Consider the following 57,671-nt stretch of genomic DNA (forward strand, 5'->3'; position numbering starts at 1 on the left):
ACGCTGGATATACACCTGCATGAAGGCTGCCTGACCCTGGACCTGCATGTGACGCACCGGGATGATTCGGCCAACTGGTATGGGTTGGGCCTGCACCCTTACCTTCCGCGCTACCCCGATACCAAGCTGTCTGCGCCCGCGCGCAAAGTGTGGCTGGCCGAGGCTGGGCGCTTGCCGTCGTATCAGGCCACGGTGCCCGAGCCGTGGCGGTTCGAAGCACTGGGCCACCTACCCGAGACGCTGGTCGACCACGCCTTCAGTGGCTGGCCGGGGCACTGTGTGATCGAACAGCCGGGGGCAGGCTACCGGCTGGCCTGTCGCACCAGCGGGGCGGAGCACTTCTTGCTGTTCTGCCCGCCGGGGCAAGGCTTCTTCTGCTTCGAGCCGGTCAGCCACCCGGTCAACGCCCATCACCTGCCCGGCCGGCCGGGGCTGAGGCTGTTGCAACAGGGTGACACGATGAGCCTGGGGTTCAGCATGCAGTACCAAGCGTTGTAACGCATTGTGGGCGCTACATGCTCACTCCAGTTGCTGGTCCCGCAGCGCCTGCGCCAGCATGTCGATGAAGGTTCTGACCTTGGCCGACCCGTACTTGCTCTCGCGGTGCAGTATGTGAATCGGCCAGGGTGCTTCCTCATACTCGGCCAGAATCACCTGCAACTGCCCGCTAGCCAGTTCATCAGCCACCTGGTATGACAATAAACGGGCAATCCCCAGGCCACCGCAGGCCGCAGCGATAGCCCCATCATTGCTGGTCACCGTCAGCCGCGGTTTCATGCGCACCAAAGTCGGCTCATCGGTCACGCCAAAGCGCCAGCCGGCTCGGGGGGACAGGTTGGTGGTACCGATCACCGCATGCCCGGCCAGGTCCGAGGGGTGCCTGGGCACACCGTGGCGCGCCAGGTAACCGGGCGCAGCGCACAACATGCGCCGGACCTGACCGACCCGCAGGGCCTTCAACCCGGAGTCGGGCAACGGGCCGATGCGCACGGCCACATCCATGCCTTCCTCGACCAGGTTCACCACGCGGTCGAGAAAGTAGGCGGCCACGTCGACTTGCGGATACTGCTGCAGGTAGCGAACGATGCTGGGCATGACGAACTTCCTGCCGAACAGGATCGGTGCAGTCACCGCCAGGTCACCCTTGGGGGTGGCATTGATGCCCGCCGCCGCTTCGTTGGCCTCGTGAATGCTGGCCAGGATATGCCGGGTGTCCTCCAGGTAGCGGCCGCCTGCCTCGGTCAGGCGCACGCTGCGGGTGGTGCGCAGTAGCAGCTTGACCCCCAGCTGCTCCTCCAGGGCGCCGACGGCACGGGTGACGGCGGCCGGGGAGATGGCCAGGCGGCGGGCAGCAGCGGCGAAGCTTTCCAGCTCACCTACGGCGACGAATACCTTCATCAGGTGGATCTGGTCCATGCGAGCTCCTGGGGACATGAGGTGCCGGGATTATTGTTCATCTGGGTATTTTCTGCCGCCCGCGAAGAGGCGGGGCTGGTGTATCAGATGTCCAGCACCAGGGCCTGTACCCCCTCCTGCACCTGCGCCGGCACGGCACAACAGATCAACACCGACCCCGCCTCCGGTAGCTCTGCCGGTGGATTCGGGTAATGCACCTGGCCACTCACCAGTCTGGTCTTGCAGGTACCACACGAGCCACCCCGGCAACTGAACTCCGGCGCCAGCCCGCGCGCCTCGGCCAGCTCCAGCAAGGTACCGCCGCCGGGTGCCCAGCGCGCCTCCTTGGCCGACGCCGCAAAGTACACCGGTACTGGCTCGCTGGCAGCGGGTGGCTGCTGCAAGGCAGGCTGGTCGGCGTGCGTGTGCCGGCGCAACGTCGACGGCCCGAACGCTTCTGCGTGAATCCGCGCATCCGGCACATGCACGCCGCGCAACCCTTCATACAAGTCCTGGGTAAAACTGCCTGGTCCACACAGGTAGAACTCGTAGTCGTCCAGCGCCAGCGTCGCCTTGACCTGCCCGATGCCTAGGCGCCCGGCAAACTCGTAATCCCGCCCAAGCAGCGCATGGCTTTCCGGCTGGCTCAGGGCGCGATGAATGTGCAGCAAGCCCTCGGCCCGTTGCTGCAAACTCGCCAGCTCCTGCCTGAACGGCAGGTCGGCCAGGCTACGCGCCCCCTGGAACACGTGGATAGCCCGGGCCTGCCCATGGCTCAATTGCTCACGCAGCATGGCCAGCAACGGCGTAATGCCTACGCCGGCGCCAATCAGCACCAACGGCCGCGTGCTCTGTATGTCGAGCGTGAAACTGCCCATGGGTGGGCGAACATCAAGCACATCGCCTGGCGCGATGCGCTCATGCAAGTGGCGGGAAACCGGGCCCTGGGCTTTGACGCTGATGCGCCAATAGCCGTCGGAAGGTGCGCTGGACAAGCTGTAGGTGCGGATAAGCGGCGCCTCACCGTCGCGCTTGACCTGCACCGGAACATGTTGCCCGGGTGCAAACGCCACAGCGGAACCGGTGGGCGGCTGCAGGTAGAACGAACGGATATCGCGGCTCTCCTGCTCTACCCGCAGCACCCGCCAGGCTTGCCATTGGCGCTGCTGCTGACGTTGCTGCAAACGCGCATCGGCCTCGGCCCAGGTGCCGGTCATCAGGCTGGTGGGGGCGTACTCCTTGAACGCCCAGCGCAGGGAAACCGCAGCCGGCCGCCACACCACCTGGTCGACCTCCAGCGTCCACAGCCGCTCTGCACCTTCGAACGCCTGGATGGCCGGGCTTTCCAGCAGCACCTCGGCACGCCCGCCCACCTGCAGCACGTTGCCGTTACTGAAGTCGATGAACAGCAAACCTGCCCTCGGGTTGACCAACAAGTTGCCCAAGGTGTTGAAGTGCAGGTTACCGGCGTAGTCGGGGATGGTTAGCGTATTGCCTTGCACCCTGACGAATCCTGGCCGACCGCCACGGTGGGACACATCCACCGAACGCTGGCCGGTGTCATGCTCGACATAGCTGGCGACGAAGAAGGTGTCGGCAGACTGGATCATACTGACGGTCGTGGCATCCAGGGATGTCGCATCGATGCGCCCCTGGGCCGGTTCGGCGACGCGCGTGTAATCGCGTAACTGGATGTATTGCGGGCAGTTGCCGAACGACTGCTCTACCGTCACTTGCAATTGCCCTGCAACCGCCTGGCGGATCTGCCCGTTGAGGCGGTTGCGCCGGCGGGTGTGCAGTTCGATGCCCAGCAGGCCGATTGCCTGCCCGGCGACCAATCCCGGGGTCGCCGGGTCATCGGCCGCTAGCCTGGCGTCAATCGTCAACTGGCGTGGGTCGGGCGAACTGACGAAACCTTCCGGCCCTTCCAGCAGCGTCGCCCAGGGCCGCCCCTGAGCGTCTACGCTGGCCGCCACCATGAACGGCAACTGATGGTAGAACGTGCGGTGCTGGTCGGGCATGTAGTCACGAATGACCTTTTGCCCGAACGCCTCCATGCGCTCTGCTACTCCGACCTTTTCCTGCAGGGTTTTCTCGCCCGCATGCCAAGGCGAGGGGCGGCGATCGGGGGACTGTTGCATGGTGGCGTTCCTCGCAGAGGGATCAGACGCTGGTCTGCAACCCGATGACGGTGCGGGGCATCGGTACGAAGCCCGGCAATGCCTCGATCCGCGCCAGCCAGCTACGTACGTTGGCATACGGCTCCAGCGACACGTTGCCCTCCGGTGCGTGGGCGATGTAGGAGTAGTTGGCGACGTCGGCGATGGTCGGCGTGTCGCCTGCCAGGAACGGCGACTTGGCCAGTTCGGCATCAATCACCTTGAGCAGGGTGTGCGCCCGGGTAATCACTTCGTCAGTGTTGAACGAAGCGCCGAACACGGTCACCAGGCGTGCAGCGGCCGGGCCAAAGGCCAGCGGGCCTGCAGCGACCGACAGCCAGCGTTGTACACGGGCGGCAGCGGCTGGCGCTTCGGGTAGCCAGGTGCCGTTGTCATATTTTTTGGCGAGGTAAACGAGGATTGCGTTGGAGTCTGCGATCACCGTGCCGTTGTCATCGATGACCGGTACCTGGCCGAACGGGTTGAGGGCCAGGAAGTCCGGCTGCTTGTGCGCACCTTTGGCCAGGTCCACGAACACCAGCTCGGTAGGCAGGTTGAGCAGCGAAAGCATCAGCTCGATGCGGTGGGCGTGGCCGGACTTGGGGAAGTTGTAGAGCTTGATCGGGTTCGACATGGGCTTGGCTCCTGGTCAGCACCGGATTGGGCTGATGGAGCACATGCTGCACTGATTCGGCTGGCAGCAGAATCAGTGCGCGGGGGAAACCATAATTTCGCCAGATGGAATAATAAACCGCTCCATGTCAAACAACAGTCTGCGTTTTTCGAGTGCTTGCTGACGGATCCGCAGTGCGGCCCCAGCAAGCACCGCAGCAACCGAGCCCGTGTGCCTCAGTGCGGCTTGTTGAAGTAGCGGAACAAACCACGCGCGGCTTCGATCACCTTCGGCACACAGGCCTGTATCTCCGCTTCGCTCATCTGGTCCAGCAGCTCGAAGTTATCCTCCAGCCCATGCAAAGAAATGGCTTTGAGTAACTGGTCCTGCTCTGGCGGCAAAGCTTCCCAGTTGGCGACCTGGGTAGCGCGCATGTAGCCGAAGCACCATTCTTCCATCACGACCACGGTGCCCTGCTCGTCTTCTGTTTCCTCGAACAGCGGCTCGAACTGATCGATGTGGTCGCCCAACTGTCCGGCGACTTGGTCGGCATACCGCAGCATCAATGCCACATAGGCTTCTTCATGGGCCGGTTTCTTGAACTTGGGCACCTTGCCACCTGCCACTGCCGGCAGCCAGTGCTCGGGGGTGACCGTGGTCGGCGAGCTAGCCAGCGCGGTGAAAAAGCCATTGAGCTCGGCCAGGTTGAGTACCGAGTAGTCGTTGCCGTAGGTGATCAGCAGGTCTTCGAGGCGGTGCAGTTCTTTTTCGCTGAGTGGCGGGAGCATCGGGCAGGGAATCCTTGCTAGCAAAAGTGTGTGCACCCTAGCACAGCAATGCTTGAAGGGTTGCCCGTGCAAGGCACTGCGCGGGCAAATTTTCAGGTGGGCAGCCAACCCGGCAACTCATGCTGCCGGTCGGCGCCAATCAGCAGCCACAGCAAGATGCGGCACTTGCGCGGGCAGAGGTGCCCGGCCATGTGCACACCTTTTTTCTGCAAGTCGATCTCGGAGCCGGAAAAACCGTATGTTGCGCGGGCTGTAGCCCCCTCACCTGTACGAGTGGCGACAATGACTGGCAGGGTTGGCGTCATGTGCTTTAGAACATCAGACCAATTGCCGGAAACATGGCCGGCGCCGAACCCGGCGATGACCAGCCCGTCGTAGCGCAATGCGGGCAGAGCCTGCAGCAATACAGTGTCGGCGTCCAGGCACGCCTCCAGCAGGATGACGCGCTGGTCGGTACGCCCCGGTAGCGGGAGTACCTCCCGCCTGTCTGGGGGATGGCGGTACGTTGCAACACCTTCTACAACTTCCCCCACAGGACCGAAACCAGGCGAGTCGAATGCCGCTATCGCCAGGCTGGCTGTCTTGCGAACCTTTGTCGCACGATGGATCTGATCATTCATCACCACCAGCACACCACGCCCACCGCTGCCTCGTGCCAATGCAACCTGGGCCGCAGCCAGAAGGTTGGCCGGGCCATCGTTGCCCGGCTGGCTGGGCGAGCGCATTGCACCGGTCATCACCAAAGGCGCATCGAAGGGCCAAAGCAGGTCAAGGAAATAGGCCGTTTCCTCAAGGCTGTCGGTGCCTTGGGTCAGTATCACGGCCCGGGCACCGCCCTCGACTTCGCAGCGAGCCCAGGCCAGCACTTCCAGCAACGCGTTGAAGCTGAGCGATGCACTGGGGACCAAGCTCAATGACGTTACAGTCAACTGCGCCATTTCGCGCAACTGCGGTACCTGAAGCAGTTGCTGCTCACAATCCAGGGTGGGCGTTACGCCACACCCACCCGCTGTAGCCTGCATGCTGACCGTCCCGCCCAAACTGGCGATCGACAGCTTGGGCAGGTCCGAATGCTCAATCATCCTTCTCCCCCCACCAGTAACCCGATCAGCGGTACGATTCCCAACGTGCTGATCGCCATCGACACCACGTTGCCGATGTAGCCATGCACATAACTCGGCAACCGCTGCGTGATCGCCACTGCCAGCGGCGGAGCCACCAGGGCCCCCAGCACTGCACCGGCCACAATGACTTGCCAACTACCGCCATGCGTCAGCACGGCGGCCGGCACGATCGAGACAATCGGAATATAAGTCGGATACCACCCCCGGGCTTGCCACTGGCCGCGCCAGAATACGACCCCGACCAAGGATGCCAAGGCCTGTCCGGCCAGTATGTGCAACGCCAACATTGAACCGTATGCAGGTGCTGCCGGGGCCAACAGGTAAGCCAGCAACAAACCCAGTAGGAGACCCAGACTAGCCAGCTCATTGCCAAAGAAGGGGGCTTCACTGAAATCGGCCAGTACACGCCGCAAAGTCCAGATCACACCGTAGGATGGCTGGCTGGCCACAGGTTTCACAACGTCGGGTTCGTGGCTTTGGCGGACCCATGACGGGTAGCGCTTGCACAGCAGGAAAGCGGCGGCACTTGCCACGGCCATTCCACCCACGTTGCCGATAACCACAGGCAACTGCAGGGGGTAGCACAGGTAGTTGACCAGCAGTAGACTCGCCGGGGTTACCAGTAATGCCCCCAGCAATGCGCCTGCTATCGCCACACGCCAGCCCGCCCCATACAACAGCACCATGGCTGCCGGCAACGACACGAAGGCCACGAACGTTGGTTGCCAGGTACCACTGGCCAAGGTCCATCCCCACAAGGCATGGCTAAGTAAAAGGCCCATCAGCGAGCTGGTGAACACCCATGGCCACAGTCCGCTTCCATAGCAGATGGCAAAACCCTGCCAGCGGTACCCGCGAAGATGGGCCCAATGTGCCAGGCTGGCGCCTAGCAGCAAGCCCAGCGCAGGCAGCTCATGCTTGTAGAATGCGACCTCGCTGATATCGCCCACTATCCAACGCAAACGACTCAGCGGTTGGTCCAGGGTCGCCGCCAGTTGCCCGTAGTCTGGCCACGGGCCTGACGCAAGGCTGGCTGCCAGCAGCATTGCCAGGCAGGTGAAGATCAGCACGGGGGCGTGCTGCCGATTGGGCAGCAGTAATGGCTTCATGTGCGGATCCTCAGCGTGGCATAGGCGCATGCAGGCGGTAGCCAAGCGCAGCATCGTAGAGGTCGGTACGGCGATCACGCTGCAGGTCGTTGAGGCTGTTCCAGATCGGCGCTGAACGCGCGCTGCTGAGGTCGACATCGGCGTAGACAATGCTTTCCTCCTCCGCACTGGCCACAGCACCAATGGGCCAACCGTTGGTTCCGGCAATCAACGAACAACCGAGAAAGCGCCCTCCTCGCTCACTGCCGATACGGTTTGCGGCGGCGATGTAGACATTGTTCACATGCGCGGCTGTCATGGTCAGGTACGACGCCATGCAACGCCCTGTTTCATCAAACAGCGGAGGCGGTGTCCACACCCAATTGTTCAAGCTGCATATGATGTCTGCCCCTTGCGCTGCCATGAGCCGTGGCACTTCAGGGAACCAGATGTCCCAGCAGATCAGCAGGCCAATACGGCCGATTGGCGTCTCGAATACAGGGAAGCCGAGGTCGCCAGGGGTGAACCAGAGCTTTTCCTGGTTCCACAGGTGGGCCTTGCGATAGTGGCCTAGCAGGCCGTCGGGGCCAAACAATACGGCGCTGTCGTAGAGCTTCAGGCCCTCACGCTCGGCGAATCCTGCTGCCAGGTACACCTGATATTCCCTGGCGAAATCAGCCCAGGCTTTCAGGCTGCGGCCCGCCTGCAACGTTTCGGCATGGGCATAGGCCTCGGCACGGGAGTGAAAGGTGTACCCGGTGTTGGCCAGCTCGGGCAGCACGATCAGATTGGCACCTTCACGCACCGCACGCCGGGCCAGTGCCAGGCCTCTGCTCAGGTTGCCATCGCAGTACTCTAGCCCGACTTGTGGGTCGTACTGGATGACAGCGATGCGGACAGGGCTGACGGGGGGGCAATGTTCGGACATGGCGACTTCCTTTTTGTGGTTGTTTTGGAAGGTCGCCAGTAGAGCGGGGTTGGGGTTGGGAGAGACAGTCGGGCAGGTCCTATGAGGTCGAAGGAGAAGCGAGTAAGCGCAGTAGGACGAATCTCACAAAAACACCCAGCTGCCGCTATTTCCCAAGTTGATAATGCGGATAGTGTTCAAGGGTAAAGTCTCCATTGAACGTTGCGGATGTGTTGTTGCAAAGATTGATCACTACATCAAGCGCGGTGCGTAGACTCGGCTCGGTCCAGCCGGCGTCAACGGAGAAGGACTCCCCAGCCAGATAAAGCCCCGAGCTGGCACTGTAATCGCGGTTATACTTCATCAGGCCGACCGCGTCGTAGTAGGTACCAGCGCGATACAGCTTTGCGCAGCCGAGCGCATTTTTGTCCGTAGCCCAGCGCTGTATGCGGATGTTTCGGGTATCGATGTAAGGCGATATAGGTTCGGCCACATTGCAGCAGCGCAGGAGGATTCGGTCGAGTTCCTCCACACTTGTTGGCCAGTTCTTCATCAGTGAATACGGCTAGCTTCGTTGCATCATCTTCCCATGTGTAGCTGAGCAGGATGCAGTCGTCGGGGTAACGATCGTTGTACCGATAGGCGTATACGTCGTGGACCAAGCTGTCGGTGACGAGGATCTGGGGTAAAGCTGATTTACTGTCCAGATAACTCTTCTTCAGTGGCGCATAGACTTTGCAGCTGGTTTCCCAATGAGCGTGCTTCCACGCATCCACAATCGACTGCGGCAGTATCTGACGGCTAAAACCGTCGAGGCGCATGTTGGTCTCGATCAGCCAGGAAGGGACAGTCAGGATCACACTGTCGAAGTCATCATATTGGAGGCTTTGATGTGCAGGATCACTGCAGTGCCAGCAGTATCCGACCCGAATACGACCCGCTTCAAGCTTTTGCAAGGAACGGACCGAGGTGTCTGTCAACAGCCCGTCATCTTGTCGAAGGAGATGATCATAAAGCGAAGTGCCGTTCATCCCGGCGTCGAGAAACAACAGACTTTCATCCATCGCCGCTAGACCGATATACGCAGGACCGTTGAACATCAGCCCTCTACTATCAGGAACATTGCTGGCTTCCAGATACGGCGCAGCATAGGGCAATCCATCCTGATCAACGCGGCCATGCACCAGTTGCAAATGACTGCTGAAGCCAAAGATCGCAGTACGCAGCGGATACAGGCAGCAGACGTCGTAAAATGCACCCCAGCTACCATCACCAATACCGATTGAATAGAAAATAGCCGACTCTTCGCTGCTCATGCCCAGCCCGCCAAAATCAGCAGGGTTTGCGGGATTCCACACAGTGAGCATTGGCAAACGCACAAGATCCCTGAATGACAGCAGGTGGTAACGCTCGACTATAGCTTGCCATGTCGACGCCCAGGATGGCGTGCCATACACCATGGCAACGCGCTCGGCAAACTGCGTGGCGAAGCGCTGCCATTTTTCATAGACCTTTTGCAGCGTTGCTGTCGGTGGAGGAGTATCCCCTTGTGGATTCCGCCAAAACAGCAACTTCGGCTTCCCCTCCTCCTCAAGTTCCCCGTCACGAAGATAGATACCGGTTGTGTTCACCCAAGGCGTCCCAGGGTTCGGGAAATCGGAAAGTTTTAGCTTAAACAGCGTCGCGTAGTAGGCCATAAGCGAGCAACCATCTTTAGGTGATTCCCCTGTCCTGTTGAACAGAGGCATACGCATGGCCCCCATTTCGAATGGGGTTGAAGGCTGCTTGTAATTGCCGCCGTTGTTCACCACTGTCAGGTGGCGCCCACCCACGCGCTGAGATTGCTCTATCAAAGTGATGCGGGTAAAACCACAGCGCAACAATTCCCGAGCAGCTGTTAGCTCTGTCACGCCAGCACCAACAATACAGATCCGATGCTCCGGGCGGGCGGCACGTGCAACACCTCCCTGTTGTTCAACAAGAAGGCGATAGTCGAAGCAGAGGTCTGGAGGATTTGGAAAACGCGCGGCCCGAGGCTGCAAAGGCAAGGATGGCTCAATGGCCAGATCAGCAGGGTGGTTGTGACTAGAACCGATGGTCATGAACTCGTACTCTCCATAAATTGAAGAGCCTGAGCATGATCGACTTGCGAGACGTGAAGTGTTGGTTATGTGCCACCAGTCAACACCCACAGAATCTTGAGAGACCTGTGGGTGCCAGCGTGCAGTCCCGATAAGGACATCAGCTCTTATACCGCCAGCGCGCGCTCACGCAGCTCGCTGTTGAGGATGCGGTCGTTTTCGCTGTAGTCGACCGGGCAGTCGATCACGTGCACGCCTGGGGTCTTGATGCAGTGCTCCAGCAGCGGCAGCAGGCCGTCGGCGCTTTCCACGCGGTGGCCATTGGCGCCGTAGGCTTCGGCATACTTGACGAAGTCCGGGTTGCCGTAGTCTAGGCCGAAATCGGTGAAGCCCATGTTGGCCTGCTTCCAGCGGATCATGCCGTAGCCATCGTCACGCAGGATCACCACGGTGATGTGCATGCCCAGGCGCACGGCGGTTTCCAGTTCCTGGCTGTTCATCATGAAGCCGCCGTCACCGCACACCGAAATCACCGGGCGATCCGGGTAGACCAGGTGTGCAGCCATGGCCGATGGCAAGCCGGCGCCCATGGTCGCCAGGGCGTTGTCCAGCAGCACGGTGTTCGGCTTGTGCGCCTTGTAGTTACGGGCGAACCAGATCTTGTAGATGCCGTTGTCCAGGGCCACGATGCCTTCGGACGGCAGCACGCGACGAATGTCGGCCACCAGGCGCTGTGGGTAGACCGGGAAGCGGTCGTCGTCGGCGCCTTCGGCGATCTGCGCTTCGTTGGCTTCACGAATCGCCATGAGGCGGGTGAAGTCCCAGTGCGAAGTGTCGCCCAGGCCTTCAGCGATCTGCCACACGGCGTTGGCGATGTCGCCGATCACTTCAACCTGCGGGAAGTACACGGCATCGACTTCGGCGGAACGGAAGTTGATATGGATGACTTCGGTGCCGCCACGCACCATGAAGAACGGCGGCTTCTCGATCACATCGTGGCCGATGTTGACGATGAGGTCCGCCGCTTCGATCGCACGGTGCACGAAATCGCCTGACGACAGCGCAGCGTTACCCAGGAAGCGTGGGTGGCGCTCGTCGACCACACCTTTACCCAGCTGGGTGGTGACGAATGGGACACCGGTATTATCGACCAGTTGCTTGAGGACCTTGGCGGTCATCTTGCGGTTGGCACCGGCGCCGATAACCAAAATCGGACTGCGGGCTTTGTGCAGCTTTTCAATCGCAGCTTCAATGGCCACGTGCTCGGCCAGCGGGCGGCGGTGCAGGCTGCGCGGGATCGGCAGCGCGTCGGTCTGCTCGGCGGCGATGTCTTCCGGCAGTTCCAGGTGCACGGCACCCGGCTTTTCTTCTTCAGCCAGGCGGAAGGCTTCACGCATGCGCGAAGGGATGTTGTCGGCCGAAGCGAACTGGTGGGTGTACTTGGTGATGGGGTCCATCATGCCGCACACGTCGATGATCTGGAAGCGGCCCTGCTTGGACTTCTTGATCGGCTTCTGGCCGGTGATCATCATCATCGGCATGCCGCCCAGGTAGGCATAGGCGCTGGCCGTGACCAGGTTGGTGGCACCCGGGCCGAGGGTCGACAGGCTGACGCCGGTCTTGCCGGTCAGGCGACCGTAGGTAGCCGCCATGAAGCCTGCAGACTGCTCGTGACGGGTCAGTACCAGTTTGATCTTCGACTTGCGCAGGGATTCGAGCAGGTCGAGGTTTTCCTCACCAGGAATGCCGAATACATACTCGACACCTTCGTTTTCCAGGCATTGCACAACGACATCGGCGGCCTTGGCCATCTTGCTTGCTACCTCAAGTGATGGGACGGTGGAAGTCCAGAAATGCGCAGCACGGTGCGCTGGCATCGCCAGGTCGAGGGGCAGGGATGCCCCGGACCTAAGCCTTGACGAAGGGTAGCCGAGGGAAAGTCACGTTGTGAGGGCAGTCATATTGTCGCAGCCCGGGACAATGGCGCGAGAAAGACAAAACCCCTACCTGCATACGCAGATAGGGGTTTTGCGAAATGAATCTTGACGATGACCTACTCTCACATGGGGAAACCCCACACTACCATCGGCGATGCATCGTTTCACTGCTGAGTTCGGGATGGGATCAGGTGGTTCCAATGCTCTATGGTCGTCAAGAAATTCTGTAGCCAGAATGTCCAGATGGACAGCCCAGCGAATTCGGATATGTGATGTTTGTGATGCCTTGCGAACTTTCGGTTCATGTCATCTTCACCACCGCAATCTGCGCTAGCAAATTGCTTGGGTGTTATATGGTCAAGCCTCACGGGCAATTAGTATTGGTTAGCTCAACGCCTCACAGCGCTTACACACCCAACCTATCAACGTCGTAGTCTTCGACGGCCCTTTAGGGGATTCAAGATCCCAGTGAGATCTCATCTTGAGGCAAGTTTCCCGCTTAGATGCTTTCAGCGGTTATCTCTTCCGAACATAGCTACCCGGCAATGCCACTGGCGTGACAACCGGAACACCAGAGGTTCGTCCACTCCGGTCCTCTCGTACTAGGAGCAGCCCCTCTCAAATCTCAAACGTCCACGGCAGATAGGGACCGAACTGTCTCACGACGTTCTAAACCCAGCTCGCGTACCACTTTAAATGGCGAACAGCCATACCCTTGGGACCGGCTTCAGCCCCAGGATGTGATGAGCCGACATCGAGGTGCCAAACACCGCCGTCGATATGAACTCTTGGGCGGTATCAGCCTGTTATCCCCGGAGTACCTTTTATCCGTTGAGCGATGGCCCTTCCATACAGAACCACCGGATCACTAAGACCTACTTTCGTACCTGCTCGACGTGTTTGTCTCGCAGTCAAGCGCGCTTTTGCCTTTATACTCTACGACCGATTTCCGACCGGTCTGAGCGCACCTTCGTACTCCTCCGTTACTCTTTGGGAGGAGACCGCCCCAGTCAAACTACCCACCATACACTGTCCTCGATCCGGATAACGGACCTGAGTTAGAACCTCAAAGTTGCCAGGGTGGTATTTCAAGGATGGCTCCATGAGAACTGGCGTCCCCACTTCAAAGCCTCCCACCTATCCTACACAAGCAAATTCAAAGTCCAGTGCAAAGCTATAGTAAAGGTTCACGGGGTCTTTCCGTCTAGCCGCGGATACACTGCATCTTCACAGCGATTTCAATTTCACTGAGTCTCGGGTGGAGACAGCGCCGCCATCGTTACGCCATTCGTGCAGGTCGGAACTTACCCGACAAGGAATTTCGCTACCTTAGGACCGTTATAGTTACGGCCGCCGTTTACCGGGGCTTCGATCAAGAGCTTCGCTTGCGCTAACCCCATCAATTAACCTTCCGGCACCGGGCAGGCGTCACACCCTATACGTCCACTTTCGTGTTTGCAGAGTGCTGTGTTTTTAATAAACAGTCGCAGCGGCCTGGTATCTTCGACCGGCATGAGCTTACGGAGCAAGTCCTTCACCCTCGCCGGCGCACCTTCTCCCGAAGTTACGGTGCCATTTTGCCTAGTTCCTTCACCCGAGTTCTCTCAAGCGCCTTGGTATTCTCTACCTAACCACCTGTGTCGGTTTGGGGTACGGTTCCCAGTTATCTGAAGCTTAGGAGCTTTTCTTGGAAGCATGGTATCAACCACTTCGTCGCCTAAAGGCAACTCGTCATCAGCTCTCGGCCTTGAAATCCCGGATTTGCCTAAGATTCCAGCCTACCACCTTAAACCTGGACAACCAACGCCAGGCTGGCCTAACCTTCTCCGTCCCTCCATCGCAATAACTGGAAGTACAGGAATATTAACCTGTTTTCCATCGACTACGCTTTTCAGCCTCGCCTTAGGGACCGACTAACCCTGCGTCGATTAACGTTGCGCAGGAAACCTTGGTCTTTCGGCGTGCGAGTTTTTCACTCGCATTGTCGTTACTCATGTCAGCATTCGCACTTCTGATACCTCCAGCAAGCTTCTCAACTCACCTTCACAGGCTTACAGAACGCTCCTCTACCGCATCATCATAAGATGATACCCGTAGCTTCGGTGCATGGTTTGAGCCCCGTTACATCTTCCGCGCAGGCCGACTCGACTAGTGAGCTATTACGCTTTCTTTAAAGGGTGGCTGCTTCTAAGCCAACCTCCTAGCTGTCTAAGCCTTCCCACATCGTTTCCCACTTAACCATGACTTTGGGACCTTAGCTGACGGTCTGGGTTGTTTCCCTTTTCACGACGGACGTTAGCACCCGCCGTGTGTCTCCCATGCTCGGCACTTGTAGGTATTCGGAGTTTGCATCGGTTTGGTAAGTCGGGATGACCCCCTAGCCGAAACAGTGCTCTACCCCCTACAGTGATACATGAGGCGCTACCTAAATAGCTTTCGAGGAGAACCAGCTATCTCCGAGCTTGATTAGCCTTTCACTCCGATCCACAGGTCATCCGCTAACTTTTCAACGGTAGTCGGTTCGGTCCTCCAGTCAGTGTTACCTAACCTTCAACCTGCCCATGGATAGATCGCCCGGTTTCGGGTCTATACCCAGCGACTAAACGCCCTATTAAGACTCGCTTTCGCTACGCCTCCCCTATTCGGTTAAGCTCGCCACTGAATATAAGTCGCTGACCCATTATACAAAAGGTACGCAGTCACCTAACAAAGTAGGCTCCCACTGCTTGTACGCATACGGTTTCAGGTTCTATTTCACTCCCCTCTCCGGGGTTCTTTTCGCCTTTCCCTCACGGTACTGGTTCACTATCGGTCAGTCAGTAGTATTTAGCCTTGGAGGATGGTCCCCCCATATTCAGACAAAGTTTCTCGTGCTCCGTCCTACTCGATTTCATTGATAAGAGATTTTCGTGTACGGGGCTATCACCCACTATGGCCGCACTTTCCAGAGCGTTCCACTAATCTCAAATCAACTTAAGGGCTGGTCCCCGTTCGCTCGCCACTACTAAGGGAATCTCGGTTGATTTCTTTTCCTCAGGGTACTTAGATGTTTCAGTTCCCCTGGTTCGCCTCTTGCACCTATGTATTCAGTACAAGATACTCAGCTTGTGCTGAGTGGGTTCCCCCATTCAGAGATCTCTGGATCACAGTCTGTTTGCCGACTCCCCAAAGCTTATCGCAGGCTACCACGTCTTTCATCGCCTCTGACTGCCAAGGCATCCACCGTATGCGCTTCTTCACTTGACCATATAACCCCAAGCAATCTGGTTATACTGTGAAGACGACATTCGCCGAAAATTCGCATTTCGCTCAGTTAAGAGCAGAACTCACAAATTTTACCTTAGCCTGATCACACACCAGTGAAAGTGCATGTCAGTCTATATCTATCACATATCCGAATTTTTAAAGAACGATCTGACAAAAGTCAGAAATCAACATTCATCGACGAATGTTCATTTCTAATTTCTGAGCAGGAGCAACATCTACCGCAGAAAGTGGTGGAGCCAAGCGGGATCGAACCGCTGACCTCCTGCGTGCAAGGCAGGCGCTCTCCCAGCTGAGCTATGGCCCCGTATTCTACGGCTGAACCATGTAATGGTAGGTCTGGGCAGATTTGAACTGCAGAAGAGCCGTCCTCACCACTCTTTATCCAGAGGCATGGGGTGCTCAACATTCCAACCAAAAATGGTAGGTCTGGGCAGATTTGAACTGCCGACCTCACCCTTATCAGGGGTGCGCTCTAACCAACTGAGCTACAGACCTAATGGTATAACTTTGGGTCTTGATCGTCTTTTACAATGAATCAAGCAATTCGTGTGGGAGCTCATCAGCAGGCTGATGTCGTCGATTAAGGAGGTGATCCAGCCGCAGGTTCCCCTACGGCTACCTTGTTACGACTTCACCCCAGTCATGAATCACACCGTGGTAACCGTCCTCCCGAAGGTTAGACTAGCTACTTCTGGTGCAACCCACTCCCATGGTGTGACGGGCGGTGTGTACAAGGCCCGGGAACGTATTCACCGCGACATTCTGATTCGCGATTACTAGCGATTCCGACTTCACGCAGTCGAGTTGCAGACTGCGATCCGGACTACGATCGGTTTTGTGAGATTAGCTCCACCTCGCGGCTTGGCAACCCTCTGTACCGACCATTGTAGCACGTGTGTAGCCCAGGCCGTAAGGGCCATGATGACTTGACGTCATCCCCACCTTCCTCCGGTTTGTCACCGGCAGTCTCCTTAGAGTGCCCACCATAACGTGCTGGTAACTAAGGACAAGGGTTGCGCTCGTTACGGGACTTAACCCAACATCTCACGACACGAGCTGACGACAGCCATGCAGCACCTGTGTCAGAGTTCCCGAAGGCACCAATCCATCTCTGGAAAGTTCTCTGCATGTCAAGGCCTGGTAAGGTTCTTCGCGTTGCTTCGAATTAAACCACATGCTCCACCGCTTGTGCGGGCCCCCGTCAATTCATTTGAGTTTTAACCTTGCGGCCGTACTCCCCAGGCGGTCAACTTAATGCGTTAGCTGCGCCACTAAAATCTCAAGGATTCCAACGGCTAGTTGACATCGTTTACGGCGTGGACTACCAGGGTATCTAATCCTGTTTGCTCCCCACGCTTTCGCACCTCAGTGTCAGTATCAGTCCAGGTGGTCGCCTTCGCCACTGGTGTTCCTTCCTATATCTACGCATTTCACCGCTACACAGGAAATTCCACCACCCTCTACCGTACTCTAGCTTGCCAGTTTTGGATGCAGTTCCCAGGTTGAGCCCGGGGCTTTCACATCCAACTTAACAAACCACCTACGCGCGCTTTACGCCCAGTAATTCCGATTAACGCTTGCACCCTCTGTATTACCGCGGCTGCTGGCACAGAGTTAGCCGGTGCTTATTCTGTCGGTAACGTCAAAACAGCAAGGTATTAACTTACTGCCCTTCCTCCCAACTTAAAGTGCTTTACAATCCGAAGACCTTCTTCACACACGCGGCATGGCTGGATCAGGCTTTCGCCCATTGTCCAATATTCCCCACTGCTGCCTCCCGTAGGAGTCTGGACCGTGTCTCAGTTCCAGTGTGACTGATCATCCTCTCAGACCAGTTACGGATCGTCGCCTTGGTGAGCCATTACCTCACCAACAAGCTAATCCGACCTAGGCTCATCTGATAGCGCAAGGCCCGAAGGTCCCCTGCTTTCTCCCGTAGGACGTATGCGGTATTAGCGTTCCTTTCGAAACGTTGTCCCCCACTACCAGGCAGATTCCTAGGCATTACTCACCCGTCCGCCGCTGAATCAAGGAGCAAGCTCCCGTCATCCGCTCGACTTGCATGTGTTAGGCCTGCCGCCAGCGTTCAATCTGAGCCATGATCAAACTCTTCAGTTCAATACTGCTTGGGTTTTTAAGAAACCCTAAACTTGGCTCAGCAATCTCAAATGACTATGTGATTTCTCGCATGGCCACTTGTGATGCTGATAATCTTTTTGACTATCAGTCCGTACTCACAAGCACCCACACGAATTGCTTGATTCGATTTGTTAAAGAGCGGTTGGTTAAGAGCGTTTCGTCTCAACCGAGGCGCGCATTCTACGCTTTCCTCATTTGCTGTCAAGCGTTTATTTTGAAGTTTTTTACCGCTGCTTTCTTTCGAAAGCCAACAACTTCAACAACTTACCGCTTGCCTCGAAGCGTTGATCGCTGCGAGGAGGCGAATAATACGCGCTTTGAATTCAGAGTCAACACCTTGTTCCAAAAACTTTTCTCAGCCGTTTCGCCTGCCCCCCGGCAACTAATGAAATCGCCACGAATCTGTAGAGAACCCCACCACGGAGCGAAACGGCCATGAGTGTCGAGCAAAGCGAGAAAACCCCAGGGCTTTCGGCAGATGAAGAGCAGGAAGTCAGCCACAACCAACCGCCACGAGCGGCAGTGCTGCACGAGACCATTCGCTACCAGGGCGATCAGGAACTGGAACGGACCCTCGCCGCCTTGTGGTGGTCGGCTGTCGCCGCCGGTTTGTCGATGGGCTTGTCCCTGATGGCCATGGGACTGTTCTATGCCCGCCTGCCAGAAGGTGAAAGCGCCCAGGTAGTCGCCAGCATCGGCTACAGCGCCGGCTTCCTTGCCGTGATCCTGGCCCGCCAGCAACTGTTTACCGAGAACACCCTGACTGCGGTGCTGCCGGTCATGACCAGCCCTACCCTTGCCAACTTCGGCCGCCTTCTGCGGCTTTGGGGCGTAGTGCTGCTGGGCAACCTGGCGGGTACCCTGCTGGTGGCCTGGGTGATGCTCGAGCTGCCGATCTTCGACAGCAAGACCGACATGGCGTTTCTGGAGATCGGCCACAAGGTCATGAGCAACGACATCAGCCAGATGTTCGCCAAGGGCATCGTCTCGGGCTGGATGATCGCCACCATGGTATGGATGATCCCCTCGATGGAGAACGCCAAGATCTGGATCATCCTGATGATCACCTACCTGATGGCCATTGGCGACTTCACCCATATAGTAGTGGGCTCGGTCGAGGTGTCCTACCTGGTGTGGGCCGGCGAAGAAACCTGGCGCAGCTTCTGGCTGGAGTTTGCCTTGCCGACACTGGCCGGCAACATCATCGGCGGTAGTTTCATTTTCGCGCTCATCAGCCACGCTCAGGTGCGCAGTGACAGTGGCAAGGCACCCTCGCGGCTGTTGGAGCACGAGCGGGCGCAACGCCAGCGCGGCAAAGACGACACCAAGTGACACTAGCGCGCCGCAACGCTTCGCTCATTCTTCAGGCTGCGCTGGCGCACCGGGCGGGGCTGCCACCAGTTCTGCCCGGCATGCGGCGAGTCGAGGCTCACCCGCTCGCCCATCTGCGGCGTACTGAGCCGTACCTGGGCCTGGTTTGCCAACGCCAGGATGCGCTCGAAGGGTTCCTGCCAGCCGTGGGTGGACAAGTCGAACGTGCCATTATGGATCGGCAGCAACCAGCGCCCGCGTAAATCCAGGTGGGCCTGCAGGCTCTGCTCTGGCTGCATGTGCACATCAGGCCAGGCGAGATTGTAGGCGCCGGTCTCGACCAGGGTCAGGTCAAACGGCCCAAAGCGCTCGCCAATCAGCTTGAACCCGTTGAAATAGCCCGTATCGCCACTGAAGAACACCCGCACGCCTTGGTCGATGATCACCCACGACGCCCACAAGGTGCGATTGCTGTCCAACAGCCCACGCCCGGAAAAGTGCTGGGCCGGGGTAGCAATGAAACGCACACCCTGCACTTCGCTTTCCTGCCACCAGTCCAGCTGACGCACCTTCGCTGGCGCAACGCCCCAACTGATCAGCAGCTCACCCACGCCAAGCGGGGCCAGGAAAACCCCGGTACGCGAGGCAAGCTGGCGGATTGCCTGCTCGTCGAGGTGATCGAAATGGTCGTGCGACAACACCACCGCCGCCAGTGGCGGCAGCTGGTCAAGCCCCAGCGGGGGCGCATGGAACCGCTGCGGGCCGGCCCACTGCACCGGTGAGGCGCGTTCGGCGAATACCGGGTCGGTAATGAAGAAGCGCCCCCGCAACTTCAGCAATACCGTGGAATGGCCCAGCCGCCACAAACTGCGGTCTGGCGCATCGAGCACCTGCTGGCGGGTCATCGGTTGCAGGCTGACCGGCGTGGTTGGCCGGGTATTCGGCGGTTTGCGCAGGAACAGGTACTTCAGACCGATGCGCAGCTTCTTCAGCACGCCATCTTTCGGTAGCTGCGCCTGATTGTGAAAACGCCCGTCACGCTGGGGCGCCGGGTCACCGGCAGCATTGGCCAAAGGAACCATCAGCAACACTCCTAGCAACAGGAAAGTCCGCATGTTACCCCACAGTGATCGCATCAACCGTGAATTGGCTTGTAAGGTCATTTTTCAGTGGGACGACACTGTTCGACAATATTCATGCGATTTATGCGATAAACGGTACCCCGGTAGAAGAACATGAGCATGATGCACAACCGCAGCGGCAAAGGCCTTTCGTTCGTCAAGCGCATCTACCCGCCACGTGTGGTGGGCATGGGCATCGGCCTGTTCAGCGTCATGGCTGGCGTGGCTCCGCAATCCCCGCCCACCTGGGTGTGGGGCCTGATGCTGTTCAATGGCCTGTTGTGGCCCCACGTCGCCTACTTGTGGGCGAGCCGGTCGGCAACCCCGTACCGGGCCGAGCAACGCAACCTGTTGCTGGACTCGCTGCTGGGCGGTTTCTGGGCCGCCGCCATGCACTTCAACCCGCTGCCGACCGTGACCGTGCTGTCGATGATGACCATGAACAACGTGGCCGCCGGGGGCCGGCAATTGGTGCTCAAAGGGGCTGTTGCGCAACTGGCCGGGATTCTGGTCGGCACCCTCCTGCTCGCCCCAGGCCTGCAATTGAATGCCACTGCACTGCAGATATACGCCTGCCTGCCCATGCTGACGCTGTACCCCCTGGCCCTGGGCTGGGTGTGCTACCGGCTGGCAATCCAGCTGGGCGACCATAAACGCCGGCTCAGCGCCCTGAGCCTCACGGATAGCCTCACCGGGTTGCTCAACCACGGCGCCTGGAAAGACCTGTTGCTCGTCAAATACCAAAAATGCAAACAGCAAAAGGCACACGCGGTGATCGCCTTGATCGACATCGATCATTTCAAGACCATCAACGACACCTTTGGCCACGTGGTTGGCGACTGCGTACTGCGCCAGCTCAGCGCCGAGCTGCGCCGCAACCTGCGCGAGTGCGACCAGGCCGGGCGCTACGGTGGCGACGAATTCTGCGTGATCCTGCCGGGTACCAGCGAAGCCCAGGCCTGCCAGATCATGGAACGCCTGCGTGAGCAGGTTTCCGGGTATCGCAACGCGCAGCTCCCTCACCTGCGCATCAGCCTGAGTATTGGCCTGTCGCCTTTCAATGCCAGCCTGGAGTCACCGGAACATTGGCTGCAAGAGGCAGACAAGGCGCTATACACTGCCAAGCACGCTGGCCGCGACCGGGTGAAACTTGCCGGTGGCGCAGCTACCGCACTGAAGCTGGCCTATCCTGATTGAACCTGCTGCCTCACTGCCTGGCAGGAGGTTTCCTGAAGGAGCCGCTCGCGCATGGCCAGGACTGCCAACCTCCTACCCGCCAGCCCTACCCCACGTTTCCAAGTGCGTAACCTGATCGCCGGCTTCAGCACCGTTTACGGTCTGGCTTGCATGGTCATTCTCGGCGCACTGTTCAACATCGCCGCAACCCTCGACCAGCAAGAGCGCGAACGCAGCGCCTTCCATGCCAATCAAGCGCTGGAGCAACGGTTACTGGCGTCGCGCCAATTCCTGTCCAGTTATGCCGTATGGGAGGACGCCTTGCAGCACTTGTCTGGCGAAGCCGACTGGCAGTGGGCCTATGATGAAAAGAACATAGGTGAATCGCTGTACAGCGCCAGCGGCTATGAAGGCGTGTTCGTCGTGGAAAACGGCCGCACCACCTATGCCCTGTTCAAAGGCCAGCCCAGCCCCGCAGGCGTAGGCACGTACATAGATGCCCCTGTCCAGCCGATCATCGACCAGGCCCGAGCGGCGGCCATTGCCCGCGATCAGATCACCCGCTTCGTGCTGTTCAATGGCTGGCCGGCCGTGCTCACCGCCGCGGCCATACGGCCAGATCGCGATGTCACTGAAGGCGAAGTGAGCCAGGCGCCGGTCTTGCTGTTCGTCGACCAGCTGACCGAGGCCAAACTGGCGCAGCTGGGGAAGCGTGCAGGCCTGGCCGGCATACGCGTTGAGAAGGAAGACGCACAAGCCCACCACCACCTGCGCATCAACCTGGGCGACACCGGCTACCATCTGTCGTGGAACAGCGTGTTGCCTGGGCGCCAGCTGCTAGGGGCGGTATTGCCTGCCCTGCTCAGCGCCCTGCTGATCCTTGGGCTGGTCATGCTCTACCTGTGCCGCCATGCGTGGCGCAGCTCCCGGGCCATCGGCTTGACGCTTGCCCACCTGCAGCATAGCAACCTGGCGCTGGAGGCCAGCGAGCAACGTTTTCGCGCGGTGGCCGAGTCGGCATCGGACTGGATCTGGGAGACCGATCGGCACCACCGCCTGACCTACTTGTCGCAACGCTTTGCCAGCGTGACGGGCTACCCGGTCGAAGACTGGCTCGGCCAACCGCTCAACCAGTTGCTGGCCTGCGACACCACGCCCTTGTCGCCCTGGCTGGATGCCCTGGCTACCGCTGACCCACAGCAGCTGGCCAATCTGCGCTGCACCTACCGCGACCAGAATGGCCAGAACCGCTATTGTCGGATTTCCGCCCGCGCCATCTGGCACCAGGACACGGCCGTGGGTTTGCGCGGCACTGCCAGCGATATCACCGACGAAGTCGACGCCCATGCGCGTATTCAGCACCTGTCCTTGCACGACCCACTGACCGGCCTGGCCAACCGCAACAAACTGGCCCGGCACCTGGAACAGGCCCTGCTGCGCGGCACAGACTCACCGCCGTTGACCCTGTTGCTGCTTGACCTGGACAACTTCAAGCCGATCAACGACTCACTCGGCTATGCGGCTGGCGATGCGGTACTGCAGGAAGTGGCAGCCCGCCTGCGCGACACCACCCGCGACGGTGACCTGGTGGCGCGGTTGGGCGGGGACGAGTTCATCGTGGTACTTGGCGGCATGGACAACCGCCAGGAGATCGACCGCTTCTGCGCGCGCCTGATCGGCTTGCTGCAACAACCGGTCATGTTCGACAGCCAACCCCTGCACATTGGCGCCAGCATCGGCATCGCCCAGACCCGCACCCAGGGCTTCGACGCCGGCGAGCTGATTCGCTGTGCCGACATTGCCCTGTACCAGGCCAAGGCAGACGGCAAGAGCACCTGGCGCTACTTCGCCAGCGAAATGAACCAGCAGATCCAGTACCGGCGGCAACTGGAGAACGACCTGCGCCGCGCCCTGCGCAACCAGGAGTTCGAGTTGCACTATCAGCCGCGCTACCGCCTCAGCGACCTGCGCGTGGTCGCGGTCGAGGCGCTGATACGCTGGCAGCACCCCCAGGAAGGGCTGCTGGGGCCGGATACCTTCATCCCGCTGGCCGAACAGAGCGATATCATTGTCGCGCTGGGCCGCTGGGTGCTGCACGAGGCCTGCCGCACCGCCCTTGACTGGCCTGCAGACATCCTGGTGTCGGTCAACCTGTCACCGGCGCAGTTCCTGCGCAGCGATGTGGTACAAGACGTGCGGGAAATCCTGCTGGGCACGGCATTCCCGGCGCAACGCCTGGAACTGGAGATCACCGAGAACGTGATGCTCAACGACATCGAGGGCGCGCTGGGGACCATGCTGTCGCTCAAAGAACTGGGCGTGTGCCTGAACATGGACGACTTCGGTACCGGCTATTCATCGCTGGGTTACCTGCGAACGTATCCTTTCGACAGCCTCAAGATCGACAAGCGCTTCATCAGTGGCCTGAGCACCAACGGCGGCAGCGACCGTGCGGTGGTCCAGGCCATCATCAACCTGGGCAAGGCAATGGGGCTGACCGTGACGGCCGAGGGCGTGGAAACCGAACAGCAACTAGCCATGCTGCGAATGGACCGCTGCCATGAAGTACAGGGCTATTACCTGAGCCGGCCACTGGATACCGCGGCCATGCGGGCGTTGTTGCAGCGCCCCCGGTAGGCGCGGGTCGAGCCGCCCCTGCACGGTTGCGCGGCAACGCCTCGATCAACCCAACGGGCGCGAGCGGGCCTCAGCCAGTAGGCTGCACACGCCGCTCGGCGATGATTTCCGGCAAGTCGCCGCGGCGCAGGTAGATGCGCAGCGGCTCTGCGATGTTCAAGCGGTCATCCACGTGCTGGTCCAGCAACAGTGCCAGGCGCTCCCGGCACAGGGCCATGCGCTGCCCCTGCTCGGGGCGCCAGACAAACTCGCTGCAGGGGGTGATGCTGGCGTCAGCGACATCCATACCGAACGCGTCTTCGGAAAAACGCACGATATGAACGCCGCGCTTGTCATGAAAGCCGACGAAGCCTTTGAGCTGGTCAGCTGCGTTGCAGATGTCCTGGGAAGTAATGGCCATGGCGTAACCTCGTGATGAAATCGGAAGATACGCACGCTGGGCAGCACAGGGTCGCCTCTGCCGGGCGCCTCGCCAGTCCAAGCCTAATGCAAGCAGCCGTGCGTGCGCCATGACCCGGCTCAACTTCACGCCGTAGCATCGACCTCGCTGCGAAGCACCTCTGCCAGCCATTGCATGAACGCTTGCACCCGGCGGGGGACATGCCGTTGCCGCGCATACAGCAGTGACACGGGCATGGCCGGCGCCTGCCAGGCCGGCAGCAGTGCGACCAGTTCGCCGCGCTGCAGGTGTTCGGCCACCCCCACCGCCGGTACCTGTATCAGCCCCAGCCCGGCCAGGCAGGCTGCCGAGTAGGGCCCATCACGAGGTTCTTACCATGACCCGCAAGATTGCCCTGATCACCGGCGCAAGCCGCGGCCTTGGCCGTAACACCGCCGAGCATCTGGCCGCCCGTGGCATCCACATCATCGGCACCTACAACAGCAAGGCGCAAGAAGCACAGGCCGTGGCGGCCACGCTGGAGCAGGCAGGTGTGAAGGCGACCATGCTGCAACTGGATGTGGGTGACGCCAGCAGCTTTGCCGGCTTTGCCGAGCGGCTGGCGGCTGCCTTGCAGCAGCACCACGGTCGCCAGCGTTTCGACTTTCTGGTGAACAATGCCGGCATCGGGTTGAACGTGCCGTATACCGAAACCAGCGAGGCGCAATTCGACCAACTGCTGAACATTCGGCTCAAAGGCCCGTTCTTCCTCACCCAACGCCTGTTGCCACTGCTGGTCGATAACGGCCGGATCATCAACATTTCGACCGGGCTGGCACGGTTTGCCCTACCAGGGTACGCCGCCTATGCCGCCATGAAAGGCGCGATGGAAGTGCTGACCCGCTACCAGGCCAAGGAACTGGGCGCCCGGGGCATTCGCGTGAACATCCTGGCGCCGGGGGCCATCGAGACCGATTTTGGCGGGGGCGTCGTGCGGGACAACCCGCAGGTGAATGACTACATTGCTGGCAACACCGCGCTGGGACGGGTGGGTTTGCCGGATGACATCAGCGCGGCGATCGCCTTGGTGCGGGAAGACGGTAATGGCTGGATCACCGGGCAGCGCCTGGAGGTTTCGGGCGGTATGTTCCTGTAGTGGCGGGTGCCTGGGCCCCGGCTCACGGCTCATGCACTTGCACACTCGCAGTCATCCCCGCACTCAGGGTCACGCCGTCGGGCACCTGGTCCAGGCGGATTCTCACCGGTATCCGCTGGGCCAGGCGCACCCAATTGAAGGTCGGCTCAACCTCCGGCAGCAGCTGGCTGTCCGGGTTGCTGTTGCTGTCGGTGATGCCGCGGCTGATGCTTTCTACCTGCCCCTGCATGGGTTCACCCGCGCCCATCAGCCAGACCTTTACCGGGTCACCCACGCGAATGCGCGGCAGCTTGGTTTCCTCGAAGTAGGCCTGGATATAGAACGTCGAATCGTCCACCAAGGCCATCACCGACTGGCCGGTGTTCACGTAGTTGCCTTCGGCCAGGCGCAGGTTGGTGATATGCCCGCTGCGCGGCGCACGCACTTCACTGCGCGCCAGGTTGATTTTCGCCACCTGCAGCTGCGCCTGGGCTTCCTGCAACTCGCCACGGGCGATGGCAGCATTGATCTGCGCGTTCTCCCGCAGCTCGGCACTGATCGCCTCGGGCCCCAGGGCGGTACGCCGGGCTGCTTCACTCTCGCGCAGGCGCAGCTGCTGGGCGCGAGTTTGCGTCACCGCACTGGCCTGGTCGAACGCGGCCTGGAAACGCTCGCGGTCGATGCTCATCAACAGCTCACCCGCCTTGACCTGCTGGTTGTCATGCACCTTGAGCTGGCGCACCCAGCCGGAAACGTCAGGTGCAATCACCACCACATCGGCGCGCACACGGGCATCCCGGGTCCAGGGGGTAAGCATGTAGTACTGCCACAGTTGGTAGCCGGCCAACACGGCCAGGGCCACCACACACAGGGTTACAAGAGTACGTACGGCCGCACGCATCGAAACACTCCTTTAAAAAGCTCCCAGCAGGCGTACCACCAGGAACAGCACACAAACGAAAACCGCCGCATCGAACAGCGCTTCATGCCAGATCCAGCGCGCCAACGGTGTGGCCTGCACCAGCAGGCGCAGCAGGCCGGTAAGCACCAGCGCCAGCAACACATAAAGCAAAAACGGGCTGAGCAGCACGCCCCCCACTTCCCATTCACGCAACCCCATGGGCTTCCTCCTGCCAGCGGCACCACTTGCCCCAGCTTTTCTGCAATTGCAGCACCGCGCCCTCGGCCAACCGCAGCGGGTCGCTCGCAGGCTGGCGGTGCAACGCAGCAATGAATCGTTCGCTGGCACTGTCCAGCTGTTGCCCGCGCCCGGCGGCAGGCCCTTTGGCCAGTACCGCCTCCACTTGCTGCAGGTACTCCCGCTCGGCGCCGCCCAACGGCGCCTGCGCGACCGCCAGGCACATGCGCAGGTGCACCAGTTCATCACCGATATCCAGCCCGTGCAGGCCATCGTCCCAGCGCTTGCGCTCGCCCTCGGGCAACTCGCTGGCATGCCGCGCCAACTGCATCAGGCGGTCGGCCATGCGCCCGCCGAACCAAGTATCGGCCCCGCGCAGGTCACGCCGGGTCAGGCGCACCAGGTCACTCTGGGTTGCAGCACGCAGGCGCCGCCCAAGCCAGGCCGGGTGACGGAACACCAACAAGCGAAACGCCATGACCGCTGCCGACACCCCTACCAGCATGGCCAAGGCACTGTTGAGCATGGTCGCCACGCTGAACTGCATGGCATTCACCGGCGACACCAGTACGATGAAGTGCAGGCAATAAGAGGTGGCAGTGGCGCCGGTACGCGGGTGGGCCATGCCCAGCGCGCCGAACAACAGCGGCACGCCCATGCCCAGGCAAAGCAGCGCGAAACTGCTCCATTGCGGCAGCAGAATCTGCCCGACCAGGAACGCTGCCGGTATGGCCAGGCAGATCCCGCGCAGGAAACTCAAGCCAATCTGCGCGCCATTCTCGCGGCTGGCGAACAGGCTGCAGACCACACAGGTCAGCACCAGGCCGCCCGGCGCCGAAGGCCAGGCGGTGGCCAGCCAGAAAGCGCTCATCACCAGAAACGCCAGTGCGCTACGCGAACCGAACAGCAAGGCCAGCGACCAATCGCGGTGCACGGCCAGGCCTTGGCCGACATCCTTCGGCGCCGTGCCCGTTTCCACAGCATCCAGCGCCTGGCCGGCGGCCATTGCGTAATCCAGCAGCAGGGCCATGCGCGCCAGGCAGTAATGCTCAACCGAACTTATATGCTCATCGTGCGCGGCATCCCAGACGCGCTGGCGCAGCAACAACAGGCTGGGCTGGTCGGGCTTGTCCAGCAGCGCCCGAACTTCAGACAACCAGGGGGCCAGGTGTTCCGCCTGCTGCTCATCCAGTTGCCGCCACTGCCGGCGCACCGACCGGGAAATACGCAACAGCACCATCAGCTTCTGGCTTAGCCCACGAATGGCACGGGCACGCTGACGCCCGCGGTTGCCTTCGAACCAGGCATGCTCGCGCTGGCTGTCGATGGCAACGATGCGCCCCAGGCTCTCCAGCAAGCCCCTGCGTGCATCGTCCTCGCCACCCAGCATCGCACTGGCGGCCTGCAGACCGTTCTGCCAGGCCTGACGCGCCTGGCCGCCAAGCTGCTGCTCGACCCGCATCGGCCAGAGCAAGGCACTGCTGGCCGTGGCGCAGAAAATACCCAGGCTGATCTCGGTGCAGCGGGCCACCGCCTGGTCGAACACCTGCAGCGGGTGGTCGATGGCCGGCAAGGTGATGATCGCTGCCGTGTAGCCGGCCAGCACGAAGGCATAGGCCCAGGCACTGCGCAACTGGGTAGAGGCGGCGGTGCACAAGGCCAGCCACAAGGCCAGGGCAATCAGAAACAGCCCCGGGGTCTGGGCGAACAGGCCCAGCAGCACCACCGCCATGACCGTACCGACAAAGGTCCCGGCCAACCGCGCCAGGCCTTTCTGCACCACCATGCCAGACAGCGGCTGGGCAACGATAAACGCCGTCATCAATGCCCAGGACGGCTGCTCCAGGCCCCAACGCATTGCCAGCCACAACGCCAGGCCACCACCGAGCAGGGTTTTGATGGCGAACTTGATGGCGAGGGGGGTGGGGGCGAACAGGGCCTGAAGCGTGATGGGCACTGGGCGAACCTTGCGGGGAGGGTAGTAGTAAAAAGATAGACAATGGCGCAGAGAATAAAGTGAAAATGAATAATTAGCTAGCTACTCATCTTCATTGCAATCCAACTGCTGCGCCAGCGCACGCCACGCTGCGCGATAGCTGGCTTGAGCCCTGCGGCCCAGCAGGCAACACGCAAATGCCAGGCAAAAAAAATGGGCGACCGAAGTCGCCCTAAATGCCTTGCGTGCTCGTGTACCCGGAAGGTCAGCGCGGCTTGCGCTTGTTCGAGTCCTTCCAGATGAAAATGCCCAGACCGGCAAAGAAAGCAACCATCAGCCCGACCGTTACCACACCGGCGATAACCACATTGTCGAAGAACATGCTGGCCTCCCCACTCGTTTGCCGTTGTCCGATGGGAGAACGTTAACCAATGTCGGGCGAGGGAAAATTGATCAGGGTCAATGGTGCCCGGGCCCGGGCACACGAGGCAGGTGCAGGGTTGACCTGCGTCAAGTTTCAGCGCTTCTTCGGCTTGCCCTTGGGCTTCTTTTTCTTGCCGGTGTTCAACGGCAGGGCTTGTTCGAATGCATTGCGCATCTCGTTCAGGCGCTTTTCCTTGAGGTCATGCACGCGCTTGGCGCGTTCAGCATCGAAATCGATAAGGTTGTCTTGGCTCATGGGTGGGCTCGACGATCAACGGAGACTTGCATGATGAAGCCCGACGCAGGCGCTGACCAGCCCCGTGTCAGACTTCGATGTCCACCAGCAGCCCTTGGCGGTTGGGCTCGTCCATCAATGGCACGACCGGGACAGTATTGTCGGCGTTGACCTCGTCGCCAGGCTCGGGGTTGTAGCGCCCTTCCCCACGCTGCTGGCGCCGTTGCTGCTGGCGGCGCTGCTCATCACGCAACAGCAGTGCCTGCTCCTGTGGATCACGCTGCTGCTTGAGGTCGATGGCAGTTTCGCCGGACGCAGGCTGCGCCGGTACCACCGGCTTGATGTCGGGGGTAGGTTTGACCGGGTCCTGTTGCGAGGTCACCGGGGCGGCACTGAGCGGTATGATCGGCGGCAGCATGGGCGTTCTCCTATGCCCGCTGTATCGGCAGGCGCGGCATTACCTTGATCTCAGGCCCAGCCTTTACTCCACATCATCGTCAGGCTCGTCGTCACTGGGCGGGCTGGCTTCGCTCCAGGGGCGCTTGTAGACCTGCTGCCAGACCGCATCCATGTGGTCACGCAACACTTGCGGGGCGTTCTTGAGCGAAGCGCTGTCGGTGCGCTCGCCCCCCACCGGGTCCTCGCCTGCGGGGCTGATCAGCGACTGCCCGGTAATGGTGTAGCTGGCCTGCCCTTCACGCATTTCGATGGCGATGTCGTGGGGGTCGATACCCCCGCCGCAAAAGGCGTGACTGGCAACTGTCACTTCGGCCACGCCATCTTTGTTCAGGTCGCTGACGTCACTGACATCCGTATAGAAGTCGACATCCAGGTCCAGGCCGGGGCACGTGGTTTCCTGCTCGATCTGCCAGCGGGCCTTGAACGCATCGCTTTGCGCCGTGCGCCCGTACAAGGTGGCCTTGAGCACCACCTTGTCGACCTCCTGCTCGCTTTCCGGGTCGCTGGCCTGGCCATCGCTGCGGCTCAATACCAGCAGCCCTTCGCCATCGCGGTCGCGAAAATGCACGCTCTTGATCGGCGCCTGCACGCCCAGCACTTCAAGCTGATCGGTGGGAATGGGGGCCAAAGGCTCGAAGGTTTTCTGCTCGCAGGCACTGAGCAGCAACAGGCTGCCCAGGGCGATGAAAGCGCTGATCCAGCTGTGCTTGGCAGACATGTTGGTGCGTGGCCCTCGTCGGCGGTGCGGTACAGAGCGGTGAAACGGCTAGACTGATGGCTTTCGGCACCATTAGGTGCGCTCGGCACTTTGGTCTCACCGGCCGATCCGTTAACATAATCGGCTTTTTCATCGCGGGAGTTCAGGCAGTATGGCGCAGCAGTATCAACCGGGGCAACGCTGGATCAGCGACAGCGAAGCAGAGCTCGGCCTGGGTACCATCCTGGCGCAGGATGGCCGCCTGTTGACCGTGCTCTACCCGGCCACTGGCGACACGCGCCAGTATTCCCTGCGCAATGCGCCGCTGACTCGCGTGCGCTTCGCGCCAGGTGACCAGATCACCCACTTCGAAGGCTGGAAGCTGACCGTACGCGAGGTCGAGGACATCGACGGGCTGATGGTCTACCACGGCCTCGACGGGCAGAACCAGCCGCGCACCTTGCCGGAAACCCAGCTGTCGAACTTCATTCAGTTCCGCCTGGCCAGCGACCGCCTGTTTGCCGGGCAGATCGACCCTTTGGCGTGGTTCAGCCTGCGCTACAACACACTGCAGCACACCAGCAAGCAGATGCAGTCGGCGCTGTGGGGGCTGGGCGGTTGCCGCGCTCAGCCAATCGCTCACCAGTTGCACATTGCCCGCGAAGTCGCCGACCGCAGCGCGCCGCGGGTACTGCTGGCCGACGAAGTGGGCCTGGGCAAGACCATCGAGGCTGGCCTGGTCATTCACCGCCAGTTGCTGACGGGCCGGGCCAGCCGAGTACTGATCCTGGTGCCGGAGAACCTTCAGCACCAGTGGCTGGTAGAAATGCGCCGGCGCTTCAACTTGCAGGTGGCGCTGTTCGACGCCGAACGTTTCATCGAAAGCGACGCCAGCAACCCGTTCGATGACGCCCAGTTGGCACTGGTGGCCCTGGAGTGGCTGGTAGAGGACGAGAAGGCCCAGGATGCGCTGTTTGCCGCCGGCTGGGACCTGATGGTTGTCGATGAGGCTCACCACCTGGTCTGGCACGAGGACCAGGTCAGCGCCGAATACGCCCTGGTCGAGCAACTGGCCCAGGTGATTCCTGGCGTACTGCTGCTTACCGCTACCCCCGAACAGCTTGGCCAGGACAGCCACTTCGCTCGCCTGCGCCTGCTCGACCCCAACCGTTTCCACGACCTGGCCGCCTTCCGCGCCGAAAGCGATCACTACCGCCCGGTCGCCGAAGCCGTGCAAGAGCTGCTCGACGAAGGCCGCCTGTCGCCGAAGGCACACGCCACCATCCAGGGCTTCCTGGGGGCTGAGGGCGAAGCGCTGCTGGCCGCGGTCAGCGATGGCGATACCCAGGCCAGCGCGCGGCTGATCCGTGAGCTGCTCGACCGCCACGGCACCGGCCGAGTGCTGTTCCGTAACACCCGCGCGGCGGTCCAGGGCTTCCCGGAGCGCCAACTGCACCCGTACCCGGTGGCCATGCCCGAGCAATACCGCGAGCTGCCGCCAGGCGAGAAAGCCGAGCTGTACCCGGAGGTCGCCTTCCAGGCACAGGGTGACAGCACCGACGACGAGCGCTGGTGGCGTTTCGACCCAAGGGTCGACTGGTTGATCGACACCCTGAAAATGCTCAAGCGCACCAAGGTGCTGGTCATCTGTGCCCACGCCGAAACCGCCATGGACCTGGAAGACGCCCTGCGCGTGCGCTCCGGCATTCCGGCCTCGGTGTTCCATGAGGGCATGAGCATTCTGGAGCGCGACCGGGCAGCCGCCTACTTTGCCGATGAGGAGTTCGGCGCCCAGGTGCTGATCTGCTCCGAGATCGGCAGCGAAGGCCGCAACTTCCAGTTTTCGCACCACTTGGTGATGTTCGACCTGCCGGCCCACCCGGACCTGCTGGAACAACGTATCGGCCGTCTGGACCGTATCGGCCAGAAGCACACCATCCAGTTGCATGTTCCCTACCTGCAGGGCAGCCCGCAGGAACGCCTGTTCCAGTGGTACCACGAAGCGCTCAACGCGTTCCTCAACACCTGCCCGACCGGCAACGCCCTGCAGCACCAGTTCGGCCCACGCCTGCTGCCGCTGCTCGAAGGCGGCGACAGCAAGGCCTGGGACAGCCTGGTGGCCGACGCCCGTCACGAACGCGAGCGCCTGGAAGCCGAACTGCACACCGGCCGCGATCGCTTGCTGGAGCTGAACTCGGGCGGCGCGGGTGAAGGCGAGGCGCTGGTTGAAGCCATCCTCGAGCAGGACGACCAGTTCGCCCTGCCGATCTACATGGAAACGCTGTTCGACGCCTTTGGCATCGACAGCGAAGACCACTCCGAGAACGCCCTCATCCTCAAGCCGAGCGAAAAAATGCTCGACGCCAGCTTCCCGCTGGGCGACGACGAAGGTGTGACCATTACCTACGACCGCGCCCAGGCGCTGTCGCGCGAAGACATGCAGTTCCTGACCTGGGAACACCCGATGGTGCAAGGCGGCATGGACCTGGTGCTGTCTGGCTCCATGGGCAATACGGCCGTCGCCCTGATCAAGAACAAGGCGCTCAAGCCCGGTACCGTGCTGCTCGAACTGCTGTTCGTCAGCGAGGTGGTGGCACCGCGAAGCTTGCAACTGGGACGTTACCTGCCCCCTGCGGCACTGCGCTGCCTGCTCGATGCCAACGGCAACGACCTGGCCTCGCGCGTGGCCTTCGAAACGCTCAACGACCAGCTTGAAAGCGTGCCACGGGCCAGTGCCAACAAGTTTGTCCAGGCGCAGCGCGACGTGTTGGCCAAGCGCATCAGCGGTGGCGAAGAGAAGATCCTGCCGACCCACGTCGAGCGTGTGGCCGAAGCCCAACGCCGCCTGGCAGCGGAGGCCGACGAAGAACTGGCGCGCCTGCTCGCCTTGCAAGCGGTGAACCCAAGCGTGCGTGACAGCGAAATCGACGCCCTGCGCAAGCAGCGCGAAGAGGGCCTGGCAATGCTGGAAAAAGCTGCCCTGCGCCTGGAAGCCATTCGTGTACTAGTCGCCGGCTGAAGCCATACCAGCACCCCTCCCCCTGGGCAGCGCAGGTACCCGCGAAAACTGGCGTAGCCGGTGCCAGGCACATAGCGGGCACGCTGCCCTTGGGTGGGGGCCATATTTCCGACAGCGATTAGGTTGATAACCAAATCGTAGAAATCAATGTGCCATTATCCAGGAAGGCTTAAACACTTGTTCCTATACTGCCTCTGGGCAGTCTGCACAGGGTTGTAGCGCAGACGAGTGAAAACTCGATCGAGAGGCATTCCATGGAGTGGCTGGGCCTGCAACTGTTCGCCGACTTGCCGGCAACCGGACGTATCCTGCTCGATTGTCGGCATGAGCCGCTGCTGGTTCTACTCGCCTACGTAGTAGCCTGCGCAGCCTGTTTCGCCACCCTCGACATGGCCGAGCGCCAGTCCCACAGCGAAGACCCTACCGCCCACCGGCAATGGAACGTACTTGGCGCCTGCTGCCTGGCCGGCGGCATATGGGCCATGCATTTCATCAGCATGCTGGCCTTTCAGGCATCCGTCGAAGTGCACTACGACCTGCCGCTGACCATCCTTTCCCTGCTCATTGCCCTGGCGGTTGCCTGGCTGGCCATGCGCAGCCTCGATCGCAAGGACATGCGCACGCCACACATCGTCCAAAGCGCGGTACTGATCGGCATGGGTATCGTCCTCATGCACTTTGTCGGCATGGCCGCGATGCAAACCGGCGCCCGGCAGTACTACCAGACCGGCCCGCTGCTGGGTGCTGCCATCATCGCCCCGCTCACCAGCCTGCTGGCATTGTACCTGGCGCGCAACTTTCGCAATGGCAGCGGCACCCTGTACCAGGCCACGAAGTACGGCGCCAGCCTGCTGATCGCCGCGGGCATGGTGGCTTCCCATTTCACGGCGATGTCGGCGATGACCCTGGTCATCCCCAGCGATACCGCACTGCGCTTGCCGTCTGGGGATAACAGCCTGCAACTGGCGCTGGGCATCGGTTTCATCACCTTGCTGATCAGCGGTGCCAGCATCAGTGCGGCCCTGGCCGACAAGAAGCTGCAAAGCAAGGAGCATGACCTGCGCCGGGTCAGCGTGCTGCTCAGCGAACTGGACCAGGCCCGCGCGTCACTGCAGCAGGCAGCGCACTACGATGCACTGACCAACCTGGTCAACCGCCGTGGTTTCAACCAACTGTTCGCCGAACGCCTGGCCGAGCACCTGGCCAGCGAAAGCCGCCTGGCGGTGATGTTCCTGGATATCGACCATTTCAAACGCATCAATGACAGCCTTGGCCACCACGCTGGCGATGAATTGCTCAAGGTCATTGCCAACCATATCAAGGCCGCGACCCGCAGCCAGGACCTGGTGGCACGCTTTGGTGGCGATGAGTTCTGTGTGGTCACCAGCCTCAACAGCCGCGACGAAGCCCGCCACCTGGCCCAGCGCATCATGCAACGCATGAAAGACCCCATCGAGCTTTGCGGCAGGCGCATGGTGATGACCACCAGTATTGGGGTGAGTATCTTTCCGGATGATGGCAGCAGCGCCGAAGAGCTGCTCAAGCATGCGGACCTGGCCCTTTACCAGTCCAAGGACAACGGCCGCAACAGCCTGAATTTTTTCAATGACAGTCTCAAGGCACGCGCCTCGATTGCCCTGCAACTGGAAGAAGAGTTGCGACTGGCGCTGCTGGAAGAGCGCGGCCTGTGCGTGCATTACCAGCCGATCTTCGACCAGCGCACTGGGCGGGTGGCCAAGCTGGAAGCCCTGGTACGCTGGCAGCACCCCCAGCATGGGCTGCTTGGGCCCGACCGGTTCATCGGCATAGCCGAAACCAACGGCCTGATCGTCGACCTCGACTTGTGGGTGTTGCGGCACGCCTGCGCCGACCTGGCCCTGCTGCAGCGCGGCGGCCACGGCGACCTCAAGGTAACGGTCAACTGCTCGGCGGTGACCCTCAGCCATGACGAACTGCCCAACGAGGTGGAGACGGCCTTGTTCCACGCCGGGGTCTCAGCGCACCAGCTGGAGCTGGAAGTGACCGAAAACGCCTTGATGGGGGATATCCAGCGCACGGTCAACCTGCTGAAACGGGTCCGCGCCCTGGGCGTCGCCCTGTCGATCGACGACTTCGGCACCGGCTACTCGTCCTTGGCCTACCTCAAGCACCTGCCCCTGGATGTGCTGAAGATCGACCGCACCTTCCTGCAAGGCGTGCCGGCCAGCCAGAAAGACCGTGAAATTGTCCAGGCAATCATCGTGATGGCGCATACCCTGCACTTGCAAGTGGTCAGCGAAGGCGTGGAGACCGAGGAACAGCAGGCGTTTCTCGCAGACCACGCCTGCGACTACCTGCAAGGCTTTCTGCTCGGGCGGCCAATGCCCTGGGCCGAGCTGCAACCCATGCTGGATCGGCTGCAGCGCACCCTCGTGGTGTTTACCCCTTGCTGCGATACAGCGTTACCAGGGTCGCCGGATCTTTATGCAGGTACCCATGGCTACCGTGCAGGCGCATCAGTTGCGCGGCGAGGCCACTGAGCGGTGTTGCCGAACCTTGCTCGCGCGCGAACTTGACCGCGCCGTCCAGGTCCTTGAGCAAGGTGCGCACGTGCCATTTGACCGGCTCGAAGCGGCTCTCGGCCATTTGCGGTGCCAGGATCTGCAACGGCCTGGAATCGGCAAAACCACCGGCCAGCGCCTCGGCCAGCAGCGTGGCGTCCACCCCGGCCTGCTCGGCCAGGGCCACCACTTCGGCAATCACCAGCGCATTGCAGGCGACGATCATCTGGTTGCACGCCTTGGTCACCTGGCCTGCGCCCACCGCCCCCATGTGCGTGACACGCTGGCCCAGCACCTCAAGTACCGGCTGAGCGCGCTGCAGGTCCGCCGCTTCGCCACCGACCATGATCGCCAGCGTGCCAGTTTCGGCACCCGCGGTGCCGCCTGACACCGGCGCATCGAGCCAGGCCATGCCGCACAGCGCTGCCAGCTCGGCCGCCATTTCTCGGGTGGCAGTAGGCTCCAGGCTCGAGAAGTCGATCAGCAACTGGCCACCACGGCCACCCTCGGCAACGCCTTGCTCGCCAAACACCACCTCACGCACCACCGCCGTGTCGGCCAGGCACAACAACACCATGTCGCTGTCGCGGCACAGTTCGGCCGGGCTGCCAGCCAGACGGGCACCGGCGGCGACCAGCGCGGCGCACTTGTCCGGGCTACGGTTCCAGACCGTCAGCGGATAGCCCGCAGCCAGCAACCGGCGGCACATGGGCAAGCCCATCAGGCCAATGCCGGCAAAACCAAGCGAAGGTAGTGCAGTGTTCATCAATGACTCCCGTCAGATTCGATATCGAGCTGGTGTGCGGGGCAACCTCATTACGCATCCCGTAAACTGTTACCGCCACGCCGAATTGTTACTTACCTCTACCCGCCCTGAGCAGCAGCGAGCACCAAAACGAGGCCGGTGCGCATTTTTACGCACCAAAAAAGATCACGCCTGGTCAGCACGCTTCGCCTGGATCACGATGAACGGTGACACCACCACCGCCCATATCTCTGGATCGCGGGTTTGCAGGTCCAGGGCCTGCTCTGCCGAGACAGGCCCCACAGTGCCATCACTACGCCATTTGGCGAAGATTTCACTGCGGTTCTCGGCCATCGCCTCAGCCACAGCGATCAGATCCAGGCTGGGGTCGACCCAAATCAGGTCACCCTTTGCCCAGAAACGCTCCAGCGCTTTCCACTCGATGATTGCAGTCTCGCCAAGCAATTTGGCATAGAGGGTGCTTGTTTGATCGGTCATGGGTGGTATCCGCAAAAATCGCCAATAAAAAAGGCCGGCATTTTTGCAGAAAAACCCGGTTTCAAATATGTAATTTGGTCGATTAGCCCCGAACTTGTGGGCTGAAAGCGCAGATACAGGCAGTTTGATGGCGCCTTTCTGTATCTTTCTTTCGATCAAGCGACAACCCAGGAAGCAGGCACTTTTTGACCGCTTTTCAAGCGATCCGACAGCGCTCTACACTGTACCGGTACAGTTCCGGGACATGTTCCGGGGGAAAGGTGGGCTTGCGCGTTGGCATGGCCACGCCGCAAATCCCGCCCGGTCTGTAGCCCTGGCCGCCAGGACTATAAGAATTACAACAGAATGAGTGGAGCACTATGATCAAGATTTCCAAGCTGTTCGCCGCGATGGTACTGGCCGGGGTAGCCAGCCATTCGTTTGCCGCCGATACCATCAAGATCGGCATCGCCGGCCCCAAGACCGGCCCTGTGACCCAGTACGGCGACATGCAGTTCATCGGCGCCAAGCAAGCTATCAAGGATATCAACGCCGCTGGTGGCGTCGATGGCAAAATGCTTGAAGCCAAGGAATACGACGACGCTTGCGACCCCAAACAGGCCGTGGCAGTCGCCAACAAGGTGGTCAACGACGGCGTCAAGTTCGTCATCGGCCACCTGTGCTCCAGCTCCACCCAGCCGGCATCGGACATCTACGAAGACGAAGGCGTGATCATGATCACCCCGGCCGCCACTTCGCCGGAAATCACTGCCCGTGGCTACAAGCTGATCTTCCGCACCATCGGCCTGGACAGCGCTCAGGGCCCGGCGGCCGGCAACTACATCGCCGACTTCGTCAAACCGAAAGTGGTGGCGGTACTGCACGACAAGCAACAGTACGGTGAAGGCATCGCCACCGCGGTCAAGCAGACCCTGGAGAAAAAAGGCACCAAGGTCGCCGTGTTCGAGGGCCTCAACGCGGGTGACAAGGACTTCTCCTCGATCATCCAGAAGCTCAAGCAGAACAACGTTGACTTCGTCTACTACGGTGGCTACCACCCAGAGCTGGGCCTGATCCTGCGCCAGGCTCAGGAAAAAGGCCTGAAAGCCAAGTTCATGGGCCCGGAAGGCGTGGGCAACGACTCCATCTCGCAGATCGCCCAGAACGCCTCCGAAGGCCTGCTGGTCACCCTGCCGAAGTCGTTCGACGCCGACCCTGCGAACAAGAAGATCGTCGACGCCATCAAGGCTGACGGCAAGGACCCAAGCGGCCCGTTCGTATTCCCTGCCTACTCGGCTGTGGAACTGATCGCCCAAGGCATCAAGGCCGCCAAGTCCGAAGACACCGACAAGGTGGCCGAGGCCATCCACGCCGGCACCTTCAAAACCCCGACCGGCGAGCTGTCCTACGACGCCAAAGGCGACCTGAAAGACTTCAAGTTCGTGGTCTACGAATGGCACTTCGGCAAGCCGAAGACCGAAGTCTCCCCTCAGTAACTGCGTGACTAATAGCTGACCTAGAAGCCCACTGTGCGAGCAGTGGGCTTTGTTTTACGAGGTTCATGGGCCTGGCCCCCGCGATCCGGGGGCGGGCTCACCTGAAAATCTTAAAACCGTCACCCGCGGTTTCCTGGCCTTGCCCTCGCCAGCGAAATGCAAATCAGGTTTTTAGGAGCGCTGTAATGCCTGAGATCTACCATTTCTTCCAACAACTGGTTAATGGATTGACCATCGGCAGCACCTATGCCTTGATCGCCATCGGTTACACGATGGTGTACGGCATCATCGGCATGATCAACTTCGCCCACGGCGAGGTGTACATGATCGGTTCGTATGTGGCCTTCATCGCCCTGGCGGGCCTGGCCATGATGGGCATCCACTCGCTGCCCATCCTGATGACCGTTGCCTTCGTCGCGACGATCTTCGTCACCAGTGCCTACGGTTACAGCATCGAACGGGTTGCCTACCGCCCCCTGCGCAACAGCAACCGCCTGATCCCGCTGATTTCCGCCATCGGTATGTCGATCTTCCTGCAGAACACGGTCTTGCTGTCGCAAGATTCCAAGGACAAGTCCATCCCCAACCTGATCCCCGGCAGCTTCTCGTTCGGGCCAGGTGGCGCGGAGGAGGTCCTGATCAGCTACATGCAGATCCTGGTGTTCGTGGTCACCCTGGTGGCCATGACCCTGCTCACACTGTTCATCTCCCGTTCCCGCCTGGGTCGCGCCTGCCGCGCCTGCGCCGAGGACATTAAGATGGCCAACCTGCTGGGCATCAACACCAACAACATCATCGCCCTCACCTTCGTCATCGGTGCCGCCCTGGCAGCCGTGGCGGCCGTGCTGCTGAGCATGCAGTACGGGGTGATCAACCCCAACGCCGGTTTCCTGGTGGGCCTGAAGGCCTTCACGGCGGCGGTACTGGGTGGCATCGGCAGCATCCCGGGCGCCATGCTCGGCGGGCTGGTGCTGGGCGTGGCCGAAGCGTTCGGCGCCGATATCTTCGGTGACCAGTACAAGGACGTCGTGGCATTCGGCTTGTTGGTTCTTGTCCTGCTATTCCGGCCGACCGGCATCCTGGGCCGCCCGGAGGTTGAAAAAGTATGAACAGAAATCTCAAACAGGCGTTCTTCAGCGCCTTGCTGGTCTGGGCCGTGGCCTTCCCGGTGCTGGGCCTGAAACTGAGCATCGACGGCATCAGCCTGGTGGTGCACAGCCAAGGCACGTTCACCATCAGCATCATTGCCGTGTGTTCGCTACTGATGTTCCTGCGGGTACTGTTCGACCGGCAGTGGAGTGCGGTGATGGGCCGCCGCTCGGACCGCAAACTGATCCCACCGGCAGTCAGCAACTACCTGACCCTGCCGAAAACCCAGCGCTACGTGATCATGGGCCTGATCGTCGCCGCATTGGTGTGGCCGTTCTTCGGTTCACGCGGCGCGGTCGACATTGCCACGCTGATCCTGATCTACGTGTTGCTGGGCCTGGGCCTGAACATCGTGGTTGGCCTGGCGGGCCTGCTCGACCTGGGTTACGTGGGTTTCTACGCCGTCGGCGCCTACAGCTACGCCATGCTGTCGCATTACCTGGGGTGGAGCTTCTGGGTATGCCTGCCGATCGCCGGCCTGATGGCTGCCACCTTCGGCTTCCTGCTCGGCTTCCCGGTGCTGCGCCTGCGCGGCGACTACCTGGCGATCGTGACGCTCGGCTTCGGCGAGATCATCCGCCTGTTCCTGCGTAACCTCACCGACTGGACCGGCGGCCCCAACGGCATCAGCAACATCCCCAAGCCGGAGTTCTTCGGCCTGACCTTCGAACGGCGTGCCGCCGAGGGTATGCAGACCTTCCATGAGTTCTTCGGCTTGCCGTACAACTCGATCAACAAGGTCATCTTCCTCTACCTGGTGGCCCTGCTGCTGGCCCTGCTGGCACTGTTCGTCATCAACCGCCTGCTGCGCATGCCGATCGGCCGCGCCTGGGAAGCCCTGCGCGAAGACGAGATCGCCTGCCGTGCACTGGGCCTCAACCCGACGGTGATCAAGCTTTCGGCGTTCACCCTGGGTGCCTGCTTCGCCGGTTTCGCCGGCAGCTTCTTCGCTGCCCGCCAAGGCCTGGTGACGCCCGAGTCGTTCACCTTCATCGAGTCGGCGATCATCCTCGCCATCGTCGTGCTCGGCGGCATGGGCTCACAACTGGGCGTGATCCTCGCGGCCATCGTGATGATCCTGCTGCCAGAGCTGATGCGAGAGTTCAGCGAATACCGGATGCTGATGTTCGGTGCGCTGATGGTGTTGATGATGATCTGGCGTCCGCAAGGCCTGCTGCCTATGCAACGTCCACACATGGAGCTGCGTCGATGAGCCGCGAAATTCTGCAAGTCAGCGGCCTGAGCATGCGCTTCGGCGGCTTGTTGGCGGTCAACGGCGTGGGCCTGACCGTCAAGGAAAAACAGGTGGTGGCACTGATCGGGCCGAACGGCGCCGGCAAGACCACGGTGTTCAACTGCCTTACCGGCTTCTACAAGCCCAGCGGCGGCACCATCCTGCTCGATGGCCAGCCCATCCAGGGCCTGGCCGGGCACCAGATCGCCCGCAAGGGCGTGGTGCGCACCTTCCAGAACGTGCGCTTGTTCAAGGAAATGACCGCGCTGGAAAACCTGCTGATCGCCCAGCACCGTCACCTCAACACCAACTTCTTCGCAGGCCTGTTCAAGACCCCGGGCTTCCGCCGCAGCGAAAAGGAGGCCATGGAGCGCGCGCAGTACTGGCTGGAAAAGGTCAACCTGACCGAGTTCGCCAACCGTACCGCCGGCACCCTCGCCTACGGCCAGCAGCGCCGCCTGGAAATCGCCCGCTGCATGATGACGCAGCCGCGCATCATCATGCTCGACGAGCCGGCAGCTGGCCTGAACCCCAAGGAAACCGAAGACCTCAAGGCCCTGATCGGCTACCTGCGTGAGTCGCACAACGTCACCGTGCTGCTGATCGAGCACGACATGAAGCTGGTGATGAGTATTTCCGACCATATCGTGGTGATCAACCAGGGCACCCCCCTGGCCCACGGCACGCCCGAGGAGATCCGCGACAACCCTGATGTGATCAAAGCCTACCTGGGGGAAGCGTAAATGCTGAAGTTCGAGAACGTTTCCACCTTCTACGGCAAGATCCAGGCACTGCACAGCGTCAACGTGGAGATCAACCAAGGGGAGATCGTCACCCTGATCGGTGCCAACGGGGCCGGCAAGTCGACCCTGCTGATGACCCTGTGCGGCTCACCCCAGGCGCACAGCGGCAGCATCAAGTACCTGGGTGAAGAACTGGTCGGCCAGCCGTCCTCGCACATCATGCGCAAGAGCATTGCGGTGGTACCGGAAGGCCGCCGCGTGTTCGCCCGCCTGACCGTCGAGGAGAACCTGGCCATGGGTGGTTTCTTCACCGACAAAGGCGACTACCAGGCGCAACTGGACAAAGTCCTGCAGTTGTTCCCGCGCCTCAAGGAGCGCTACTCACAGCGTGGCGGCACCATGTCGGGTGGCGAGCAGCAGATGCTCGCCATTGGCCGGGCCCTGATGAGCAAGCCCAAGCTCCTGCTGCTCGACGAACCCTCGTTGGGCCTGGCGCCAATCATCATCCAGCAGATCTTCGACATCATCGAACAGTTGCGCCGCGACGGCGTAACGGTGTTCTTGGTGGAACAGAACGCCAACCAGGCGCTGAAGATTGCCGACCGGGCATACGTGCTGGAAAACGGCCGGGTGGTGATGCACGGTACCGGGGAAGCCTTGTTGACCGACCCGAAGGTGCGCGACGCGTATCTGGGTGGTTGATTGGGGAAAGGGCCTTCACAGGCCCTTTTTTCTGCCTGCAAGGAACGTGTTGTCTGCATCGCCCCCCGTCGCCGGCAAGCCGGCGCCTGCAAGCCACCCGCAATCCTCAGGGCAGTGGGCGCCTGTGCGAGCAACCCTTGACTTGAGATCCACCGCCAGCCTGCGTAACGTGGCCAGCTTTCACGGCAAAGATCCCGGAGCCCCGCCCCATGCGCCTGACCCCCACCCTGCTGCTCACCGCCCTGCTGCCCCTGTTCACCGGCTGCCAACTGATGGCTGACGCCCCCAGCGACCCGAACATCGGCACCACGCGCATGCAGGGCGAACTGCGCGCTGCCGGTGGCCAGCTGCTGTTCAAGCCTTGCAGCGAAAACCGTACCTTCGTGATCAATGACGTTGGCGCCACCGGCATCCTGCAAGAAGCCGCCAACCTGGCCAAGGGTGCCAATGACAAGCTGTTCGCCGATGTGCGCGGCCGCCTCACCGGCAGCAAGCAGGCCAATAGCGACGGCCAGCTGGAAGTGCGTCGCCTGTACCGCCTGGAACCGTCCGCCCGCGCCTGCGAGGACCCCAATTTCAGGCAACTGACCCTGCGCGCCAGCGGCCACGAGCCGGGCTGGGACGTCAAGGCCAGTGGCAAGGGCATGGTGCTCAACCGTGTGGGTCAAGCGCCCCTGCCCCTGCCATTCCTTGAAGAAGAAGTCCCCGGTGGCGGCCTGACCCTGACCAGCGAAGCCAACGGTCAGCATGTGGAACTGTGGGTCGCACCACAACGCTGCGTAGACAGCGCCACTGGGGCCGTTGACCACCTGCGTGCCGAATTGCGCATCGACGGCAAGACCTTGCAAGGCTGCGGCTACTACGGCGGCGCACGCGACAACTGATCACCGGGCGCTTTTATCCTGCCAGTCAAGGCGGCTAACAGCTTATACTTGGCGGTTTGTGTAAAGCCGCCGGCCGCCCATGGCCGGGATACTGGACCCTGCCATGCTACGAATCACCGAACTGAAGCTGCCCCTGGACCACCCCGACGAAGCGCTGCGTGACGCCATCGTCCAGCGCCTGGGCATCCGCGACGAGCAACTGCTCAGCTTCAACCTGTTCAAGCGCAGCTACGATGCGCGCAAGAAGAACAGCGAGCTGCTGTTCATCTACACCATCGACCTGCAAGCCAGCAACGAAGCCGAGCTGCTTGCCAAGTTCGCCGATGATCGCAACATCGGCCCTGCCCCCGACGTGACCTACAAGTTCGTTGGCCAGGCCCCGGCCGGCCTGCAGGAACGTCCGATCGTGGTCGGCTTTGGCCCGTGCGGCATTTTTGCCGGCCTGCTGCTGGCGCAGATGGGCTTCAAGCCGATCATCCTCGAACGCGGCAAGGAAGTGCGCCAGCGCACCAAGGACACTTGGGGCCTGTGGCGCAAGAGCGTGCTCAACCCCGAGTCCAATGTGCAGTTCGGCGAAGGCGGCGCCGGCACCTTCTCGGACGGCAAGCTGTACAGCCAGATCAAGGACCCGCAGCACCACGGCCGCAAAGTGCTGGAAGAGTTCGTCAAGGCCGGTGCGCCCGACGAGATCCTGTACATCAACAAGCCGCACATCGGCACCTTCCGCCTGACCGGCATGGTCGAGCAGATGCGTCAGGACATGATCGCCCTCGGGGCCGAAGTGCGCTTCCAGGAAAAGGTCACCGACCTGCTGATCGAAGATGGCCAGTTGACCGGCGTGGTGCTGGAAAGCGGCGAGCAACTGCACTCGCGCCATGTGGTTCTGGCCCTGGGCCACAGTGCCCGCGACACCTTCCGCATGCTGCATGCCAAAGGCGTGTACATGGAAGCCAAGCCATTCTCGGTGGGCTTTCGCATCGAGCACCCGCAAACGCTCATCGACAAGGCGCGCCTTGGCAAATACGCCGGTCACCCGAAACTGGGGGCTGCCGACTACAAACTGGTGTACCACGCCAGTAACGGCCGTTCGGTATACAGCTTCTGCATGTGCCCGGGCGGCACCGTGGTCGCCGCAACCAGCGAACCGGGCCGGGTAGTCACCAACGGCATGAGCCAGTACTCGCGTAACGAGCGCAACGCCAACTCCGGCATCGTCGTCGGCATCGACCCCGAACGCGACTACCCAGGCAGCCCGCTGGCCGGTATCGAACTGCAGGAACGCCTGGAGGCCCATGCCTACGTGATGGGGGGCAGCAATTACCAGGCGCCGGCACAGCTGGTGGGTGACTTCGTTGCGGGGCGGCCGTCGACCGCGCTGGGCAGTGTCGAGCCATCCTACAAGCCGGGCGTGACCCTGGGCGATCTGGCACCAAGCCTACCGGCGTTCGCCATCGAGGCGATCCGCGAGGCACTGCCGGCATTCGACCGGCAGATCAAGGGCTACAACCTGCCTGATGCGGTGTTGACCGGGATCGAAACCCGGACCTCCTCGCCGCTGCGCATCACCCGCGGTGAGGACTATCAAAGCCTGAACCTCAAGGGGCTGTTCCCGGCCGGCGAAGGCGCAGGTTATGCCGGCGGCATCCTGTCGGCAGGGGTCGACGGCATTCGCATTGCCGAAGCGGTAGCGCGGGACATGCTGGGCCTTTGACGGGGGTCAGCCGAACCGTGGTTCGCGTACCCCGGCTCTGCCATCAGCCTGAAGCATAAAAAAACCCCGGCTGGCAGTCGCCAGTCGGGGTTTTGTTTGGCTGCGCTACGCTCAGTGCGAAACGCGGCTGGTGCCGTCAACAGTCATGATGCGCACACGGTCGCCCACACGGAAGATTTCGTTTTCCTGCACGGCCTGGACATAGGCACGCATGCTGCCGTCGTCTTCACGCACAGTGATCTCGACACCCTGGGTACGGGTCAGGCCTTCTTCGGCAGCGGAACCCGCCAGGCCACCGGCAACGGCACCGATGACTGCGGCAACGATGCTGCCACGGCCACCGCCGACGGCGCTGCCCGCCACACCACCGACAATGGCGCCTGCGCCGCCACCGATCGGGGTCTTGGTACCCTCGATCTTGACCGGGCGCAGGGATTCGATAGTGCCCATCCGTACGGTTTGCACGCGGCGGGCCTCATCACGGGAGTAGCTATCGCCGGTCAGGCTCGAGGCACAGCCCCCTAGCAGCAGCGACATGGTGGTAAAGGTTGCCACCAGCAAAGCGGATTTACGCATGGGTAAAATCTCCATAAGTCAGGTGCTTATTAGACGCTGCACATTGACGGCTGTCACGGTACAAACGCAATAAAGTTGTTTTCATTCAGCCGGGGTACAGCCAGCGCGGCTGTGCCATGGCGCTTCAATTGAGACCAAGGATAGCCATGGATTACTTCATCGTCGTGGTGACCACCGTTGCGGGGCTTTATTTCCACGGGTGGCTGTACGTGCGCATGCGCCGCTGGATGGACCGCGACCTGGCGTTGTCGCTGGCAGGGGCTGATCCGCACAAACGCGCGTTCATGCTGCAGAGGCTGGAGCAGGCGCGGCTGGCGAAGGTGAAGCGCAGGGAACTGGCAGGCTGGCTGCAACGGGAGGCGGTGGAGTATTCAAGGTCACGTTGAAAGACCGACCATGCCCTGATCCCACCTGTGGGAGCCCGGCTTGCCGGCGATGGGTCGCAAGGCCATGCCCTGTCGCGGTGTCGCGACATGGCATGGCAAGCCCTGGAAAATCTCAGGGCGCCAACCGCTCCCGCAGCCACTGCCCATCGACCCGCCGGTAGTTGAGGCGGTCATGCAAACGGCTCGCCCGCCCCTGCCAGAACTCGACCCGCTCAGGCAGCAAGCGATAGCCACCCCAATGTTCCGGACAATGTGGCTGTGTATCGGAAAACCGCGCTTCGGTGGCCTTCACCAGCCCCTCCAGCTCTTCACGCCCGGCAATCACCCGGCTCTGCGGTGATGCCCAGGCCCCCAGGCGGCTGCCCAGTGGGCGCACTTGGTAATAGTCGTCCGACTCCTTGGCCGACACCTTCACCACCCGCCCCTCGATACGCACCTGGCGCTCCAGCGCCGGCCAGAAAAAGGTCATGGCTGCAAACGGGTTGGCTTGCAGGTGCTGGCCTTTGGCACTGTCGTAATTGGTGAAAAAGGTGAAACCCTGCTCATCGAGCCCCTTGAGCAACAGTACCCGGCAATGCGGACGGCCCTCGCCGTCCACCGTGGCCAAGGTCATGGCGTTGGCTTCCACCGGCGCCTGCTCGGTTTTGACCGCGTCGGCGAACCACTGGTGAAACAGGGCGAACGGCTCGCCCGGCGCCTGGGCTTCTGCCAGGCCATCACGGGTGTAGTCGCGGCGCATATCGGCCAGGGATTGGGTCATTGCTGCGTTCCTTGACGATCAGTTGGTCTTCGCAGGGCTATTGGCAGCTACTTTCTTGTCGGTGGTAGCTTTCTTGGCGACAGGCTTGGCTGGCGCGGCTTTTTTCTTGGCCGTGGTTTTGGCAGGCGCCTTGGCCTTGGCCACGGGCTTTTTCGCTGCGGGCTTGGCAGCCGGCTTGCTGGTGGCCGGCTTGGCGGCAGGCGCCTTGGCATCCTGCACGGCCACCATTGCAGCCGGCGCCGGTGCCGGAGCAGCCTGTTGGTACTTGGCCAGCAGCGCGACCATGGTGTTTTGCGGGGTCAGCAGCATTTCCACGCGGCGGTTGAGGGCACGGCCCTCGGGGCTGTCATTGGCAGCACGCGGCATTACCGAACCCATACCCTTGAGGGTCAGGCGGTCACGCTGCAGGCCGCTGAGGCGGAAAATAGCCGAAACCGACGCGGCGCGTTCCAGGCTGAGCTTCTGGTTGGCAGCAGCGGCACCGCTGGTGTCGGCATGGCCCAATACCAGTACGGCGGTCTTAGGGTCGCCTTCAACCGTTTTGGCAACCCGGGTGATCGGGCCAAGCGACATGGGCAGCAGCATGTTAGGGCGGTCTGGGTTGTACGAGCTGTCCACCGGCAGGGTCACGGCCAACACGTTGTCGCGGCGCTCCAGTTCCAGCTTGCTGTCCTTGATGGCTTCGCGCAGCTTCGGCTCGTACTCGTCCAGCCAGGCCTGGGTCGCCTGCTGGTCGATTTTAGGCACCACAGGGCCCTTGGCTTGCTGGTCGTCACCGCCGAACGGCCACCACCAGCGGCTGGTGCTTTCCGACTTGGCATCGGCCTTGGCCACATTGTCTGTGACGGCTGCCTTCACTTCCTGCTCGGCGACCTTGTCCGAACCGAAAGGCCACCAGCTGGAACCACCTTCCTTGGAGCCCTCCGGGGAGTGGCTGGCGCAACCGGTAACGGCGGTCAGACACAGGGCGAGTGCTAAGGTTTTATGTGAAGACATCAGCGATACACCATGAAATAGAAAGATATTTTGCCTAGGCACTTCAGGCGTTGGCATTGAGGATAGTCAAAGGGCGGAAGCAATACCCGCATTACCCGATCAAAGGCAACCGGCAAGCACACGGACCAGTTTTTGCGCCCGCGGGTCCATGAGCACATAAGGCCCGAGGGTATTGACCACGAAGCCGAACGCGACATCATGTTCCGGGTCGGCGAACCCCACAGAACCCCCGGCCCCAGGGTGGCCAAAGGCGCGGGGCCCCAGGCCGAAAGTGGCGTTGGCCACCTCCGGCTGATCGAGCATGCAGCCCAGACCGAAGCGGGTCTGGGTGAGCAAGGTGCGGTCCTGGCCAAGGCTGTGTTCGCGGGTCAGTTCGTCGAGCAATTCGGACTCGAGCAGGCTGCCGTCCAGCAACCCGGCATAAAACCCCGCCAGGCTGCGTGCGTTGCCGTGGCCGTTGGCCGCCGGCTGCTGCATGCGCCGCCATTCTGGCTTGTTGGTGCTGGTCAGGATCGCCGGGGGGTTGGTAAAGGCACGGGTGGACAAGGCCTCGGGCTCGCGCAGGGTCACCTGCAGCAAGCGCTGCGCCGCGGCGTCGCCGGGGTTGCCTTTGCCGCGGGCAATATGCGCCACGCGGTGAAACGCTTCGTCGGCCAGGCCAACATGAAAATCCAGCCCTAGCGGGCGAGCGGTACGCGCCACGATCGAGTCACCCGGGGCCCGACCGTCGGCCCGGCGAATCAGTTCGCCGATCAGCCAGCCGTAGGTGATGGCGGCATACCCGTGTTCCGTGCCAGGCGCCCACCACGGCGTTTCGGCCGCCAGGGCATCGACCATGACCTGCCAGTCATACAAGGCTTCGGCCGGCAGCAGCGCGCGTAGGGCGGGCAAACCCGCACGGTGGCTGAGCAGTTGGCGCAGGGTGATCGCTTGCTTACCGGCCTGGGCAAACTCGGGCCAGTAGTTGGCCACCGGTGCATCGAGTGCCAGCTTGCCCTCGCCGACCAGCTGCAGTGCGGTCACCGCGGTGAAGGTCTTGGTACAGGAAAACAGGTTGGCGATGGTGTCGCTGTGCCACGCCTGCTGGCCGTCCTTGTCTGCACTGCCGGCCCACAGGTCGACCACGGTTTCGCCCCCCACCTGGATGCACAGCGCGGCGCCACGCTCCTGGGGATCATCGAACAGCGCGGCAAAAGCCTCGCGCACGGCTTCGAACTTCAGCTCATAGTGACCCTGGATCTGCACCCGCTGCTCTCCGTGTGACGATAGTCAAAAAGGTCTGCATTGTTTCAGTAGTTGGGCGTTTTGCAAACTGGCTTGAGCCCGGCGGTCGCGATGCCCAGTGCACCGCACCCACCTGTAATCATGGCGCCGGCTTCTTCTCCAGGCCGGTGCGCAGTTGCGCCATGGCCTGGGCGTTGGCCTTGCGCACGGCATCGATAAAACCGGGGTACGGTACATCGGTGATCGCCACCAGCCCCAAGTGGCCGTTCTCGCCATCGAGCAGGCGACCGCTGGCCGGCTGGTCGAGGTACTGGAACCAGTGCGCGCCCACGATCATGGGTTGTTGCAAGGCGGCAGTGAGGAAATTGGCATAGGCCGGGCCGCGGTCTTCTTCTCGCGCCAGCTCCAGTGGCCCCGGCCAGAACGGGCCGCGATCACGCGAACCGAACTGGAATTCAGACACCAGCACCGGCTTGTCCAGCTCGGCCAGGCGGGCGAAATCGTAGCCGTCCTGCGGCTTGAGCGTATAAAAGTTGAAACTGAGTACATCGCAGAACTCGGCGCAGGCGTTGACCGCCTCTGGCGTACTCACGGCATAACGGCCCCCCAGCAACAGGTGGTTGGGTGCATGCCATTTCAAGGCATCGGAAATGGTCTTGAAGTAGGTTTCGGCGAACACCTGCTGGAAGTGCTGGTAGTCCCGCTCGATTTCCGGGTGCTCCGGGCTGGGCAGCGGTGCCTCGAAGCCTGGATCCTCCATCAGTTCCCAGGCGTTCAGCTCGATGCCCCAGGCCTTGGACAACCCCTCCTGGTTGCGGTACTTGTCACGCAACTGCTTGAGGAAGGCGCGCTTGGCAGGCACGTCGGTGGTCAGGCGCAATGTGCCGTAGGCCAGGCCATAACGGGCCTTGGGCTCGCTACCCGGTGCGGCCCAGGCCAGCTCGTTATCGGCAAAGTAGCCGATCAGCCAGGGATCGTCACGGTGATCACGGGCAGCAATGGCCACGGCGCGTTCGGTGGCCATGGCAAAGCGCGGGTCGAACGGGTCGGGCATGCGGCCCCACCAGTCCATGCCGGTGCTGATGCTGGCGTAATCGCCAACGATCGACAGCGGCAGGGTGTAGGGCATGCGCCTGGCCTGGCCGAGGGCAGGCTCGCTCCAGTTGCCCAGCGTGTTGAAACCCCAGGCCTGCAAACGGTCGAGCGCATGCGCCTGCCAACGGCCAGTGTCCACTACCAGCGGTGGGCAAGCGGCCGGCTGCGCTGTTGCCGCCGGCGGGCAGGGCTTGCCATAGGCCCGCTGCAGGTTGGCTGCATAGAAGTCGAACCAGCGCCCTTTCTTGAAATTGCGCCCCTGCGAGGACGCATTGCCGTCGTCGTTGTTGCCTTCACCGTAGAACGCTCCGAGGGCGTCGCCCTCTCCCGGCAGTGCCTTGAACATGGCCTCACGCCCGGCGGTGTAGGTACGCCCGCCGTCGGCGGCCACGGCATTGACACCCAGCGAATAGAACGGGTGGCCATCAGGGGTAATCAGGTACCAGCGGCCATCACGCTTTTCGGTACGGAAAAAACCCTCGGCAGCAAAGGCCGGCCCCGCCAGCAGGCCGCCATAGGCATCCAACTGCTGCTTGCCGCGCTCGGCCAGCCAAGCCTTGAGTTGCTGCTGTTCACGGGTGGCGGCTGCCTTGAGCTGTTCGTCGTTGGCCACCTTTTCCGGCCAGCTGCCACGCGTGGACTGCCCATAGGCATCGATCAGTTCACGGTACGCCGCCTGATGGGCCTGGTCGTCATCCTGAATGCCCACCCGTTCGATCAGCAGGTTCTGGGCGACCTTGGGGCCGGGAATGCTCAAGCTGACCGAGGCCACCTGCTTGAGGTCTACAGCGCCGGCGCTGCTGGTCAGCAGCAGCCGCTGGCCGCCGTGCAGCCAGGGCATGGGGGGGCCTGCGCGCATGCCCTGGCTCAACGGCGAGCTGGCGGTCAGCGGCACCATCACGGTTTGCGCCGGGCCGGCCGGCAAATCGATACGGCTGGTCAGGGTGCGCCCATCGCTGCCTTGCACCGTGACATCCACGGTCAGCGCCCAGTCCATGGCACTTTGCAGGCGCAAGGTAAGAAACTTGCCGCTGGACCAGTCCCACACACCACTTTGCGGGCTCAGGCGCAAGGTCGGCCGCTGCGCCGGGTTGAACACCACACGCCGCAGCACCTCGCCTTCGGCCGTCTGCTCTGCGTTGTACTGCGGCATACCGGCATCCTCGGTCGCCACGTTGACCACCGAGGCCGGGCGCACGAAGCTGAACAGCGTCTGCTGCCCGGCCCATACGGACGAGCTGAACAACAGGGCGAAAACAGCGGGCAGGGTACGGCGGACCATAAGGCTGGGGCTCTCCTTCAGGGCCGTCATGGCCCAGGACTGAGTAATGGACAGCGCGCCGAAGCAAGTGCTCCGGCGATCAGGAAATCTCCCGCCGGAACGGCGGCAGCGCATTGAGAATAGCCTTGCCATAGCGCTGGGTGACCAGGCGCCGGTCAAGCAAGGTGATGATGCCGCGGTCCTGTTCAGTACGCAGCAACCGACCGCAGGCCTGGATCAGCTTGAGCGAGGCGTCGGGCACGGCGATTTCCATGAACGGGTTGCCGCCGCGGGCCTCGATCCATTCGGCCAGGGCAGCTTCGACCGGGTCGTCGGGCACCGAGAACGGAATCTTGGCGATGACCACGTGCTCGCAATAGGCCCCCGGCAAGTCGACCCCTTCGGCAAAGCTGGCCAGGCCGAACAGCACGCTGTGCTGGCCATCGTCGACCCGGGCCTTGTGCTTGTTGAGGGTTTCCTGCTTGGACAGGTTGCCCTGGATCAGCACCAGTTTGCGCCAGTCCCGGTCCAGGCCGTCGAACACATCCTGCATTTGCTTGCGTGACGAGAACAGCACCAGCGCACCCCGGGCCCCTTCGACGATACCCGGCAGCTCACGGATGATCGCCGCCGTATGCGCGGTAGCGTCGCGCGGGTCGGCTTGCAGGTCAGGCACCCGCAGCAGGCCGGCATCGCCATGCACGAACGGGCTGGGCACCACACAGGTGACGGCATCGCGCGGTAACCCCGAGCGCATGCGGAAGCGGTCGAACTTGCCCAGCGCGGTCAGTGTGGCCGAGGTCACCAGCGCGCCATGGGCCACGCTCCACAGGCTGCGGCGCAACATTTCGGCAGCGAGGATGGGGCTGGCGTTGACTTCGATGTCGAACAACGCCCCGCTTTCAGCCAGGGTGAGCCAGCGCGCCATCGGCGGGCTGTCTTCCGGGTCTTCGGCGGTAAAGGCCGTCCACAGCTCCCAGTTGCCCTGGGCACGGGTGACGAGGCTGCCGAACAGTGGGTACCACTCTTCCGCCTGGTGGCTGGCGATACCGATGCTGACCTCGCCGTCCATGCCCTCCTTGAGCAGGTCGGCCAGCCGCGTGAAGAGATCATTGAGCCGGGCAAAGCCCTTTTTCAGCTCGATGCCGACCTCGCGGATCTGCTCCGGTACCACGCCACCTTCGAAGCGGTAACGCGGCCGTTCTCGGCCTTCGGTGTCCTCGCTCGGGCGGAAGTCGGCGACCTGTTCGCACAGGGTGAACATGAACTGCTGTTGGGTGCGGACTTCCCGCGCCAGCTCCGGCACCTGCTCGATGTATTTGCCCAGGTCCCCCGGCAGCGGGTGCTGGGCCAGCAGTTTGGTCAGGTTCTTGGCAGTCTGCTCCAGCCAGTCGGCGGTGGAGCGAAGCCGCGAGTAATGGGCGAAATGGCCGATGGCCTTGTCTGGCAGGTGGTGGCCTTCGTCGAATACATACAGGGTATCGCGCGGATCGGGCAATACCGCGCCGCCGCCCAGGGCCAGGTCGGCCAGTACCATGTCGTGGTTGGTGACGATCACATCGACCTTGCCCATCCCCTCACGGGCCTTGTAGAACACGCACTGCTGGAAGTTCGGGCAGTGGCGACCGGTGCACTGGCTGTGGTCGGTGGTCAGCCGGGCCCAGTCCTGGTCCTCCAGGGCCTCGGGCCAGCTGTCACGGTCACCGTCCCAGCGGTTGCCGGCGAGCTTTTCAATCATGCTGTTGAACAGCTTCTGGCTGCGTTCATCGACTTCGATGTGGAAGCCTTCTTCTTCGAACAGCTGGGCAGTGGCCGACTGGGCATGGCCTTCCTGCAGCAGGATGTCGAGTTTCGACAGGCACAGATAGCGGCCACGGCCCTTGGCCAGGGCGAAGCTGAAGTTCAGCCCGCTGCTGCGCATCAGGTCGGGCAGGTCCTTGATGACGATCTGCTCCTGCAGGGCCACGGTCGCGGTGGCGATCACCAGGCGTTTGCCGGCGGCCTTGGCGGCCGGAATCGCGGCCAACGCATAGGCGACCGTCTTACCGGTACCGGTGCCCGCCTCCACCGCCACCACGGCAGGCTCGCCGGCACGGCGACCTTCATCGTCGCAGGGAATGTCGCCAAGCACCTTGGCCACTTCGGCGATCATCAGGCGTTGGCCATAGCGCGGCTTGAGGCTCTTGGCTTCGAGAAAACGCGTATAGGCGCCCTGGATGGTGGCTTTGAGTTCGTTGCTGATCATGGTCTGCAGACGCCCGTAGGGCTGGATATATTTTCAGTGTTTCGCATGGGGCGGCTATCATACCCCGCTATTGCCTATCGTGCCGCATGGAGATCCGGATGCTCGCCTTTACCCTGCCCTACACACTGCATGTTCTGGCCGCCCTGGTATGGGTTGGCGGCATGTTCTTCGCCTGGCTGGTGCTGCGCCCCGCCACGGTTACAGCCCTTGAGGGGCCTGCGCGCCTGCGCTTGTGGGTGGAAGTTTTCCGACGCTTCTTCGTCTGGGTCTGGCTGGCGGTGGCGATCTTGGCGATAAGTGGTATCGGCATGTTGCACCTGCGCTTCAGCGGGTTCGAGACTGCGCCGAAGTACGTTCACGTGATGATCGGCGGCGGGATCGCCATGTTCGCCTTGTTCATGCGCATCCAGGCCTTGCTGTTGCCAGAGTTGAAAGCGGCGGTACAGGCGCAGGACTGGCCCACGGGTGCGGCGGTGCTGGCCCGCATTCGGCGAATGGTGGGCATCAACCTGTTGCTGGGGCTGGCCGTGGTCGCGGTGGCCAGTTCGCGGCTGGTGATCTGATTGCAGGCAGCCCTTCGCCTGGCGGGCTGCCTGCGCGGCCGGTGGGTGGGGCCCATGGCGACAACGCCGCACCCAGGCCCCTGCGCACGGTTCAGAGGCGCTGCAGGATCAGCTCGCCCGCCGCCCCCGCCAAGCCTGGCTGGCCAGGCTGCCCCGGTCGGCCATTGGCACCGGCATCGGTGCGGTACACCAGGCAACCCTTGCTCGCCCCACCTTTGCCGGCCTTGCCAGGCTCACCGGGTTTGCCCGGCGCCCCGCCATCGAGGCGCACGACGATGTGCTCCTGGGCAAAGCCTTGCGGCAAGCTCAGGCGTATGCGCCCACCTGCTGCACCATCATGGCCGTTGCCGCCATCATCGCCATTGGCCCCGCGGCTGGCCTGGCCCCAGGTGCAGCCGCCGGCCTGGCCATTGCCGCCGTCGAGCCCAGCGTAGCCCGGTGCACCGGCGCCGCCCCGGGCGTCGATGACCAGCTGCTGGGCATCCAGCTCCGCCAGTACCAGGTCCAGGCTACGACCGGGGCGGGCTGCCCGCTGGTAGCTGCCCGCAGCGCCGGTGGCACTGAACTCGCTGCCCTCGCCCAGGCGCGCGCTACGCACGTCGATCAGCAACGGCTGCTCGCCAGGGGCCACGACGATCCGCGCATCACGCCCCAGCTCCAACTGGTCGACCTTCAATTGCGCCAGCGACGCAGGCAGCATCAGGGTGGCAGCATCGGCAACACGCAAATGCTCAAGGTGTACACTGGCCGACTTGCTCGGCAGGCGCAGCATGGAATTGGCAGCAACCTCCAGGCTTTCGGCGTGGGCAAAGGGGGCAGCCAAGAGGGCAAGCAGTATCAGATTACGCATTTCGCAGCGCCTCCTGCGCACGGGGAATGGACATGACGTGGAATATCCCCGTCAACAGAATTTGCAGGCGATCGAACCAACGGTGGCTGCGCCCGCGCAAGCTGCCATTGAAGAACAGAATTTCCAGCAGATGCAGGCTGAGCACAACGATGCCCAGGGCATTGATCAGCAGATTGAAAGGCAACGGCTGGGGCAGCAACTGGTTGAACAACACCACGCCCCAGAATGCGACTGTCAGGACCTTGCCCAGGCCCAGGATGAACTTCATACCCCGCCCCCATTGATTGTTGTTATGGCGTGCCGGCCGGTTCGCACCGGCCGTGCGCTCCACATTAACTGCAATGCCAAGGCAGGCGCCAGCACCCGTCAGCTGAGGTGCAGTTCCACCCGTCGGTTGCGCGCGCGCCTTTCCTCGGTTTCATTGTCGGCGGCGCTGAGAAAGCGCCCGTGCCACTGCCCAAGGCACGGGCGCACGCCGAGCTAGCGCTGGATCTTGATCTCGGTACGGCGGTTCATGGCACGCCCTTCGGCCGTGGCATTGTCGGCCACCGGCTGGGTTTCACCGGCACCTACCACCGAAACGAAGCTGCTGCGCGGTACACCACTCTGCACCAGGTAGTCGGTCACCGAGTGGGCACGGCGCTCGGACAGTTTCTGGTTGTAGCTGTCGGAGCCGACACTGTCGGTATGGCCGCTGACACTCAGGCGGGCAGAGGGCGCTTCCTGTTTCAGCCGCGTGGCAATCGTGTTGAGGCGCTCCTTGTCAGTGGCAGTCAGGCGTGCAGAGTCGAATTCGAAGTGCACATCACGAATGACGATGACTTCTTCCTTCTCCACCACCACCACTTCCTCGACCACCGCCGGCGCAGCTGGCGGGCAACCGTTGGCATCGACCTGCACACCCCGTGGGGTGCCCGGGCACTTGTCGCGGCTGTCCGGCACGCCATCGCCATCTTCGTCGCCATCACCATGGGCCCAGCAATAACCTGCCGCCAGGCCGCCGCCCAGCAACGCGCCCCAGCCAGCCCAGCTGGAACTTTCGATAGCGCCCAGCGCGGCGCCACCGACACCCCCGACGGCGGCACATTTAGGCCAGTCGGTTTTTTGCAAACCTGCACAACCAGTCAACACACTGGTGAGCAGTACCAGGGGTAACGCTGTGCGTACTATGCTCATTTCATTGCTTCTCCTAGGGGGAATCGGCATAAGGCCGATCTCTGGGAGTAAAGACCGCGCATTCCAATGCTGCCAGCAATTAGCCACGACGCGGTCACATACCTCTATGCCCGCACGCTGCAGCCGGCTAGTCTTGGACGACTTGAACGAGGATTGGCAATGACCGCAGGTTTTTCCCAACGTACCCCGCAGCAGGCCCTGGCGGCCCTGCTCGAACGCTTCACCCCGCAACGCCTGCTGTTGGTGGGCACCCGCTTCCCGGCGCTGGACGCCTTTGCCCAAGCGCACCCGCAGGTGACCATCGCTACCGCTGCGCCAGGGCCACTGCCTGCCGAACTGGCAGCCCAGCGTTTCGACTTGGCCTTGCTGGTGGACTGCCTGGAACACCTGCCCAAGCGAACCGGCCTGGAGTTGCTGGGCGGCATTCGCAACCTCAATGCCAGCCGGGTTGCCGTGCTGGCCGACCTGGCGGCGTGCAGCTGGCAGGACACCGACTTTTTCGCCCTGGCATTGTCAGCCAGCGAGAAATTCTGCCGCGATGAGCAGGTGTTGAGCCTGTTCACCTATGATCTGCATGATTACAAGCAGGTCCCGGACTGGCTCAACGCCAGGTTCTGGGCCAATCCGGAAATGTTTGGGAAGTACTGGTGGTAAACCCATGAATATCAAGGGCTTACCTAACCATGAACGCTATCGAAGCTATGCCAGAGCAGGGCCAACTGTCACCAGCCTGTCACCAGCCTTGTCACCAACGACCATCTCAGGCCCTTTCGGTCTGGCACTACAGACGGTCAGGAATCTATTACCTGAGGGTTCGCCCTCGGGGATGCTCAACCCGTAGTCTCGCCATCTCTCTCCGTTCCACTGATAGGCCAACCGCTATGCAGTTCTCAAAGGACATCCTCAAGACACTGGCTGTCTTCCACCTCGACCGCCCTGAAGCTTCGTGGGAGGACCTCAAGGAACGACTCAAGGAGATCGCTGAGGACGCCCTACGGGGCCATAGCGAGGACTCACGGGGCCTCTACATGGAAATCTATGACCAGATGAGCAACCATCTCGCTGAGGCTGCCTCGCTTGGTCGGTTCACTGGGAGCCAGCAGCGAGCCATTGGCACAGGCCAGCGGGTTCTCAGGGCTGCTCAGGAGCGTCTTGAGGGTCGTCCTCAGGAACTCACAGAGATCATTGGAGAGCTATCTTGTAGCACGTCTGTAGCCCCTTCCGTGTCCCTATCTGTAAATGCGTCCTCGACAGACCCGATTACCTTCGAGGGTCTCGCTGAGATGTTCCTTAAGGAACGCCAAGGCAACGTGACAGGTGACACACATAAGGCAGTGACATCGAACTGTAGGACCCTCTCATCGCTTCTCGGAGACCTCGACATCAGGACCCACACACGGGCTGACATGGTGGCGCTCAAAGAGAGAGTCATGGAGGGCCGAAAGCCTCTGACTGTCAACAAGCTACTGGGCCAGTTATCGACCGTCATGGACTGGGCAAAGAACAACGGCTATATCGAACGCTCCTATGACAAGGGCCTGAAGATTGAGAGGGGCGCTGAAAGCGAGCGTAGACCGTTCTCCCGTGAGGAAGTGGCGACCATCATGGACCACGCTAATACCTTGCCTGTGACCGACTGGAAGCGCTGGGCACTGTCTCTGGGAGTCCTCACAGGTGCCCGCATTGGCGAGCTG

General features: G+C 61.7%; 46 protein-coding genes, 2 tRNA genes, 3 rRNA genes and 2 pseudogenes (2 of these 53 running past the window's edge). 18 read left to right on the top strand and 35 right to left on the bottom strand.

Annotated features, from left to right (window positions below; all coding sequences use genetic code 11):
• Nucleotides 1-498: the 3' portion of an aldose 1-epimerase gene (locus L1P09_RS19280; RefSeq protein WP_054905984.1), read on the top strand. 372 nt of this gene lie to the left of the window's left edge; only the last 498 of its 870 coding nucleotides appear in the window; the start codon falls outside the window, past its left edge; the stop codon is at nt 496-498.
• A gap of 21 nt (nt 499-519) precedes the next feature.
• On the opposite strand, the gene L1P09_RS19285 is transcribed toward L1P09_RS19280, so the two are convergent.
• From L1P09_RS19285 to L1P09_RS19350, 14 genes and pseudogenes are all read right to left on the bottom strand, one after another.
• The gene (locus tag L1P09_RS19285) at nt 520-1,416 is read right to left on the bottom strand and encodes a LysR family transcriptional regulator (RefSeq protein ID WP_192440784.1); all 897 of its coding nucleotides are present in this window, start codon (nt 1,414-1,416) and stop codon (nt 520-522) included.
• Nucleotides 1,417-1,499: 83 nt separating this feature from the next.
• Nucleotides 1,500-3,536 carry a pyridoxamine 5'-phosphate oxidase family protein gene (locus L1P09_RS19290; RefSeq protein ID WP_192440786.1) on the bottom strand — a complete coding sequence of 679 codons (2,037 nt, stop codon included), beginning with the start codon at nt 3,534-3,536 and terminating at the stop codon, nt 1,500-1,502.
• Nucleotides 3,537-3,558: 22 nt separating this feature from the next.
• On the bottom strand, nt 3,559-4,188 hold the full coding sequence (locus L1P09_RS19295) for a glutathione S-transferase family protein (RefSeq protein WP_029885569.1): 630 nt from the start codon (nt 4,186-4,188) through the stop codon (nt 3,559-3,561).
• Nucleotides 4,189-4,403: 215 nt separating this feature from the next.
• Nucleotides 4,404-4,955 (bottom strand): UPF0149 family protein, encoded by a 552-nt coding sequence (locus tag L1P09_RS19300; protein ID WP_054905987.1) that lies wholly within the window; start codon nt 4,953-4,955, stop codon nt 4,404-4,406.
• Between the two features lie 92 nt (nt 4,956-5,047).
• Nucleotides 5,048-6,037: an asparaginase gene (locus tag L1P09_RS19305; RefSeq protein WP_054905988.1), complete on the bottom strand. Its 990-nt coding sequence runs from the start codon at nt 6,035-6,037 to the stop codon at nt 5,048-5,050.
• Nucleotides 6,034-7,188: a hypothetical protein gene (locus L1P09_RS19310; RefSeq protein ID WP_054905989.1), complete on the bottom strand. Its 1,155-nt coding sequence runs from the start codon at nt 7,186-7,188 to the stop codon at nt 6,034-6,036. The genes L1P09_RS19305 and L1P09_RS19310 overlap by 4 nt, the downstream gene beginning before the upstream one ends.
• A 10-nt stretch (nt 7,189-7,198) precedes the next feature.
• The gene (locus L1P09_RS19315) at nt 7,199-8,095 is read right to left on the bottom strand and encodes a nitrilase family protein (protein ID WP_009682591.1); all 897 of its coding nucleotides are present in this window, start codon (nt 8,093-8,095) and stop codon (nt 7,199-7,201) included.
• 145 nt (nt 8,096-8,240) lie between these two features.
• A pseudogene (locus L1P09_RS19320) lies at nt 8,241-10,176 on the bottom strand (flavin monoamine oxidase family protein).
• A 146-nt stretch (nt 10,177-10,322) separates the two neighbouring features.
• On the bottom strand, nt 10,323-11,966 hold the full coding sequence (locus tag L1P09_RS19325) for an acetolactate synthase large subunit (protein ID WP_235768011.1): 1,644 nt from the start codon (nt 11,964-11,966) through the stop codon (nt 10,323-10,325).
• A gap of 229 nt (nt 11,967-12,195) precedes the next feature.
• Nucleotides 12,196-12,311: ribosomal RNA gene (rrf, locus tag L1P09_RS19330) — 5S ribosomal RNA — on the bottom strand.
• Nucleotides 12,312-12,445: 134 nt separating this feature from the next.
• A 23S ribosomal RNA gene (locus L1P09_RS19335) occupies nt 12,446-15,338 on the bottom strand.
• Between the two features lie 249 nt (nt 15,339-15,587).
• A tRNA-Ala gene (locus tag L1P09_RS19340) sits at nt 15,588-15,663 on the bottom strand.
• 114 nt (nt 15,664-15,777) lie between these two features.
• Nucleotides 15,778-15,854, bottom strand: a tRNA-Ile gene (locus L1P09_RS19345).
• An 86-nt stretch (nt 15,855-15,940) separates the two neighbouring features.
• Nucleotides 15,941-17,477, bottom strand: a 16S ribosomal RNA gene (locus tag L1P09_RS19350).
• Together the 16S, 23S and 5S rRNA genes with 2 tRNA genes alongside form the textbook arrangement of a ribosomal RNA operon.
• Before the next feature lie 456 nt (nt 17,478-17,933).
• Here L1P09_RS19350 and L1P09_RS19355 point away from each other — a divergent pair.
• Nucleotides 17,934-18,830: a formate/nitrite transporter family protein gene (locus L1P09_RS19355; protein WP_154211879.1), complete on the top strand. Its 897-nt coding sequence runs from the start codon at nt 17,934-17,936 to the stop codon at nt 18,828-18,830.
• A gap of 2 nt (nt 18,831-18,832) precedes the next feature.
• On the opposite strand, the gene L1P09_RS19360 is transcribed toward L1P09_RS19355, so the two are convergent.
• Nucleotides 18,833-19,924, bottom strand: coding sequence for an MBL fold metallo-hydrolase (locus L1P09_RS19360; protein WP_054904092.1), 1,092 nt, complete (start codon nt 19,922-19,924; stop codon nt 18,833-18,835).
• A 129-nt stretch (nt 19,925-20,053) separates the two neighbouring features.
• On the opposite strand from L1P09_RS19360, the gene L1P09_RS19365 reads away from it, so the two are divergent.
• The gene (locus L1P09_RS19365; RefSeq protein ID WP_235768972.1) at nt 20,054-21,127 is read left to right on the top strand and encodes a diguanylate cyclase; all 1,074 of its coding nucleotides are present in this window, start codon (nt 20,054-20,056) and stop codon (nt 21,125-21,127) included.
• A 51-nt stretch (nt 21,128-21,178) separates the two neighbouring features.
• A complete protein-coding gene (locus tag L1P09_RS19370) occupies nt 21,179-23,743 on the top strand; it encodes a bifunctional diguanylate cyclase/phosphodiesterase (RefSeq protein WP_235768012.1) in 2,565 nt (854 codons plus the stop codon).
• Nucleotides 23,744-23,813: 70 nt separating this feature from the next.
• Here L1P09_RS19370 and L1P09_RS19375 read toward each other — a convergent pair whose 3' ends face one another.
• Both L1P09_RS19375 and L1P09_RS19380 read right to left on the bottom strand, forming a co-directional pair.
• Nucleotides 23,814-24,143 (bottom strand): DUF2025 family protein, encoded by a 330-nt coding sequence (locus L1P09_RS19375; RefSeq protein WP_029885164.1) that lies wholly within the window; start codon nt 24,141-24,143, stop codon nt 23,814-23,816.
• Between the two features lie 125 nt (nt 24,144-24,268).
• Nucleotides 24,269-24,496, bottom strand: a pseudogene (locus L1P09_RS19380) (LysR substrate-binding domain-containing protein); the annotation flags it as partial.
• Between the two features lie 23 nt (nt 24,497-24,519).
• Between L1P09_RS19380 and L1P09_RS19385 the strand changes: the two are divergent.
• The gene (locus L1P09_RS19385; RefSeq protein WP_235768013.1) at nt 24,520-25,278 is read left to right on the top strand and encodes an SDR family NAD(P)-dependent oxidoreductase; all 759 of its coding nucleotides are present in this window, start codon (nt 24,520-24,522) and stop codon (nt 25,276-25,278) included.
• A 22-nt stretch (nt 25,279-25,300) separates the two neighbouring features.
• Here the strand turns inward: L1P09_RS19385 and L1P09_RS19390 are convergent, their stop codons facing one another.
• The 7 genes from L1P09_RS19390 to L1P09_RS19415 all read right to left on the bottom strand — a co-directional run bounded on the left by L1P09_RS19390 (nt 25,301) and on the right by L1P09_RS19415 (nt 30,166).
• Nucleotides 25,301-26,158 carry an efflux RND transporter periplasmic adaptor subunit gene (locus L1P09_RS19390; RefSeq protein ID WP_192440797.1) on the bottom strand — a complete coding sequence of 286 codons (858 nt, stop codon included), beginning with the start codon at nt 26,156-26,158 and terminating at the stop codon, nt 25,301-25,303.
• 12 nt (nt 26,159-26,170) lie between these two features.
• The gene (locus tag L1P09_RS19395) at nt 26,171-26,377 is read right to left on the bottom strand and encodes a DUF1656 domain-containing protein (protein WP_009684629.1); all 207 of its coding nucleotides are present in this window, start codon (nt 26,375-26,377) and stop codon (nt 26,171-26,173) included.
• On the bottom strand, nt 26,364-28,352 hold the full coding sequence (locus L1P09_RS19400; RefSeq protein ID WP_235768014.1) for an FUSC family protein: 1,989 nt from the start codon (nt 28,350-28,352) through the stop codon (nt 26,364-26,366). Before L1P09_RS19400 ends, L1P09_RS19395 begins: the two co-directional genes overlap by 14 nt.
• Before the next feature lie 244 nt (nt 28,353-28,596).
• A complete protein-coding gene (gene ccoM / locus L1P09_RS26245; protein ID WP_003254862.1) occupies nt 28,597-28,713 on the bottom strand; it encodes a cytochrome c oxidase subunit CcoM in 117 nt (38 codons plus the stop codon).
• 135 nt (nt 28,714-28,848) lie between these two features.
• On the bottom strand, nt 28,849-29,010 hold the full coding sequence (locus tag L1P09_RS19405) for a hypothetical protein (protein WP_009684626.1): 162 nt from the start codon (nt 29,008-29,010) through the stop codon (nt 28,849-28,851).
• 67 nt (nt 29,011-29,077) lie between these two features.
• Complete coding sequence (locus tag L1P09_RS19410) at nt 29,078-29,407, bottom strand: hypothetical protein (RefSeq protein ID WP_029885159.1); 330 nt, start codon at nt 29,405-29,407, stop codon at nt 29,078-29,080.
• Between the two features lie 63 nt (nt 29,408-29,470).
• On the bottom strand, nt 29,471-30,166 hold the full coding sequence (locus L1P09_RS19415; protein WP_232892809.1) for a M949_RS01915 family surface polysaccharide biosynthesis protein: 696 nt from the start codon (nt 30,164-30,166) through the stop codon (nt 29,471-29,473).
• 151 nt (nt 30,167-30,317) lie between these two features.
• On the opposite strand from L1P09_RS19415, the gene rapA reads away from it, so the two are divergent.
• The gene (gene rapA, locus L1P09_RS19420) at nt 30,318-33,164 is read left to right on the top strand and encodes an RNA polymerase-associated protein RapA (protein ID WP_054904086.1); all 2,847 of its coding nucleotides are present in this window, start codon (nt 30,318-30,320) and stop codon (nt 33,162-33,164) included.
• Between the two features lie 254 nt (nt 33,165-33,418).
• A complete protein-coding gene (locus L1P09_RS19425; protein ID WP_235768015.1) occupies nt 33,419-35,683 on the top strand; it encodes a putative bifunctional diguanylate cyclase/phosphodiesterase in 2,265 nt (754 codons plus the stop codon).
• Here L1P09_RS19425 and L1P09_RS19430 read toward each other — a convergent pair.
• Nucleotides 35,583-36,470 carry an NAD(P)-dependent oxidoreductase gene (locus tag L1P09_RS19430; protein WP_232892806.1) on the bottom strand — a complete coding sequence of 296 codons (888 nt, stop codon included), beginning with the start codon at nt 36,468-36,470 and terminating at the stop codon, nt 35,583-35,585. The two genes, L1P09_RS19425 and L1P09_RS19430, sit on opposite strands and share 101 nt — an antisense overlap.
• Before the next feature lie 165 nt (nt 36,471-36,635).
• Entirely contained in the window at nt 36,636-36,947 is a 312-nt protein-coding gene (locus tag L1P09_RS19435) for a DUF2288 domain-containing protein (protein ID WP_009684620.1), read from the bottom strand.
• 359 nt (nt 36,948-37,306) lie between these two features.
• On the opposite strand from L1P09_RS19435, the gene L1P09_RS19440 reads away from it, so the two are divergent.
• From L1P09_RS19440 to L1P09_RS19470, 7 genes are all read left to right on the top strand, one after another.
• Nucleotides 37,307-38,422 carry a branched-chain amino acid ABC transporter substrate-binding protein gene (locus tag L1P09_RS19440; protein WP_009684619.1) on the top strand — a complete coding sequence of 372 codons (1,116 nt, stop codon included), beginning with the start codon at nt 37,307-37,309 and terminating at the stop codon, nt 38,420-38,422.
• A gap of 185 nt (nt 38,423-38,607) precedes the next feature.
• Nucleotides 38,608-39,531, top strand: a complete 924-nt coding sequence (livH, locus tag L1P09_RS19445) for a high-affinity branched-chain amino acid ABC transporter permease LivH (RefSeq protein WP_008097482.1) — start codon at nt 38,608-38,610, stop codon at nt 39,529-39,531.
• The gene (locus L1P09_RS19450; RefSeq protein ID WP_009684618.1) at nt 39,528-40,784 is read left to right on the top strand and encodes a high-affinity branched-chain amino acid ABC transporter permease LivM; all 1,257 of its coding nucleotides are present in this window, start codon (nt 39,528-39,530) and stop codon (nt 40,782-40,784) included. The genes livH and L1P09_RS19450 overlap by 4 nt, the downstream gene beginning before the upstream one ends.
• Nucleotides 40,781-41,548, top strand: a complete 768-nt coding sequence (livG, locus tag L1P09_RS19455) for a high-affinity branched-chain amino acid ABC transporter ATP-binding protein LivG (protein WP_009684617.1) — start codon at nt 40,781-40,783, stop codon at nt 41,546-41,548. The genes L1P09_RS19450 and livG overlap by 4 nt, the downstream gene beginning before the upstream one ends.
• Nucleotides 41,549-42,250: an ABC transporter ATP-binding protein gene (locus tag L1P09_RS19460; RefSeq protein ID WP_054904083.1), complete on the top strand. Its 702-nt coding sequence runs from the start codon at nt 41,549-41,551 to the stop codon at nt 42,248-42,250. It begins immediately after the preceding gene.
• A gap of 209 nt (nt 42,251-42,459) precedes the next feature.
• The gene (locus L1P09_RS19465; RefSeq protein ID WP_154211086.1) at nt 42,460-43,134 is read left to right on the top strand and encodes a COG3650 family protein; all 675 of its coding nucleotides are present in this window, start codon (nt 42,460-42,462) and stop codon (nt 43,132-43,134) included.
• A gap of 103 nt (nt 43,135-43,237) precedes the next feature.
• Entirely contained in the window at nt 43,238-44,845 is a 1,608-nt protein-coding gene (locus L1P09_RS19470) for an NAD(P)/FAD-dependent oxidoreductase (RefSeq protein WP_009684614.1), read from the top strand.
• A 111-nt stretch (nt 44,846-44,956) separates the two neighbouring features.
• Here L1P09_RS19470 and L1P09_RS19475 read toward each other — a convergent pair whose 3' ends face one another.
• A complete protein-coding gene (locus tag L1P09_RS19475; protein ID WP_009684613.1) occupies nt 44,957-45,421 on the bottom strand; it encodes an outer membrane lipoprotein in 465 nt (154 codons plus the stop codon).
• Between the two features lie 146 nt (nt 45,422-45,567).
• Between L1P09_RS19475 and L1P09_RS19480 the strand changes: the two genes are divergently transcribed.
• Complete coding sequence (locus L1P09_RS19480; protein ID WP_054904081.1) at nt 45,568-45,807, top strand: hypothetical protein; 240 nt, start codon at nt 45,568-45,570, stop codon at nt 45,805-45,807.
• Nucleotides 45,808-45,919: 112 nt separating this feature from the next.
• On the opposite strand, the gene pdxH is transcribed toward L1P09_RS19480, so the two are convergent.
• From pdxH to dinG, 5 genes are all read right to left on the bottom strand, one after another.
• A complete protein-coding gene (gene pdxH, locus L1P09_RS19485; protein ID WP_009684611.1) occupies nt 45,920-46,567 on the bottom strand; it encodes a pyridoxamine 5'-phosphate oxidase in 648 nt (215 codons plus the stop codon).
• A gap of 18 nt (nt 46,568-46,585) precedes the next feature.
• A complete protein-coding gene (locus L1P09_RS19490) occupies nt 46,586-47,563 on the bottom strand; it encodes an OmpA family protein (RefSeq protein ID WP_054904080.1) in 978 nt (325 codons plus the stop codon).
• A 99-nt stretch (nt 47,564-47,662) separates the two neighbouring features.
• The gene (locus tag L1P09_RS19495) at nt 47,663-48,808 is read right to left on the bottom strand and encodes an EstA family serine hydrolase (protein WP_029887506.1); all 1,146 of its coding nucleotides are present in this window, start codon (nt 48,806-48,808) and stop codon (nt 47,663-47,665) included.
• A 118-nt stretch (nt 48,809-48,926) separates the two neighbouring features.
• Entirely contained in the window at nt 48,927-51,164 is a 2,238-nt protein-coding gene (locus L1P09_RS19500) for a beta-galactosidase (RefSeq protein WP_054904079.1), read from the bottom strand.
• Nucleotides 51,165-51,243: 79 nt separating this feature from the next.
• On the bottom strand, nt 51,244-53,388 hold the full coding sequence (gene dinG / locus L1P09_RS19505; protein WP_029887504.1) for an ATP-dependent DNA helicase DinG: 2,145 nt from the start codon (nt 53,386-53,388) through the stop codon (nt 51,244-51,246).
• Nucleotides 53,389-53,486: 98 nt separating this feature from the next.
• Between dinG and L1P09_RS19510 the strand changes: the two genes are divergently transcribed.
• Nucleotides 53,487-53,951, top strand: coding sequence for a CopD family protein (locus L1P09_RS19510; protein ID WP_029887503.1), 465 nt, complete (start codon nt 53,487-53,489; stop codon nt 53,949-53,951).
• A 91-nt stretch (nt 53,952-54,042) separates the two neighbouring features.
• Here L1P09_RS19510 and L1P09_RS19515 read toward each other — a convergent pair whose 3' ends face one another.
• The 3 genes from L1P09_RS19515 to L1P09_RS19525 all read right to left on the bottom strand — a co-directional run bounded on the left by L1P09_RS19515 (nt 54,043) and on the right by L1P09_RS19525 (nt 55,977).
• A complete protein-coding gene (locus L1P09_RS19515) occupies nt 54,043-54,801 on the bottom strand; it encodes a collagen-like triple helix repeat-containing protein (protein WP_029887502.1) in 759 nt (252 codons plus the stop codon).
• Nucleotides 54,794-55,069: a DUF1145 domain-containing protein gene (locus L1P09_RS19520; protein WP_009684602.1), complete on the bottom strand. Its 276-nt coding sequence runs from the start codon at nt 55,067-55,069 to the stop codon at nt 54,794-54,796. Before L1P09_RS19520 ends, L1P09_RS19515 begins: the two co-directional genes overlap by 8 nt.
• A 212-nt stretch (nt 55,070-55,281) precedes the next feature.
• The gene (locus tag L1P09_RS19525) at nt 55,282-55,977 is read right to left on the bottom strand and encodes an OmpA family protein (RefSeq protein WP_009684601.1); all 696 of its coding nucleotides are present in this window, start codon (nt 55,975-55,977) and stop codon (nt 55,282-55,284) included.
• Between the two features lie 159 nt (nt 55,978-56,136).
• Between L1P09_RS19525 and L1P09_RS19530 the strand changes: the two genes are divergently transcribed.
• Nucleotides 56,137-56,631: a DUF6231 family protein gene (locus L1P09_RS19530; RefSeq protein ID WP_009684600.1), complete on the top strand. Its 495-nt coding sequence runs from the start codon at nt 56,137-56,139 to the stop codon at nt 56,629-56,631.
• Nucleotides 56,632-56,858: 227 nt separating this feature from the next.
• Nucleotides 56,859-57,671, top strand: partial view of a site-specific integrase gene (locus L1P09_RS19535; protein ID WP_235768016.1) — the 5' portion only. Its footprint extends 462 nt past the window's final position; 813 of the gene's 1,275 nt are visible here — the first part of the coding sequence; it begins with the start codon at nt 56,859-56,861; its stop codon lies beyond the right edge, outside the window.

This window comes from Pseudomonas juntendi, assembly GCF_021560075.1.
Classification (GTDB): Bacteria; Pseudomonadota; Gammaproteobacteria; order Pseudomonadales; family Pseudomonadaceae; genus Aquipseudomonas; species Aquipseudomonas juntendi.

Excerpts from the sequence above, each read along its gene's own strand:
- L1P09_RS19285 (WP_192440784.1), bottom strand. The coding sequence starts at position 1,416 with ATGGACCAGATCCACCTGATGAAGGTATTCGTCGCCGTAGGTGAGCTG.
- L1P09_RS19290 (WP_192440786.1), bottom strand. The coding sequence starts at position 3,536 with ATGCAACAGTCCCCCGATCGCCGCCCCTCGCCTTGGCATGCGGGCGAG.
- L1P09_RS19295 (WP_029885569.1), bottom strand. The coding sequence starts at position 4,188 with ATGTCGAACCCGATCAAGCTCTACAACTTCCCCAAGTCCGGCCACGCC.
- L1P09_RS19300 (WP_054905987.1), bottom strand. The coding sequence starts at position 4,955 with ATGCTCCCGCCACTCAGCGAAAAAGAACTGCACCGCCTCGAAGACCTG.
- L1P09_RS19305 (WP_054905988.1), bottom strand. The coding sequence starts at position 6,037 with ATGATTGAGCATTCGGACCTGCCCAAGCTGTCGATCGCCAGTTTGGGC.
- L1P09_RS19310 (WP_054905989.1), bottom strand. The coding sequence starts at position 7,188 with ATGAAGCCATTACTGCTGCCCAATCGGCAGCACGCCCCCGTGCTGATC.
- L1P09_RS19315 (WP_009682591.1), bottom strand. The coding sequence starts at position 8,095 with ATGTCCGAACATTGCCCCCCCGTCAGCCCTGTCCGCATCGCTGTCATC.
- L1P09_RS19325 (WP_235768011.1), bottom strand. The coding sequence starts at position 11,966 with ATGGCCAAGGCCGCCGATGTCGTTGTGCAATGCCTGGAAAACGAAGGT.
- L1P09_RS19355 (WP_154211879.1), top strand. The coding sequence starts at position 17,934 with ATGAGTGTCGAGCAAAGCGAGAAAACCCCAGGGCTTTCGGCAGATGAA.
- L1P09_RS19360 (WP_054904092.1), bottom strand. The coding sequence starts at position 19,924 with ATGCGGACTTTCCTGTTGCTAGGAGTGTTGCTGATGGTTCCTTTGGCC.
- L1P09_RS19365 (WP_235768972.1), top strand. The coding sequence starts at position 20,054 with ATGCACAACCGCAGCGGCAAAGGCCTTTCGTTCGTCAAGCGCATCTAC.
- L1P09_RS19370 (WP_235768012.1), top strand. The coding sequence starts at position 21,179 with ATGGCCAGGACTGCCAACCTCCTACCCGCCAGCCCTACCCCACGTTTC.
- L1P09_RS19375 (WP_029885164.1), bottom strand. The coding sequence starts at position 24,143 with ATGGCCATTACTTCCCAGGACATCTGCAACGCAGCTGACCAGCTCAAA.
- L1P09_RS19385 (WP_235768013.1), top strand. The coding sequence starts at position 24,520 with ATGACCCGCAAGATTGCCCTGATCACCGGCGCAAGCCGCGGCCTTGGC.
- L1P09_RS19390 (WP_192440797.1), bottom strand. The coding sequence starts at position 26,158 with ATGCGTGCGGCCGTACGTACTCTTGTAACCCTGTGTGTGGTGGCCCTG.
- L1P09_RS19395 (WP_009684629.1), bottom strand. The coding sequence starts at position 26,377 with ATGGGGTTGCGTGAATGGGAAGTGGGGGGCGTGCTGCTCAGCCCGTTT.
- ccoM (WP_003254862.1), bottom strand. The coding sequence starts at position 28,713 with ATGTTCTTCGACAATGTGGTTATCGCCGGTGTGGTAACGGTCGGGCTG.
- L1P09_RS19405 (WP_009684626.1), bottom strand. The coding sequence starts at position 29,010 with ATGAGCCAAGACAACCTTATCGATTTCGATGCTGAACGCGCCAAGCGC.
- L1P09_RS19410 (WP_029885159.1), bottom strand. The coding sequence starts at position 29,407 with ATGCTGCCGCCGATCATACCGCTCAGTGCCGCCCCGGTGACCTCGCAA.
- L1P09_RS19415 (WP_232892809.1), bottom strand. The coding sequence starts at position 30,166 with ATGTCTGCCAAGCACAGCTGGATCAGCGCTTTCATCGCCCTGGGCAGC.
- rapA (WP_054904086.1), top strand. The coding sequence starts at position 30,318 with ATGGCGCAGCAGTATCAACCGGGGCAACGCTGGATCAGCGACAGCGAA.
- L1P09_RS19425 (WP_235768015.1), top strand. The coding sequence starts at position 33,419 with ATGGAGTGGCTGGGCCTGCAACTGTTCGCCGACTTGCCGGCAACCGGA.
- L1P09_RS19430 (WP_232892806.1), bottom strand. The coding sequence starts at position 36,470 with ATGAACACTGCACTACCTTCGCTTGGTTTTGCCGGCATTGGCCTGATG.
- L1P09_RS19435 (WP_009684620.1), bottom strand. The coding sequence starts at position 36,947 with ATGACCGATCAAACAAGCACCCTCTATGCCAAATTGCTTGGCGAGACT.
- L1P09_RS19440 (WP_009684619.1), top strand. The coding sequence starts at position 37,307 with ATGATCAAGATTTCCAAGCTGTTCGCCGCGATGGTACTGGCCGGGGTA.
- livH (WP_008097482.1), top strand. The coding sequence starts at position 38,608 with ATGCCTGAGATCTACCATTTCTTCCAACAACTGGTTAATGGATTGACC.
- L1P09_RS19450 (WP_009684618.1), top strand. The coding sequence starts at position 39,528 with ATGAACAGAAATCTCAAACAGGCGTTCTTCAGCGCCTTGCTGGTCTGG.
- livG (WP_009684617.1), top strand. The coding sequence starts at position 40,781 with ATGAGCCGCGAAATTCTGCAAGTCAGCGGCCTGAGCATGCGCTTCGGC.
- L1P09_RS19460 (WP_054904083.1), top strand. The coding sequence starts at position 41,549 with ATGCTGAAGTTCGAGAACGTTTCCACCTTCTACGGCAAGATCCAGGCA.
- L1P09_RS19465 (WP_154211086.1), top strand. The coding sequence starts at position 42,460 with ATGCGCCTGACCCCCACCCTGCTGCTCACCGCCCTGCTGCCCCTGTTC.
- L1P09_RS19470 (WP_009684614.1), top strand. The coding sequence starts at position 43,238 with ATGCTACGAATCACCGAACTGAAGCTGCCCCTGGACCACCCCGACGAA.
- L1P09_RS19475 (WP_009684613.1), bottom strand. The coding sequence starts at position 45,421 with ATGCGTAAATCCGCTTTGCTGGTGGCAACCTTTACCACCATGTCGCTG.
- L1P09_RS19480 (WP_054904081.1), top strand. The coding sequence starts at position 45,568 with ATGGATTACTTCATCGTCGTGGTGACCACCGTTGCGGGGCTTTATTTC.
- pdxH (WP_009684611.1), bottom strand. The coding sequence starts at position 46,567 with ATGACCCAATCCCTGGCCGATATGCGCCGCGACTACACCCGTGATGGC.
- L1P09_RS19490 (WP_054904080.1), bottom strand. The coding sequence starts at position 47,563 with ATGTCTTCACATAAAACCTTAGCACTCGCCCTGTGTCTGACCGCCGTT.
- L1P09_RS19500 (WP_054904079.1), bottom strand. The coding sequence starts at position 51,164 with ATGGTCCGCCGTACCCTGCCCGCTGTTTTCGCCCTGTTGTTCAGCTCG.
- dinG (WP_029887504.1), bottom strand. The coding sequence starts at position 53,388 with ATGATCAGCAACGAACTCAAAGCCACCATCCAGGGCGCCTATACGCGT.
- L1P09_RS19510 (WP_029887503.1), top strand. The coding sequence starts at position 53,487 with ATGCTCGCCTTTACCCTGCCCTACACACTGCATGTTCTGGCCGCCCTG.
- L1P09_RS19515 (WP_029887502.1), bottom strand. The coding sequence starts at position 54,801 with ATGCGTAATCTGATACTGCTTGCCCTCTTGGCTGCCCCCTTTGCCCAC.
- L1P09_RS19520 (WP_009684602.1), bottom strand. The coding sequence starts at position 55,069 with ATGAAGTTCATCCTGGGCCTGGGCAAGGTCCTGACAGTCGCATTCTGG.
- L1P09_RS19525 (WP_009684601.1), bottom strand. The coding sequence starts at position 55,977 with ATGAGCATAGTACGCACAGCGTTACCCCTGGTACTGCTCACCAGTGTG.
- L1P09_RS19530 (WP_009684600.1), top strand. The coding sequence starts at position 56,137 with ATGACCGCAGGTTTTTCCCAACGTACCCCGCAGCAGGCCCTGGCGGCC.